Origin of the sequence: Bacillus sp. PS95, from assembly GCF_037963565.1 — a bacterium.
GTDB classification, from domain to species: Bacteria; Bacillota; Bacilli; order Bacillales; family Bacillaceae; genus Bacillus; species Bacillus subtilis.
The window spans coordinates 623,859-681,529 of sequence record NZ_CP150160.1 but is presented as its reverse complement, the minus strand read 5'-3'; the positions used below and the strand labels follow the sequence as shown (position 1 = coordinate 681,529).

The window sequence follows — 57,671 nt, the reverse complement described above, 5'->3', positions numbered from 1 at the left end:
AGCGAACTGTTTGCTTCCTTCGATGATCGCCGCGGCTTTTGACGGGCCGAACACGCGCAGACCCGCTTTTTCAAATTCATCCACCAGACCTTCAATTAAAGGAACCTCAGGGCCGACAATGGTCAGGCCGACCTGGTTTTCTTTTGCAAACGAGACAAGCCCTGCGTGGTCGCTTTCCTCAATGTTTACAAGCTGTGCGGAAGCTGCCATGCCGTCATTTCCGGGAGCGGCAAATACATTCTCGACGAGGCTGCTTTGCGCTGCCTTCCACGCCAGCGTATGTTCTCTTCCGCCTTTACCGATAATTAATACATTCACGTCGTTTTCATCCCCTTAATGTTTGAAGTGTCTGATGCCGGTGAATACCATGGCAATGCCGTATTCATCCGCTTTTTTGATGGAATCCTCATCACGGATCGATCCGCCAGGTTGAATGATGGCCGTAACGCCCGCTTTTGCCGCTTCTTCGACAGTATCTGGCATTGGGAAATATGCATCCGAACCGAGCGCGCTGCCCTTCGCTTTTTCCCCTGCTTGCTCGATTGCGATTTTTGCCGATCCGACGCGGTTCATTTGGCCTGCTCCCACGCCGACTGTCATGTTGTCCTTCGCGAGAACAATCGCATTTGATTTCACATGCTTCACGACTTTCCAAGCAAGCTTCAAGTCTTCCCACTCTTGCTCGTTCGGCTCTCTTTTTGTCGGAATGCTAATCTCAGCATCATCGAAGCCGTGCATATCTAAATCTTGAATCAGCAGCCCGCCTTGAACGGATGTCAGCTGTTTTTCCTTTTGAACAGCAGCAGATACGTCAAGCGTCAGCAGGCGGAGATTTTTCTTCGCAGTCAGGACGTCGAGCGCTTCTTGGCTGAATGAAGGCGCAATGATGATTTCTAAGAAAATGTTATGAAGCGATTCGGCAGTTGTCTTGTCCACTTCACGGTTCAACGCGATAATGCCGCCGAAGATAGATGTTTTATCCGCTTCAAACGCTCTGTCAAACGCTTCGGCGATCGTTTTTCCTGTTCCTACACCGCACGGATTCATATGCTTTACAGCAACAGCAGCCGGATCAGTGAATTCACGAACGATTTGAACTGCCGCATCCGCGTCTTTAATGTTGTTGTAAGAAAGCTCTTTTCCGTGAAGCTGTTCTGCTTGCGCAATGGAGCCTTTGACAGGAAGAGCTGTTTGATAGAAAGTTGCTTCCTGATGCGGGTTTTCTCCATAGCGAAGCGATTGTTTTTTCTCAAATGTCACAGTGAATTGCTCTGGTTCTTTTTCACCGACAACATTTGTCAGATAGTCAGCGATCAGTGCATCATATGCCGCAGTATGACGGAATACCTTTGCCGCGAGCTCGCGTTTTTTCTGAAGAGATACGCTGCCTTCTTCTTTGATTTGATTCAGCACTGGGCTGTAATCGGCCGGATCGACGATAACCGTGACATCTTGATGGTTCTTTGATGCCGCACGCAGCATGCCAGGTCCGCCGATGTCGATATTTTCGATCGCTTCTTCATATGTGACGTCTTCCTTAGAAATCGTTTCTTTAAATGGATAGAGGTTGACGACAACGAGGTCAATCGGCTGAATCCCGTGTTCATTGATCTGCGCCATATGCTCTTCATTGCCGCGAACCGCCAGAAGGCCGCCGTGAATATTCGGGTGAAGGGTTTTTAACCGGCCGTCCATAATTTCAGGGAAGCCTGTCACTTCCGAAATTCCGATCACATCCACACCGTTTTCTTGAAGAAGCTTTTTCGTTCCGCCTGTGGAGATGACTTCAATGCCAAGCTCTGTCAGTTCTTTTACGAAAGGAACGAGATTTGTTTTATCTGAAACACTGATTAACGCACGTTTAATGGTCATGCCTTTTCACCTCTGTTATTTAATCCTAATAGCTGTTTAATCACACTCGGATACCATTTATGCTCAAGCTTGTGAATCCGCTGTTCGATTGTTTCCAATGTATCATGTTCATCAATTTCGATTGCCTTTTGAGCGATGATCGGACCTGTATCCATTCCTTCATCGACATAATGCACGGTGATTCCGGCCACCTTCACACCCGCCCGGAACGCCTGTCCGACTGCGTCGATCCCAGGAAACGCCGGAAGAAGCGACGGGTGAATGTTAATGATTTTTCCTCCATATGCTTGAAGGAGCGTATCACCAATTAGCCTCATATAGCCGGCAAGAACAATCAATTCAACCTCGTGAAGACGAAGCTGTTCAATGATGGCTTGTTCAAATGCGGCCTTGTTTTCATAAGACTTCGGCTCAAATGCAAAGGATGGAATGTGGAATGCTTCCGCCCGTTCGATGACTTTCGCCTGCGGTTTGTCGCAAACGAGGAGCGCTGCTGACGCATCCCAGTTCTCCTCCTTCAAACGCGTAACGATGGCTTCGAAGTTTGAACCGTTTCCTGATGCAAATACCGCAAACTTTTTCATGAAAGTGCCGCACCGCCGAATGTGACGCCTTCACCTTTTTTCACACGCCCAATTAAATAGGCTTTTTCGCCATGGCTTTCAAGCGTTCCGATCACATCTGTCAGATGCTCTTCTTTGACTGCCAAAACAAAACCGATACCCATATTAAAGACGTTGAACATGTCTTCTTCCTTTAGCTTGCCGTACTCTTGCAAGAAAGAAAAAATCGGCGGGATCGGCCATGAGCCATGATCAATTTCCGCACTTAAGCCTTCCGGAAGCATACGCGGAATATTTTCAATAAATCCTCCGCCTGTCACGTGCGCCATGCCGTCGATTTTTCCGCTTTTGACCGCGGCAAGCACAGGCTTCACGTAAATCCTTGTCGGTTCAAGCAATTCCTCGCCAAGCGGGCGTTCAAACGGCTCATATGTTGTATCGAGGTCCAGCTCCGCATCATCCAGAAGCACTTTTCTGACAAGGGAAAAGCCGTTGCTGTGAAGGCCGCTGGAGCTGAGGCCGATCAACAGATGGCCCTCTTCAATTTTTTCTCCAGTCACGATTTCGTCCTTTTCTGCCACTCCGACTGAGAAACCGGCAATATCGTATTCATCAGCTGTATAGAGCCCCGGCATTTCAGCCGTTTCACCGCCGACTAAGGCTGAACCTGACTGCTCACAGCCTTCCGCAACACCTTGTACAATCTGTTCAATTTTCACTGGGTCCGCTTTGCCAACCGCTAAATAATCGAGGAAAAACAGCGGCTCTGCACCTTGTGCCAGCACGTCATTGACACACATTGCAACAGCATCCACGCCAATCGTGTCATGCTTATCCATGGAAAAAGCGAGCTTTAATTTTGTGCCGACACCGTCCGTTCCCGAAATGAGAACTGGTTTTTGATAAGAAAGCTCAGACAGGTCAAACATGCCGCCAAAACCGCCAAGGCTGCCCATAACGCCAAGCCGTTTCGTGCGCTCCACGTGTTTTTTCATTCGTTTTACGGCTTCATATCCGGCTTCGATGTCAACTCCTGCGTTTTTATATGCTTCAGACATCCTATTCACTCCTTTAAGGCGCTTTTCAAAATATCTCCCCGAACGAGGGCAGAAAGAGAAAGGCAGCCGAACTGCGCTGCCTTTATGTCATTTTTCAAGTTTTATTTGGTTAATACTGCTTCTTTTACGTGAGGAAGCACTGTATCCTGGTAAATTTCAGTCGGATATTTTCCTGTAAAGCAAGCGAGACACTGTCCGCAATTCGAGTCATCGTATTTTCTGCCGATGCCTTTCAGCAGCCCTTCCACACTCAAAAATGAGAGGGTATCGGCTCCGATTTCCTGACGGATTTCTTCAACAGAATGCGAAGACGCGATCAGTTCTTCATGTGTGGAAGTGTCAATGCCGTAAAAGCACGGATGAGCGATCGGCGGTGAACTGATTTTCACATGCACCTCTGTCGCACCCGCTTCTCTTAGCATCGTGACAATCCGGCGGCTAGTTGTTCCTCGCACGATAGAGTCATCCACCATCACGACGCGTTTGCCTTCTACAACCCCGCGCACCGCAGACAGCTTCATTCTGACGCCTTGCTCACGCAGAGCCTGGGACGGCTGAATAAACGTTCTGCCAACATAACGGTTTTTGATTAAGCCAAGCTCATACGGAATGCCTGTTGCCTCTGCATAGCCGATCGCCGCAGAAATACTGGAATCCGGAACCCCGGTTACGACGTCAGCTTCAACTGCGGATTCCTGAGCCAGCATTTTCCCAAGGTTTTTACGGGCACTGTGTACGTTAATACCGTCAATATTGCTGTCTGGTCTGGAGAAATAAATGTACTCCATGCTGCAAATGGAACGGTTGATATTCATGGAAAAACGCTCTGATTTCATTCCTTCATCATTAATGATCAGCATTTCTCCCGGCTCTACCTCACGAAGGTACGTTGCGCCGACGACGTCAAATGCGCATGTTTCTGATGCGACCACATAAGCGTCGCCCATCATGCCGATGGATAGCGGTCTCAGCCCGTTTGGATCAAGTGCGACAATCATTTCTGTTTCGGTCATGATCAGGAACGCGTAGGCGCCTTTCAGCATAGAAAGCGAGTTTTTAATTTGGTCCTTCAGCGTGAAGTGTCCGCTTCTTTTGATCAAGTGAGCCAAAACCTCTGTATCCGAAGAGGTTTGAAAGATGCTCCCTTGATTTTCGAGCTGCTGCTTCAGCTGAGTGGCGTTGACAAGATTTCCGTTATGAGCAAGCGCCAGGCTGCCATTGTTTTGGGAACGGAAGAGGAGCGGCTGAACATTTTCGTATCCGCCGCCTCCAGCCGTTGCGTACCGAACGTGCCCGATAGCGCCTTTTCCCTTTACTTTGCTGAGTTCGCCGTTTTGAAATACTTCAGTGATCAGACCTTGGCCTTTGTGAGCCGTCAGCTTTTCACCATCAGTCGCTACGATGCCCGCACCCTCCTGTCCTCGGTGCTGAAGGCTGTGGAGACCGTAATACGTGATTTGCGGGGCTTCTTCATGTCCCCAAATCCCAAAAACGCCGCATTCTTCATTTAAGCCTTTGATTTCAGCAAGCATGGGATAGCTCCTTTCCATACGCGTTCAAGCTCTTTCGTTTGCGCATGAATCATTTGTTGTCCGTCTTGGTTTTGAATCGCCAGAATTCCGTCAGCTGTTACCTCACCAATATGAACCGCATCTTTGACAGTTGCTTCAAACGCAGCTTGATGTTCTTTTTTCACTGAAACGACGAAGCGGGATTGAGATTCAGAGAATAATAACGCCGCTTCCCCTTCTACAGTCACATTAGCGCCAAGGTTTTCCGTCGTCATGACACTTTCCGCAATCGCTACGCCTAAGCCGCCTTCAGACACATCATGCGCAGATTGAACAAAGCCTTTTTTAATCGCGTCAAGCAGTGCTTTTTGACGAGACAGCTCTACATCAAGATCGATTTGCGGCGCTTTGCCGTAAATACGGCCTTCTGTCATTTTTTGCAGCTCGCTTCCCGCAAACTCTGGTTTTGTTTCGCCGATCACGTATACGAGATCTCCTGCTTGTTTGAAATGCTGTGTTGTAATGTGCGCTGTATCTTCAATTAGGCCGACCATGCCGATAACTGGTGTCGGATAGATCGCCGTGCCGTTTGATTCGTTATAAAGCGATACGTTACCGCCGATAACCGGAGTGCTGAGAACATTGCACGCTTCGCTTATGCCGTCTGCCACTTTTTCGATCTGCCAGAAGATTTCCGGCTTCTCCGGGTTTCCGAAGTTAAGGTTATCTGTGACCGCAAGCGGTTCTGCGCCTGAACAAATGATGTTGCGTGCCGCTTCAGCAACAGCAATTTTTCCGCCGACTTCAGGATCAAGATAGAGATAACGCGCGTTACAGTCTGTCGTCATCGCCAGCGCCTTTTTCGTTCCGCGGATTCTGAGAACACCAGCATCAGACCCAGGAGCGACAACTGTATTCGTGCGCACCATGTAGTCATACTGATCATAAACCCACTCTTTACTCGCGATCGTCGGCTGCTGAAGAAGGGCCTTCAGCGTTTCATTCGCATCTTCAATTTGCGGAGCCGGAACGTCCGTTTCCAAAAACTCGCGATAGTAAGCAGGTTCTTGAGAAGGCTTATGGTAAACCGGTGCTTCTTCTGCCAAGGCATCAACAGGCAGCTCGCACACAACCTCTCCTTTGTGTGTCAGGCGAAGCATTTTATCATCTGTCACATGTCCGACAGAAACCGCTTCAAGATCATACTTGTCAAAAATATCGATGATTTCCTGCTCACGTCCGCGCTCAATAACCAAAAGCATCCGTTCTTGTGATTCAGAAAGCATCATTTCATACGCGGTCATGCCTGTTTCGCGCTGAGGAATCAGGTCAAGATTCATTTCAATGCCAGAACCGGCTTTACTTGCCATTTCTGCACTTGAGCTTGTTAAACCGGCAGCTCCCATATCCTGAATGCCGACTAAGGCGTCGCATTGGATAACTTCCAGACATGCTTCAAGCAAAAGCTTCTCCATAAACGGATCGCCGACTTGGACAGCAGAACGCTTTTCTTCAGACGAGTCTGACATTTCTTCAGAAGCAAACGTAGCGCCGTGGATTCCGTCACGCCCTGTTTTCGCTCCTACGTACATTACTGTGTTGCCGACACCCTTTGCCTGGCCTTTTTTGATGTCTTCATGATTGATTAAACCGACGCACATTGCGTTGACGAGCGGATTTCCTTCATAGCTGCTGTCAAACTGCACTTCTCCGCCGACTGTCGGGATGCCGATACAGTTGCCGTATCCGGCGATACCCGCTACTACTTCTTCAAACAAGTACTTCACGCGGGGTGAAGTCAGTTCACCAAATCGAAGAGAGTTCAATACAGCGATTGGGCGTGCACCCATTGAGAATACATCACGGATAATTCCGCCTACGCCAGTCGCAGCGCCTTGGTAAGGCTCGAGAGCTGATGGGTGGTTATGTGATTCAATTTTGAACACAACCGCTTGGTTATCACCGATATCAACGATTCCGGCGCCTTCCCCCGGCCCCTGCAGCACACGCTCGCCGCTTGTCGGGAATTTACGCAGAATCGGCTTTGAGTTTTTATAGCTGCAATGCTCAGACCACATGACAGAAAAAATTCCGATTTCTGTGTAGTTCGGCAATCTTCCAAGAATGGATTCTATCAATGCAAACTCATCATCACTGACACCCATTTGCTGATACAGTTTCTCTTCTTTTATTTGTTCTTTACTTGGTTCAAGCAGTAGTGACATGAGTTTCCCTCCAATTTTTCACGATAGACTGGAACAATTTAAGACCGTCGGCGCTTCCAAGCAGTTCATCGACCGCGCGCTCAGGGTGAGGCATCATGCCTAATACATTGCCTTTCTCATTCACGACACCGGCAATGTCGCTGACACTTCCATTAATATTAGAGCCGTATGTGAAAGCAATTTGATTGTTTTCCTTTAATGTAGCAAGCGTCTCGTCATCACAGTAGAAATTCCCTTCACCATGGGCAACCGGGATTGTAATCGATTCTCCCTTTTCGTAGGAAGCTGTGAATAAGGTTTCGTCGTTCTGAACAATCAATTCAACCGGACGGCAAATGAACTTCAGATCTTTGTTGCGTCTCATTGCGCCTGGCAGCAGCCCAAGCTCCTGTAAAATCTGGAATCCGTTACAGACGCCAAGAACAGGTTTTCCTTCAGCCGCTGCTTGTTTGACAGCTGGCATAATATTCGCAAATCGGGCGATGGCGCCGCATCTTAAGTAATCGCCGTAAGAAAATCCTCCCGGAATTAACACGCCGTCGAAGCCGTCAAGGCTTGTTTCCTCATGCCAGACGTATTCCACTTCATGGCCGAGCTCATCCTTTACAGCATGATACATATCGATATCACAGTTGGAGCCGGGTAACACAATCACCGCAAATTTCACTGTGCGACTACCTCCTCAACCTCATATCTATAATCTTCAATCACTGTGTTCGCAAGAAGTTTTTCGCACATTTCTTTCACTAGCACGTCAAGATCACGGTCAGATTTTTCAATGGTAAGCTCCATGTATTTCCCGATGCGCACATCTTGAACTTCGTTGTAAGTCATACTGTGCAAGGCATGCTGGACAGCGCTCCCTTGTGGATCTAGTACACTTTCTTTTAAGCTGACATAAACTTTTACTTTATACATGATGAATGCCTCCCAGTCTATTGAAAATCTCTTCGTATGCGTCGGTTAAGCTTCCCAGATTGCGTCTGAATAAATCTTTGTCCAGCTTTTCGTTCGTTTCTTTATCCCACAAGCGGCATGTGTCAGGAGATATTTCATCCGCCAAAAGCACTTGCCCTTCTGCATCTAAACCGAATTCAAGCTTGAAATCTATTAATCTGACATGACAATCGTCGAAGATGCTTTGAAGCTCTTCATTTACTATTGTTGTAATGGACTTAATGGTTTCTACCTGCTCAGGAGTCGCCGCCTTCAAAAGCCAAATATGATCTTCTGTGATGAGCGGATCACCCAGCGCGTCATCCTTGTAGTAAAACTCGATAATCGGCTGCTCAAGCTCCGTGCCTTCTGGAATGCCGAGACGTTTGGACATGCTTCCTGCCACAACATTTCTTACCACGACTTCAAGCGGCACAATCGTTACCTTTTTAATGAGCTGCTCCGTTTCCGAAATGCGCTCGATAAAATGATTGTTAATGCCCTTTGCATGAAGGTGTTTGAAAATTAAGCTTGAAATCTCGTTATTTAAGCGCCCTTTCCCGCTGATTTCTGCTTTTTTCTCGCCGTTAAAGGCAGTGGCGGAGTCTTTATACACGACATACAGAGTGTTTTCGTCATCGGTTTTGTAGATCTTTTTTGCTTTTCCTTCGTATAAAAGTTCATTCTTCACAATATTCACGGAAGGCCTCCTAACCCGAATGTTGGGAATTTTCAAACTAAGGCGGCTTAGAAGAAGCCGCTAAAAGCTTCTTCTATGCTAAACCTAAACGTTCAAAGATCAGATCAACATTTTTCAGATGGTAATTGTAATCAAAGCAGTCAGCAATTTTTTCCGGAGAAAGGCGTGACGTGATTTTCTCTTCCGCTTCCACAAGCTCGCGGAACGGCACTTGTTTTTCCCACGCTTCCATTGCTTTCGGCTGAACTGTATCATAGGCTTCTTCACGTGTAAGGCCTGTGTCAATCAAAGCAAGCAGCACACGCTGAGAATAGATAAGGCCGAGAGTGCGGTCCATGTTGCGCTTCATGTTTTCCGGGAAGACCGTTAAGTTCTTCACGATGTTGGAGAAGCGGTTCAGCATGTAGTTCAGCGCAATTGTCGCATCCGGAAGAATAATCCGTTCTGCTGAAGAATGAGAAATATCGCGCTCATGCCATAATGGAACATTTTCGTAAGCTGTCATCATGTAGCCGCGGATCACGCGCGCCATGCCTGTCATGTTTTCAGAGCCAATCGGATTTCGTTTATGCGGCATTGCAGATGAACCCTTTTGCCCTTTCGCGAAAAATTCCTCTACTTCACGTGTTTCACTCTTTTGCAGTCCGCGGATTTCCACAGCAAATTTCTCGATGCTTGTCGCGATCAAAGCAAGTGTTGCCATATAGTCAGCATGGCGGTCACGCTGAAGGGTTTGAGTGGAAATCGGTGCTGCTTTCAATCCGAGCTTCTCACAGACATATTGTTCAACAAATGGATCAATGTTCGCATATGTGCCGACAGCGCCGGAAATCTTTCCAACCTCGATGCCTGCTTTCGCTTGTTTGAAGCGCTCAAGATTACGTTTCATTTCTTCATGCCAAAGCGCAAGTTTTAAGCCGAAAGTTGTAGGCTCAGCATGTACGCCGTGCGTGCGCCCCATCATGACTGTGTATTTATGTTCTTTCGCTTTTCCTTTTATAATGTCAACAAATCTCTCAAGATCCTTGAGCAAAATATCGTTTGCCTGTTTTAATAAGTAGGAAAGAGCCGTATCAACAACGTCAGTTGACGTTAATCCGTAGTGCACCCATTTTCTTTCTTCGCCCAGTGATTCGGAAACGGCGCGTGTAAAAGCGACAACGTCATGGCGCGTGTCCTTTTCAATTTCTAAAATACGGTTGATGTCAAATGACGCGTTTTCGCGCATAACCTTTACATCTTCTTTCGGAATGACGCCAAGCTCCGCCCACGCTTCACAGGCAAGAATCTCTACCTCCAGCCATGCTTGAAATCTGTTTTCATCCGTCCAAATCGCGGACATTTCAGGTCTTGAATAACGTTCGATCATTCTGCTTGTCCTCCGTCTCTATTCATCCATTTATTTGTGATCTCCTGAATCCATTCGTCTTCAGGCTGCTTCATAAATGTAATATGCCCCATTTTGCGGCCTTTTTTGATTTCATGTTTTCCGTATATATATAGCTTTGCCTCTTTTAAAAGCTCCGGGTCTTCCTCAACAAGCTTTACTTCATCGCCGAGAAGATTCACCATCATGCCCGGCTTCAGCAAATCTGTCTTCCCAAGCGGAAGCCCGCATACCGCTCTGATATGCTGCTCAAACTGGCTCGTCTCGCAAAGGTCCAGCGTATAATGCCCAGAATTGTGCGGTCTTGGCGCCAGTTCATTGACCAAAAGCTCTCCGTCCTCTGTCAGGAACATCTCAACAGCAAGCGGTCCGACAAGGTTAAGCTCATCTGCAAGCTTAACTGCGAGATCAGCAGCCTTCTGCTGAATCCCTTTCTCTACCCGTGCGGGCACGATGCTTTGGAAAAGAATATTGTTGTGGTGAATGTTTTCAGCTGTCGGAAATGTTGAAATTTCACCGTTTACCGATCTGACGACGATCACCGACAGTTCCATTTTAAAAGAAACCCAGCTTTCAAGAATGCAAGTTCCGTGTTCTAACAGACCGGCTGCCTGCTCCATTTGCGCCTCTTCTTTTATCACAAATTGGCCTTTGCCGTCGTACCCGCCGCGGCATGTCTTCAGAACTGCGGGTAACCCGAGCTCCTGTACCGCCTGTTTCAATTCATTCTTTGTTTTGACGATGCTGTACGGTGCGACTTCACAGCCCGCGGATTGAATTGCTTTTTTCTCTGTTTCACGGTTTTGGGTAATGAGCAGCAGCTCACTTCCTTGCGGGAGATACGCATGATCTTTTAGCCAATGCAGCGCATCATAGTCGATGTTTTCAAACTCATATGTGATGATATCGCTGATTTCAGCCAATTTTCGAATCGCTTCACGGTCATTATAATGAGCGGTAATTTCGACATCCGCAACCTGCCCGCACGGCGAATCTTTCACCGGATCAACGACCGCGACTTTATACCCCATTTGTTTGGCGGACACAGCCATCATTTTCCCAAGCTGGCCGCCGCCGATAATGCCGATTACAGCTCCCGGATAGATGATTTGTTTAGACAAGCTGATCACTGCTTTCTAACACCGTCTGTTTTGTATTTTCTCTTCTCTCATCCAGCTTACGGGCAAGGTCTTCGTCAAATGCTGACAAAATTTGCGCCGCTAACAGGCCTGCGTTCACAGCACCCGCTTTGCCGATGGATGTTGTCGCAACAGGCACGCCTCCAGGCATTTGGACGATGGAAAGAAGTGAATCCATTCCGTTCAGCGCCTTGGACTGAACCGGAACTCCAATGACTGGCAGTGTTGTTTTCGCAGCCGTCATCCCTGGCAGATGCGCCGCTCCTCCGGCACCGGCAATAATCACCTTGATGCCTCTTTCTCTAGCAGTTTCAGCATATTCAAACATGAAATCAGGCGTCCGGTGAGCGGAAACGACCTTTTTTTCGTACGGAACATTGAGTTCGTCAAGTATGTCGCATGCGTGTTTCATTGTCTCCCAATCGGAAGTGCTTCCCATGATGATTCCTACTAGCGGCTGCATTCTGTTCCCCACCTTCTAATGCTTTTGTTTTCAGAAAATAAAAAATACCCGCTCTGCATTGCACTTATGAGGAAGCAATACAAACCGGGCATGGTACATGTATCGTCAGTCGTTCGCTTCTGCGATATATCCATGTCAGTTTTATCGATCACTTTCCTGCATAGTCCGGCAATTTACGGTTGCCGGGTAGAAACTTATGGGCCATATTCCCAAGATTATATGAGGTCGTGTTTTGATTTCATGTTTATCTTAACAACGGACATGGATAATGTCAACGATATTATCGAACGATACAAAAATTCATTCTACTAATGTTCGTGTTTTAGATCAATTTCCCTTCAAATACGATTTTTTTCCCGCACGGAACGATCTGAATTGACCCATTTTCCTTTTTTTCCATAAAAATAGGTTCTTCCATTCGCCTTACAGGCAGATATCCTTCTTCTTTCATTTGCTGAAGCACCGCATCAATCGTTTGCTGCTCTGTCACTTCAAACTTTTTCTTCTTCGGCTTTGCCATTATTCTTTAATTCTCCTCTTCTTCACCGCTTTGACCCAGAAGCCGCCGTGGATTGTTTTTGGTTCGTACGCAATAATAAAGGCTTTTGAATCAAGTGTTTTAATCGTATCATATAGCTGGAGTTCATATTTTCTCGGCGTTAGGATCTGAAGGGCTGTGCGGTCGCCTTCAAGCCCGCCTGCCACCCAATTTGTCACGCCGTAGCCTTTTTCACGGAGCTGCTTCGGAAGATCAAGATCGAGCTCCTTCGTAATCACATTGACCATAATATAGCCAAGCGCCAATTTTTCTTCTATTTTCATGCCGACAATTACGCCTAGACCGTAACCGAGCGCGTACGCGATCACATTTTGAATCTGGTCTAAGTTATCGAGCACCAGACTCAGCCCTGTCACATAAACCAGTATTTCAATCGTACTGATGCCGGCCGCTAAATAACGCTGTCCTTTCAGCGTTAAAATCATTCTTATCGTAAAAAATGACACATAGACAATATTAATAATGAGAATTATGAGAACCATGGCTATCCCATTTGATAAGATGGTTTGCATCATTTTATTCATCCCCCTACTCTTCAGCTTGCACAAAGCATTCATATTCTACTAGAGAAATGAGCCGTTTACAATCAGCTTCGCCCGTAAGTTTAAGCAAAATATTTCGACATGCTTTTATGAATTGAACAGTAGTAGTTTACCCTCTTTCTCGCCTTTTCAAAATCAAAACAAAAAAGCCCGCTTTTCAGCAGACTCACCTCTTTATATCTATTGTCAGATCTCTTTTTTCATTTTCTGAAGGGACTTGTATTCTTTCTCAAGCTCACTCAGCGTGTAGTCAGCAAGCTGTTCCCCTCTTCCTTGATAAAATTCCGAGAGCAGTAATTTGGTTTTTAAAAATTGCTTCTTTTGATTAATTGCTCGGCGAAGCACATCAGCCATGTCCATCATCCTCCTTAAACATAAAGGTTTTTGCGCTGGACGTTTTCAGCATTTTCCCCATCATACACGGGTTAATCCTACAAATCAACTATGTTTTTTAGATATATTTGTAAAAAGTGTGACATAAAAAACCGGCTAGGATTAGCCGGTTTTTTCATTAAAGCGGAATCAGCGACGCCGTAAAATATTCCGAAATAAACGGCCAAGTCACTGCCGTAAACAGCAGCGCTATCGCAACCACTGCAAATACACAATAGATATAATCAATTGGTGCATCTTGTGCCGCCTGGTACACACGCTGTACATACAGCGCGATGATAAAAAAGATGGAAAACAAGATCAGCACCGTAAACAGTACTGTCAGCATTGGGATATTTACGATCGCAAAGATCAGCCAAAGGATTGAAACAGCAATTACGGGTACAAGCAATGAACCCAATACGGCAGCCGCTTCTCTGAACGTCACCTTCTGCTTCATCATATAGCGGGAGACAGCCCATATAGCAAAGACCATTACCGCGAAAAAGATCAGCAAATACACAAGAACAACTAAAAACCCGTCATAGAAAGCATGATGGCGTTCTCCGAAACCGAGCGGCCGATTCCAGCTTGCCTTTAACTGAAACCAATTCCCAATTGAAAAAATGATACTGAATATAAGCATTGAAATCAGACCGTACTTATAATGAGAAAAACCATCCGTTACGACAGTTTTCGCCGGTGATTTTAAAATCGAGAACGCAAAACCGCAATATCTGTTGATGGCTGCCCAAACAGACGCAAGCTTGTCTTTAACAGTTGATTCACCGCGTTCCTGGCGCGGTTTCTGCTTTTGTTTTTGCTTCTGCTTGCTTTGCCGGCTCGCCTTTCTGGACATTCTCGATAGCGGTTCTTCATCTGCATCTATTCTTTCACTCTGGTTAATTTCTTCTTCAAACGTTTCTTTTCTTTCTTCCGTCATGTCAGCAACTCCTATCAAAAAAATACGGCGGAATACCATTCAGCAAGAAAATAAAACACTTATATAAGGTACCGAAGCCTTCCTGAACAGTCAAGTCATTTCCATTTAAGTAAAGCATGGCGGCACATCTACATGACGGTATATCGTATGAAATGGTTTTATCTTTTGCAACAAAAAAACCAGCTGCCAGTGCAGCTGGTTTTTCATTCCTTATTTTAAGAAGATAAAGTACAGGATAAATACGACAAACAGCCCGTACATGATTGGATGAACCTCTTTTGCTTTTCCTTTGCACACCATTGTAATCGGATAGAAAATAAATCCGATGGCAATACCAGTCGCGATGCTGTACGTTAACGGCATCATGATCATGGTAAGGAAAGCAGGAACGGCCACTTCGAACTTATCCCAAGCGATTTTGCCAAGCGGCGCCACCATCAATGCACCAACAATAATAAGCGCCGGCGCTGTTACATTTGACGTAACGACTGATAGGAGCGGAGAGAAAAACGTAGCCAGTAAAAAGAGAATCCCTGTTACAATTGCGGCAAATCCTGAACGGGCACCCGCAGCGACACCTGAGCTTGATTCCACATAAGAAGTTGTTGTAGACGTACCAAGCACGGCACCGATCACAATAGAAGATGAATCAGCTAAAAGCGCACGGCCTGCACGCGGCAATTTGTTTTCCTTCATTAAACCAGCTTGTGTCGCCACAGCAACAAGTGTACCAGCTGTATCAAAAAATCCGACAAACAAGAATGTTAAAATAACGATCAGCATTTGTACAGAGAAAATATCCGGGAGGTGAATCCACGCTTGTCCGAAAGTCGGCGCAAGGCTCGGCACACTGCCGACAATTTGAGTCGGAACCGGAACCAAACCGAAAATCATGCCGGCTACCGCTGTTAACAGCATCCCGATAAACACGCCTGCGTTCACGCGAAGCACCATTAAAATAACCGTGACAATCACACCGAAAATCGTTAACAGCACAGGACCGCTGTGAATGTTTCCGATCGTGACGAGCGTAGAAGGATTTGCAGTAATGATTCCTGAGCCTTGCAAACCAACGAATGTAATAAACAGGCCGATCCCCGCACCGACTGCCAATTTCAGCTCAGGCGGAATGGCGTTGATGATTTTTTCACGAAAACCTGTTAAAGAAAGAGCAACGAAAATAAGACCTGAAATAAAAACACCAGACAAAGCTGCCTGCCATGAAATACTCATACCAAGGACAACAGAAAACGCAAAAAACGCGTTCAGCCCCATACCCGGCGCGATGGCAATCGGATATCTCGCTATTAATCCCATTAAGATACAGCCTGCTGCAGACGCCAGCGCTGTCGCCGTAAAGACCGCACCCTGGTCAATTCTCAGCGCCTCCGGAAAATCTTTCACGCTGTCCAAAGCAAGCGTAATCGGATTGACGAACAAAATATATGCCATAGATAAAAAAGTCGTTAATCCGCCAATGATTTCATTGCGATAGCTGGTGCCCAGCTCATCAAACTGAAAATACTTTTTCAAGCTATTTGACTCCCTTCACTCTTTGCTATTTATTCTGTCCTGAAATCGCCAAATAAAAAACGCCCCAATAATTTTGGGACGCTTGACTACAGACGGATTTCAGTTTGAATAAATAAACGTGTTTTATTTATATCAAACGAAAGAAATGTTTACGTAGTCAAGCCATTTACGGTAGCTTGGTAGAGACTTGCGAGCCATATTCCCGCGATTATACGAATTCATCTTATTTGATTTCTGTGTCTATTGTACCAAGTTCATTTTGAAAAAACAATACAAAAAGCGAACAATAGTCGCACAAAATCAGATTTTGTTCGTAATAAACAAATAAAACCATCTTCCCGGCAAAATTGCCAAAAAGATGGTTTCCATTAATTGATTCTTATTCCCACTCAATCGTCGCAGGCGGCTTACTTGTAATATCGTACACCACGCGGTTAATGTGCTTCACTTCGTTTACGATACGTGTCGAAATGACTTCAAGCACATCCCACGGGATACGCGCCCAGTCTGATGTCATGCCGTCTATTGATGTAACGGCACGGATTCCGATTGTGTAATCATATGTTCTTGCGTCACCCATAACACCAACGCTGCGGATGTCAGGAAGAACAGTGAAGTATTGCCAGATATCACGCTCTAAGCCGTGATTTGCAATTTCTTCACGCAAGATTGCATCTGATTCACGAACGATTTCAAGTTTTTCTTCTGTTACTTCGCCAAGAACGCGGATTCCGAGTCCCGGTCCTGGGAACGGCTGACGCCATACGATTTCATCCGGAATGCCGAGCTCTGTGCCAAGCGCGCGCACTTCGTCTTTGAAGAGCGTATTTAACGGCTCGATCAGCTCAAACTGCATGTCTTCAGGAAGTCCGCCGACATTGTGGTGAGATTTGATCGTTTGCGCCGTTGCTGTACCGCTCTCGATGATATCTGTGTAAAGCGTACCTTGTGCAAGGTAGTCGATGCCTTTGAGCTTGTCCGCTTCATCATCAAACACGTAAATGAATTCATTACCGATGATTTTGCGTTTTTGCTCAGGATCAGAAACGCCTTTTAGTTTGTTTAAGAATCGATCTTTTGCGTCTACTTTAATCACATTCATGTTAAAGCCTTCGCTGAATGTTTTCATAACACCCTCAGCTTCGCCTTTACGGAGAAGACCATGGTCTACAAAGATACAAGTCAGCTGGTCGCCGATCGCTTTATGAATCAAAACAGCAACAACAGAGGAATCAACGCCGCCGCTTAGCGCGCAAAGAACCTGTTTGTCTCCGACCGTTTCACGGATTTTTTGCATTTCGATTTCGATAAAGTTCTCCATTGACCATTCGCCTTCGCATTCGCAAACACCGAATACAAAGTTTTTCAGAAGATCATTGCCGTATTCAGAGTGGCGCACTTCCGGGTGGAACTGAACGCCATACCATTTTTTGTCCGCTTTGCTCATCGCTGAGTTCGGGCAATGATGGCTTGTCGCGTCAACAGTGAAGCCTTCAGGAACTTCTACAACCAAATCGCCGTGGCTCATCCAAACCACTTGTTCGTTTGGAAGATCTTTGAACAAATCAGGTGTGCCTTCGATGCGGATGTTTGCTTTTCCGTATTCACGCTGGCTTGCCGCTTCAACTTTACCGCCAAGGTAATGAGTCATCAGCTGCATGCCGTAGCAAATTCCCAAAACAGGAATATCAAGCTCGAAGATTTTCTCGTCACAGCGGAAAGAGTTTTCATCATACACACTGTTTGGACCGCCGGATAAAATAATTCCTTTTGGATTCATTTTTTTAATTTCTTCAGCCGTCAATGTATGTGGATGCAGCTCGCTGTAAACACCGAATTCACGGATACGGCGTGTAATCAGCTGGTTATACTGACTGCCGAAATCAAGGACAAGAATCATTTCATTCACTAACTTTGTCATGGTTGTCACCTAATCTCCTCTAAGTTTTTTGACACAGAAAAAAACGAGGACAGATATGAAGCTCGCTCCGCCCTCTTTGGCAAGGCCGTTTGCCGGAGTCAGGCCAACTCGCTCCCAGACTCCGATAATATTCACTAATTCTAACAACACGTTGATAAGCGGTCAAGACCATCTTCTTTTAATTAAATTTTCCCATAACTCTCTCGAATCATTCCATAGCGCCGAAGAATCTTCATTTCTGTAAAGCGCCCTTTCATAGCTTAATGTCAGCTTTGACATGTCTTCTATGTCGTATTTTTCATCAATTCGTTTTGCATAATCACGCAGCGTTTCACTGCCTCGTTTCGGCAGCCCTTTTCTCTTCAGTTGTTTCAGAAGCGCGTCATATGCCTCAAAAAACGCGTGCTGATCGCTGCGCCGCTTCAATTTCCTCACGGTGAAAACAGGAATCCATAACGAGCGGAAAACATACAGCAATACAGCTGCCACCAAGAGGACTGCAAGAACCGCAAGCGCTGCATACAAGCCCGCACCGGCATTAGTATGCGAAGCGGACGGCTTTTTAGAAACAGCTGGCTCCCGCTTTTCCTTTTGTTTTTCCTCTTTTTGCGGCTGTTTTTTCTCTTCTTTCTGTTTCTCTTTTGCTTTCTTCGGCGAGCTGCTGTTATCGCTGCCAGAGTCCCTTGTTTCAGAAGATGTAAATTTAGCCGGATTTGTAAACCCTTTAGTCGGCTCAAATGTAACCCAGCCCTGTTCCGGGAAATACACCTCTACCCAGGAATGGGCATTGTTATTTGTCACTTCGTAAATGCTGCCATTTTTGTTCCCTGCTTCTTTGTATTCGCCGGACGTATAACCCTTTACCCAGCGGGCCGGAATGCCGGCCGAGCGCAAGAGCACCACCATGGCGGAAGAAAAGTTATCACAATAACCCATTTTCGTTTCAAAGAGAAATTGATCGACATAATCCTCATCATTCTTCGGAATGGTCACGTTTTCTGTTTCATAGGTGAACGCATTTGACCCTAAATAGTCCTCAACCGCTTTCACCTTATCAAACATATTGTCGTGATCCTGAGTCAGTTTGATCGCAAGGGTTCTCACCCGCTCTGGCAGTGAATCTGGAAGCTGCATGTAGCGATCGCTGAATGTGTACTCCTCACTATTTTTTCTCACTTTTACCTTTCTCAGTTCATCCAGCTTATAAACCGGGGAATTGTACGTTACAGTATAATTCCCCATATTTCTGATTTCACCGGCTTGTTCACTGATCGGAGAAATTTGCTCCGTGTTGCCGTTCATTTCAAGTGAGACAGCCTGCTTTGGCTGAATGGTTTCCGCACCAATCGGATACATCAGATGGTTATACCCGTAGTGCTTATCGACTTTTACACGGACGGTGCGGCGCTCTGTCGCAACCTTATGGTCAAACCACAGATTTTCAACTTTTCCATTGCTAAGCTGATACGACATGCCTGTGTCTGTTTCAATCCAGCCTTTTCCGGTATACGTGTCCTTCGTTTCCACACGGAAATACGTACGCTCTTTTCCCTGCCATGTAAAAACAGGTGTAGCATCCTGCTGGAACGGGCCGCCGAGTGATTCATCATGATTCCCGTATCCGATTTTGCTTTCCCCTGCAGACACGCGGTCTTGATGAGTGATTTTTTTAAGAAAAGGCACCGGATCAGGCCAGGCCGGCTCTGATTTTGGAGCGGCGAGTCCGAATCCCGTTGCAGCCAAAACCAATACAGATAAAGGAAGAAACCATTTCAGGACAGATGTTTTTGGCAGTGTGATTCTTTCCATCAGCTTAATGCGTTCCAAGTATAAAAGGCCCAGCATAAAGAAGCCGATCAGTACGATACGGATGACGGCAAAAGTGGCATCATATGGCGTAAAGGTATCAAGAATCGTAATATACGCTACTGTCATCATAAAGAAAAACAAAATTCTTCTCTGGTAAATCACCCAATAATGCAGGAGATAGACCAGCAGCCACAGCAGCACAAAAAACAGCAGGGTCCGAAATGAAGGAATCATGTCATTCCATTGCCCAGATTGAATCAGCGTGATATTCAGATAGACATCCTGCAAAAAAGAGCTGACCCAGCTCAAGTCGAATATAGATCCTTGATAAAACAGGATGTGTATCGAGATCAATGTAAATATGACACAAAAAGGAACGGTGACAAACCACCTCATCCTGAAAAAAGTCAGCAGAAACGTCAAACCGATAAAGACACTAAAAAAGCCTGTATGTTTCGTTTCAGTAAAACTGTCAAGCGGCCTGAGCCACTCCCACAGCAATAAAAAAGCCAGAAAATAAAATAACAGCAAGCTCAAACGGCTTCCCTTGTGATCATCGTGCGGCATGTGAACCAGTCACCTCTCTTTCTAAACAACACGCGAAACTCGCCCGCCCCTCATGACCCGAACTCTGATTTGGCGTTTCATCATGCGTTCAATCATGACATTTTCAGCTTGAGAGAGCTCAGCATCTTTCTCTTTTGCCAGTATCACCGTAACCCGGCCGCCTCCTATTTCTGCGAGGTGCAGCATATCTTCCGTTAACTGTCCCGTGACAACAACTTGATCAGCTTGGCGAACAGATGGCTTTCCCAGCTCTTCCCGTGCATATCGGCTTATCGGGTCTGCCGCATCACAATGAGCGATGGCTAAATGCCGAAGCATGTGCTTAAAATGCTGATCCCCTTCCTGAATAGGGAAAATGTTTTTTTCCTTCCCGATGGAAGCCAGACCAGCACCCGCGCCGTTTTTTAAAACAGAATGAAGAATCGAAGCTGTCACTGAAACGACCTCTTCGAATGCGTCTGAGGAAAAACGGTCCATCAGCAGAAACAGATTTTTGCTGCGAGAAGGCTCAAATTCCTTCGTCATCAGCTGGCTCCGCCGTGCAGAGGTCTTCCAATCTAACGCAGCAAACCGGTCTCCCGGCTGATAATTCCGCACACTTGCTGCGACTGAGGAATGGTGCTGATGAATAGGAGAAGAACCGCTTACACCGTCTTCCTGATGCCTCTCATTCACCTGATAGGAAAAACGCTGAAAGAATGGATAAACAAACAGGGTGTCATCCAGCTCAAAAAATGCTGTTTTTTCAATCAAGCCAAGAACATCCCCGGTTCGCACCCTGACAGAATGAAAGTGATGCTCTCCGCGCGGTACCCGAGCTAATTCATACGACATCGTCATGCTCCGTTTAAACCAAGGAAAAACGAGCCGTTTGGCCGCGGCTCCGTCTCGATTTAATGACTCGATACCTTCTGGCAGGCAATCTTCAATCACCATATACATCAGGGGGAATGGCAGCTTTCTTCTCAACGTAACCGTTACGCCCAGCCTGTCCCCCGCATGCAATTGTGTTTTATCCATTTGCCTTGAAGCCTGAAAAGAACGGAGCGGATACAAGGCCAACAGCCCGGCATACAAGACAAAAGGGAGAAACGCGTAAAACAAAAACCAGCTGACAAAGCCGCCCTGAAACATCGCATAAGAAAAAACAGCAGCCGTCAATAAAGTTAATATAATCAGCTTCCAACCATATATGAGCCATTGCCATTTCTTATTCATCAGCGGACCGACGACCTTTGAACCGGCACCTTCACAGCTGACATGATCTCCCTTACGATCGCTTCTGCCTGAATCCCTTCAAATTTTGCCTCAGGATGAAGCATCATCCGGTGCGGCAGCGTGAAAGGAGCTAAATATTGAATATCATCCGGTATGACGTAGTCGCGATGATGCAGCAGCGCGTATGCCTGTGCCGCTTTCATGAGGGCGATTGAGCCGCGCGGACTGACGCCTAATTGAACAGAAGGATGCTGTCTCGTTTTCTGCACAATTTCAACGATATATTCCTTAATGCTGTCATCAGCACGGACATTCTGCACTTCCCGCTGTAAACGGATGAAGTCTTCTTTTGCAATAACCGACTCAAGCGTCTCAATCGGATGGCTTTTTTCCTGAAGAGATAAGACGTCAAGCTCTTCATTAAAGGACGGATAACCCATCCGAAGTTTGAATAAAAAACGGTCAAGCTGAGCTTCCGGCAAAGGATAGGTCCCTTCATATTCGACCGGGTTTTGCGTTGCCATCACAAAAAAAGGAGCGGCAAGCTGCATCGTATGGCCATCTACCGTGACGCTTCCCTCTTCCATCGCTTCGAGCAAAGCCGACTGTGTCTTCGGAGAGGTACGGTTGATTTCATCGGCCAGCACGATATTTCCCATAATTGGGCCGGGACGATATTCAAATTCCATCGTTTTCGCATTATAGATAGATACCCCTGTTACATCAGATGGCAGCAAATCCGGAGTGAATTGGATTCTTTTGAAATCAGCGCCGATTGACTTTGCCAGCACGCGGACCATCATCGTTTTTCCGACTCCGGGTACATCCTCAAGCAGCACATGCCCTTTGGCAAGAAGGGCTGCTAAGCTGAGTATGGCGATGTCTCGTTTTCCAACCATTACTCTATTAATATGTTCAACTGCTTTCCCCAGCAAAGGATGCAGGTCTTCTTGATATGCCATTCTTTTCCTCCTAGTCATCTACAAAATTCATCATAATGTAACCTAACTTTACCACAAAAAGCAATCTGTATAAAAAAACGATTCTAGCAAATTGTTTCCAATAAAGCTGGCCAAAACACACAAAAAAGCTTCCTGTGACAGGAAGCTCCATTATTTTTGTTCTAAAGGCTCCATATGAACATGCGAATAATCAATCTCATGCTCCTCCTTCATTCTCCGCTCAATTTCATTGGCTATATCGTGGCTTTCCGTAATATTTAAATCTGCCGATACCTCAACCACCACATCAACATGAACCGTACTGCCCAAGTATCTTGCTTTTATGTCTTTTAAACGGCTCACACCGGAGATTTTTTCGATTGTCTGTTTATAAGCGGAAATGTCCTTTATGTCGAATCCATCTGTCAAAGAGTGAGATGACTCTTTAAAAATATCCCATGCGGTCTTGCAAATAAGCAGACCGATCACAAACGCAGTGACCGTATCAATCCAAGCAAGATGGAATTGAGCAGCTACAATGCCGATAAATGTGCCGATACTGACAAATGCGTCTGATTTATTATCAGCAGCCGCAGCAAGGAGCGCCTGGCTCTTCACCTTTTTGGCCAGCCTTTTATTGTACCGGTAAACGATCAGCATCAGGACTGCCCCGCCCGCTGCCGTCCAAGCCGCAATCATATCCGGCGTCTCTTGTTTAGCAGAAAAAATAGATTCTCCGGCGCTGAACAGCACTTGCAGGCCGACAACCATCATAATAAACGATGCGATAAGCGATGCAATCGTTTCCGCTCGAAAGTGGCCGTATGGATGATCTTCGTCAGGAGGCTTTTGGGAGATGCGCAGGCCAATCAGCACAGCAACAGAAGCAATAATGTCAGTTGTATTATTTAACCCGTCTGCCGTAAGTGCTTCCGAGTGAAAAAGATAACCGATGATCAGTTTAATTGCGGAAAGAACAAGATACGCGGCAATGCTGACCAGCGCCCCGGATTCTCCCTTTTTCAGTTCATCATATCTCTCCATACAAAACCTCCTCCCCGCTCACATTTTCCTATTATTATCTTACAAAGCTGAACCGCAGTGGGTCTACAGAAACATGATTCACCCGCCACAGAAAAATAGTGACGATGGAACACTTTTTCTCTCATCCAATTTATTTGCTCCGCCAAAAAGCCCATCAGATCCAATGACACCAGCGCTTCTCGCATTCTATCGAATTGTAAATAGTACACAAAATCACACAGCAAATAAAAAACGAAACATTTTTTCCACACATTCGCTGAAAGCGCAAACAAAACACTACAAATTTGAAATAAGCTGGTATATTTTCTTACACGAATTTTCGACAAACTGTATATTTATGATAGAGTTTCAATTATCATAATATTCAGTAATGATTGCATTTTAAAAGGAGGTAACTTATGAACCAGTCTCAATCAGGATTAAAAAAGGAATTAAAGACCCGCCATATGACAATGATTTCGATTGCCGGTGTAATCGGAGCCGGCCTATTTGTAGGCAGCGGTTCAGTGATTCACTCGACCGGTCCGGGTGCCGTTGTTTCTTACGCGTTAGCCGGATTATTGGTGATTTTTATTATGAGAATGCTCGGTGAGATGTCTGCCGTAAACCCGACGAGCGGATCGTTTTCTCAATACGCTCACGACGCCATCGGACCGTGGGCAGGATTTACAATCGGCTGGCTGTACTGGTTTTTCTGGGTGATCGTCATAGCGATCGAAGCCATTGCCGGTGCTGGCATTATTCAATACTGGTTCCATGATATTCCGCTGTGGCTGACAAGTTTGATCTTGACCATTGTGCTCACCCTGACAAACGTCTACTCTGTTAAGTCTTTCGGTGAGTTTGAATATTGGTTCTCCCTCATTAAAGTTGTGACTATCATTGCTTTTCTAATCGTTGGTTTTGCCTTTATTTTTGGCTTTGCACCGGGCAGTGAGCCAGTCGGTTTTTCGAATCTTACAGGCAAAGGCGGATTTTTCCCGGAAGGCATCAGCTCCGTATTGCTCGGCATTGTCGTTGTCATTTTCTCTTTTATGGGAACTGAAATCGTTGCCATTGCAGCAGGGGAAACATCCAACCCGATCGAATCTGTGACAAAAGCCACCAGATCCGTTGTATGGCGCATCATCGTCTTTTACGTGGGCTCAATCGCCATTGTCGTAGCGCTATTGCCATGGAATTCAGCAAATATTTTAGAAAGCCCTTTCGTCGCTGTACTTGAGCATATAGGAGTGCCCGCAGCCGCACAGATTATGAACTTTATCGTCCTCACAGCCGTACTCTCTTGCCTGAATTCAGGTTTGTACACCACATCCAGAATGCTGTATTCTCTTGCAGAAAGAAACGAAGCGCCGCGCCGTTTTATGAAATTGAGCAAAAAAGGCGTTCCCGTACAAGCCATTGTGGCCGGGACATTTTTCTCTTATATCGCGGTCGTAATGAACTATTTTTCACCGGATACCGTCTTTTTATTCTTAGTCAACTCATCAGGCGCAATCGCTTTACTCGTCTATCTTGTCATCGCTGTTTCCCAGCTGAAAATGCGGAAAAAACTCGAAAAAACAAACCCGGAAGCATTGAAGATCAAAATGTGGCTCTTCCCTTTCCTAACCTACTTGACCATCATCGCCATTTGCGGAATTTTAGTGTCCATGGCGTTTATTGATTCCATGAGAGACGAGCTGCTGCTTACAGGCGTCATCACGGGAATCGTTCTGATTTCTTACCTTGTGTTCAGAAAACGCAAGGTGAGCGAGAAAGCGGCTGCCAACCCAGTCACACAGCAGCAGCCCGATATCCTGCCTTAATGCTGATCAAATCCTAAACGGCCTGCCGTTTAGGATTTTGTTATTTTCTTCTTCGGGCGGTCTGCAGCACGAAGATTTTTTGTAACCATCACGTCCTTATTGTCATTAACTATAGTACCAATTTGGAAAATTTAGATAAGGACAGATGAAAATGACACTTGAAAAATTTGTGGATGCTCTCCCAATCCCAGATACACTAAAGCCAGTACAGCAATCAAAAGAAAAAACATACTACGAAGTCACCATGGAGGAATGCACTCATCAGCTCCATCGCGATCTCCCTCCAACCCGCCTGTGGGGCTACAACGGCTTATTTCCGGGGCCGACCATTGAGGTTAAAAGAAATGAAAACGTATATGTAAAATGGATGAATAACCTTCCTTCCACGCATTTCCTTCCAATTGATCACACCATTCATCACAGTGACAGCCAGCATGAAGAGCCCGAGGTAAAGACTGTTGTTCATTTACACGGCGGCATCACGCCAGATGATAGTGACGGGTATCCGGAGGCTTGGTTTTCCAAAGACTTTGAACAAACAGGACCTTATTTCAAAAGAGAGGTTTATCATTATCCAAACCAGCAGCGCGGGGCTATATTGTGGTACCACGATCACGCCATGGCGCTCACCAGGCTAAATGTCTATGCCGGACTTGTCGGTGCTTATATCATTCATGACCCAAAGGAAAAACGCTTAAAACTGCCTTCAGACGAATACGATGTGCCGCTTCTTATCACAGACCGCACGATCAATGAGGATGGTTCTTTGTTTTATCCGAGCGCACCGGAAAACCCTTCTCCGTCACTGCCTAATCCTTCAATCGTTCCGGCTTTTTGCGGAGAAACCATACTCGTCAACGGGAAGGTATGGCCATACTTGGAAGTCGAGCCAAGGAAATACCGATTCCGTGTCATCAACGCCTCCAATACAAGAACCTATAACCTGTCACTCGATAATGGCGGAGAGTTTATTCAGATTGGTTCAGATGGAGGGCTCCTGCCGCGATCTGTTAAACTGAATTCTTTCAGCCTTGCGCCTGCTGAACGTTATGATATCATCATTGACTTCACAGCATATGAAGGAGAATCGATCATTTTGGCAAACAGCGCGGGCTGCGGCGGTGACGTCAATCCTGAAACAGATGCGAATATCATGCAATTCAGAGTCACAAAACCATTGGCACAAAAAGACGAAAGCAGAAAGCCGAAGTACCTCGCCTCATACCCTTCGGTACAGCATGAAAGAATACAAAACATCAGAACGTTAAAACTGGCAGGCACCCAGGACGAATACGGCAGACCCGTCCTTCTGCTTAATAACAAACGCTGGCACGATCCCGTCACAGAAGCACCAAAAGTCGGCACAACTGAAATATGGTCCATTATCAACCCGACACGCGGAACACATCCGATCCACCTGCATCTAGTCTCCTTCCGTGTATTAGACCGGCGGCCGTTTGATATCGCCCGTTATCAAGAAAGCGGGGAATTGTCCTATACCGGTCCGGCTGTCCCGCCGCCGCCAAGTGAAAAGGGCTGGAAAGACACCATTCAAGCGCATGCAGGTGAAGTCCTGAGAATCGCGGCGACATTCGGTCCGTACAGCGGACGATACGTATGGCATTGCCATATTCTAGAGCATGAAGACTATGACATGATGAGACCGATGGATATAACAGATCCCCATAAATAATCCGACAAACTTGCCTCTAGCAGGCAAGTTTTTTCTTTATGGAACCTTTGGCCCTATTTATCGTATTACGTAAAAACAGCAAAAGGAGCTGCTTTTTATGCTGACACACGACCTACATGAAAAAATAAAGCAATACATTTCAATTTATGCTGAATTAAAATCAAAATTAAAATGGAAAGTTTCACACGATCAGATATTAATGCTCATTTCTTCTGCATATATTGTGAATAAAAGAGAGTTTGATTTTCAGCGCTTTTATGATTTGAGCAGCTATATCAAATCAAACATCGGCAGCTTCTCAACACTCAATTCACACCACCGCTTTACTGTTGCATCTATTCTGGACATTCATTTTCAGCATGAGGCAAAACAAACATTTCAGACTTTCATCGATGTATACAATGAAATGGTGAAGCTAGGGTATAAGCGGGATATGTTCACATACCTTTCCGCTCTGATCTTGCTCACCGGCAAATCTGAAACGACAAACCAAAAAGAACAGATGAACATGGGGCTAGCTGTTTATCAGCAGATGAAGAAAAATCATTATTTCCTCACTTCAACTCAGAATGTTCCGCTTGCCGTACTGCTTGGAGAAAACGGAAAAGGTTTGCAGGCGCTACAGAAGGCGGAAACATGCTATCAGCTGCTGGCGGCCAACGGCTTTAAAAAAGGACAGTACTTACATCAGGTCAGCCATATTCTGGCCTTGCAAAGTGAAAAAGAGCCCGAAATGCTTGTTTCCGCTTGCAAACAGATATATCAATCGATCACTGAATCTGTCAAAAAACCAAAGGATTATCATTATCCAGACCTTGCTCTCCTCACATTTCTGGAAGAGCCAGATATCAAAACCGTTTTGTGCATCACTGACGAATTAAACCAGGAAAAAGCTTTTAAATGGCAAAAGGAAATGAATTTTAAAATTGCTGTCAGCCTCTATCTCAGTGAGCATATGGAGAAAAATCTGCTGATGGAATCAGGACTATACACCGCTATCGAAACAGCCATTCAAGCGCAGCAGGCAGCCGCGACAGCTGTCATCATCAGCTCAACAGCAGCCAGCCATACTCATGATGGAAACTAAAGGAGGAGAAACATGCCATACATCACATTAGAAGATCAGACACGCCTTTACTATGAAACACACGGGAGCGGGACGCCGATCCTGTTTATACATGGGGTGCTGATGAGCGGACAATTTTTCCACAAACAATTTTCGGCGCTTTCTGCCAATTATCAATGTATTCGTCTTGATCTTAGAGGACACGGCGAATCTGACAAAGTGCTTCACGGCCACACCATTTCCCAATATGCCCGTGACATAAGGGAATTTCTAAATGCAATGGAGCTTGGCCATGTCGTTCTTGCCGGCTGGTCAATGGGCGCTTTTGTCGTATGGGATTATCTCAATCAATTTGGGAATGATAACATTCAAGCCGCTGTGATCATCGATCAATCTGCTTCCGACTATCAATGGGAGGGCTGGGAACATGGTCCATTTGATTTTGACGGCTTAAAAACAGCGATGCACGCCATTCAAACTGACCCGCTGCCTTTCTACGAAAGCTTCATCCAGAATATGTTCGCAGAACCGCCTGCCGAGACCGAAACAGAATGGATGCTGGCAGAAATCCTCAAACAGCCGGCTGCCATTTCTAGCACGATTTTATTTAACCAAACGGCCGCTGATTACCGGGGCACCCTCCAAAACATCAATGTGCCGACATTGTTGTGCTTCGGGGAAGACAAGAAATTTTTCTCTACAGCAGCTGGGGAACACTTGCGGAGCAATATTCCAAACGCGACACTCGTTACCTTTCCTAAAAGCAGCCATTGCCCGTTTTTAGAAGAGCCAGATGCTTTTAACAGCACACTCCTCTCCTTTTTAGATGGGGTTATTGGAAAGTCATAAAGAAAAAGGAATTAGGAGATTAGGGAAAAGTATGAGACAATAAGAAATGTGCAGTAAAATACATGAGGGAAGAAGTGACTTTATGTCTTACTATAACAAACGAAATCAAGAACCGCTGCCAAAAGAAGATGTGAGTACTTGGGAATGCACAAAAGAAGACTGTAATGGCTGGACCCGAAAAAACTTCGCCAGCAGTGATACGCCATTGTGCCCTTTATGCGGAAGTAAAATGGTCGACGGCATCCGTTCATTAGTGAATCTCCAAAACAACAGCCAAACGAAAACAAGCTAGTTCTTCCCTATAACAAATGCAGTCTCCTGCAAGCAAACAAACCCCGAACGGAGACAAAATTCTATATTTCAGAATAAAAGCCTCTCATTGCAAGAGGCCAAATACGAAGAAAGAAGCCCAAAACTGTAAACGTTTAGGGCTTTTTTGTCTGTTTTAATGGTATAATATGGATATGAGAGGAGTGATAACGTGATCTCAAACTAGCAGCAAAAAGACTTGAAAAAAAGAGCTGCGTTCAAAAAGCTGAATGTTGCAATGAACTCATATGTTGAACTTCTGTTTTTGTCGGTACCTCTGATTCATATCTTTAAATGGCTCGGACCATTAGCTCTGCACCTCATCCATTAAAAAAGCCACTCAGCTTATGCCGAGTGGTTTTTATTAGTTAATCACAGAAAAGCTGTTGATGATGCCGTTCGGATTTTCCCATACTTTTTTGAAGGTCTTATTTTCAAGGCTATAGGAATAAATCGTCCGCACCTTAGCTTCACGCCCTGTTTCGTCCTTCAGCTTTTTAGCCCCCTTGGCTTCGGCAAGAAAATAAATGTTCTTCCCATCCTTAGAAAACTGAGGCTGTGCGTCAATTAACAGCTTAAATGATTTTTGATTTGAGATGATGCTTTCATATTTTTTCGTATCCGCATTGAGCATTTGAATAGAAGCGGTTTGCTCCGTTCCTTTTTGCGTATATGATGTGAATAAAATACGTTTATCATCATCAGAAACAGCAATATCGCTGATAAATTGGTTCAGGCTTTTCAGCTCATTAAATTTATGTTGACGGCCTTCCGCAAAATGAATCGTTGTCGGTTCAGGGTCGATGCCCTTTTCGTTTGCTTCATCTGTTTTCTTGTAGTCTTCTTCTACAGAATAATGAAGCAATGCAAATGAATCGTTTTTTTGGTTATAAAAGAAGCTGCTGACGGTGTCATCCTGATCATTAGCGGCAGGATAAAGATTTTTATACTTTTTCGTCTTCAGATCAAAAGCGGCGATCCGAAAATTGCTTTCGTCCGCTTTTCCTAAGCGGAAATAGATGGTTGAACGGTCCTTTGATAAAAATAAACTGTCCGCACTCTCCGCGCCTTTATAAAGCATCGTTTTTTTATGAGACTTCAGATCCAATTTAAAAAGCCTCATTTCATTCTGTTCATTATTGCCCGTATAATAGAGCACCTGCTGTTTTTGATCCAAGGCAAATGCCGGATAGCTGGTCAGCTTCTCCTCATGGATCACCTTGTCATTTTCATAATACTTTGTCAGCAGATCCGTATCTGTAATTGAAACCAGCAGCTCATCACCGCTTTCGGTATTGACTGAAACATCAGCAGCCTTCTCATGGCCTTTATCCTTTGCAACATAAAACGCAACTCCAGCGGCAGCTGCCGCTATTATCACTGCTAATAATAATATGATTCTTTTTTTCATCTTTTATCTCCACCAATAGAAAAAGCAAGAATGTGACTTCTTGCTTTCCAGATTATATATGTACATTAATAGCTGTAATGCCCCGCTACTTTACCTTTGCTTAATGGGTATCCAAGCGCTTTAAACGCTTTAGGGCTAACATCCAGCACTGCATTAGGCATTCTGCCAACATCATTTTTATAAACCGTAATCACCTTTTTAGGCTTCGCTTTTGCATAAGCTCTGATTTTTGTCCCGTTTCTAGGAACATCAAATCCGATTTTGGTCGCACAATCCCAATGTCCAAGTTTCTTACCTGAAGAGCCTTTTTTCCCGACTCCGTTATACCAAGTAATATTTCCGTTCACATGTTTCGCACTGGCATCTGATGAAAAACTAAAAGCTCCCAAAGTACTTCCTACTAAGATAAAAGCGGCTAAAATGACTTTCTTCAACATTTCGTCCCCCTGTTTGTTAACATCTAGGAAGATTATACACGATCAACCAGCTATTTTTTATTTCAATATCCTTACAGTAATGTTACAAAGTCAAAAAGTTACCTCTGCTAAATTAAACCATGGAAGATTATCCTATTATAATAGCGGTATTAGCGTTATAATTATTGATAGAGTAGTTGTCGCATTCAATATGAACGAACCATTACCGTATTGTTCAAACCAAATTCATAGCTATGTAAACGATTGATACTCTCATATAAAGAAAAAAGAGTGTGCGAGACCCTTTTTTCTTCAAAGTTTCTTTTTTCAAAAAAACGTAGATTATATTATATAAAAATTTCATTTCTTTTTTGGTTTTAAAAATGGCGATTTTGTGAACAGTTCATATTGACCGGTGCGGAATTACTCACATCAAAAGTTATAGGAGTGGTAATCCATGAAGGCAGCAAGATGGCATAACCAAAAGGATATCCGTATTGAACATATTGAAGAGCCAAAAACGGAGCCGGGAAAAGTAAAGATCAAAGTCAAATGGTGCGGCATCTGCGGAAGTGATTTACACGAATATCTGGGCGGCCCGATCTTTATTCCGGTTGACAAACCGCACCCGTTAACAAATGAAACGGCACCTGTCACAATGGGGCATGAATTCTCCGGTGAAGTTGTCGAAGTCGGAGAAGGCGTTGAAAATTATAAAGTTGGAGACCGCGTCGTAGTCGAGCCGATTTTTGCTACACACGGCCACCAAGGCGCCTACAACCTTGATGAACAAATGGGATTCCTCGGCTTAGCCGGCGGAGGCGGCGGTTTCTCTGAATACGTCTCTGTAGATGAAGAGCTTTTGTTCAAACTTCCTGATGAATTATCATATGAACAAGGCGCGCTCGTTGAACCTTCTGCAGTTGCTCTATACGCTGTCCGCTCAAGCAAACTCAAAGCAGGCGACAAAGCGGCTGTATTCGGCTGCGGCCCGATCGGACTTCTTGTCATTGAAGCGCTGAAGGCTGCCGGTGCAACTGATATTTACGCTGTTGAGCTTTCTCCTGAACGCCAGCAAAAAGCTGAGGAGCTTGGCGCGATCATCGTAGATCCGTCTAAAACAGACGATGTAGTCGCTGAGATTGCAGAACGTACAGGAGGCGGTGTTGACGTAGCATTCGAAGTCACTGGTGTCCCAGTGGTGTTACGACAAGCCATCCAGTCCACTACAATTGCCGGTGAAACCGTCATCGTCAGCATTTGGGAAAAAGGTGCTGAAATCCATCCGAACGATATCGTAATCAAAGAACGTACAGTAAAAGGAATTATCGGATACCGCGACATCTTCCCGGCTGTATTGTCATTAATGAAAGAAGGCTATTTCTCAGCCGACAAACTCGTAACGAAAAAAATCGTACTAGATGATTTGATCGAGGAAGGCTTCGGGGCTCTTATTAAAGAGAAAAGCCAAGTCAAAATCCTTGTCAGACCTAACTAATTTGAAACCAAAAAGAATCCGCACTCGGGTGCGGATTCTTTTTTTAATTATCCAATCACTTCAGCCCCAGAATCCTTCTTTGCCCCGCCGTGATCATAAGCGCGGAAGTTTTCCTCCAGCTGCTCAAGCGAAAGACCTTTCGTTTCCGGTAAAAACTTCTTCACAAACAGGACAGAGCAAATTCCTAATCCAACGAAGATAAAGAACGTTGTGGACAGCCCGATAGCTGCCAGCAATATCGGAAACGTGAAACTGACTGCAAAATTCACCATCCACAGACAGAATACCGTAACACCCATTCCCAGTCCGCGAAGGCGAAGCGGGAAAATTTCAGATAGCATCAGCCAAGTCACTGGTGAAATGGCGCCCTGCTGAAAAGCAAGAAATGTGACCGTTAATGACAGGACTACATACGGAAGTGCCGGTGATCCTTCAAGTACAAGTGAGAATATCCCGATTAGCAATAATGCTGTTGTCGTACCGATCAAGCCTGTCATCAGCATCGGCCGGCGCCCCACTCTTCCCAGCAGCCAGATTCCGACGAATGTTGCCAATACCGAAATCACGCCATTCGCAATATTTCCGATTAAAGCGGCTTCCGTTTGGAAACCGGAATTTCTTAGAATTTCAGTCCCATAATACATAATCGAATTCACACCTGTAATTTGCTGTACAATCGCAATCCCTAATCCAATAAACACAATACGGCGCACCCATGGGACTGAAAGATCTTTAAACGTCGCTTTTTCAAGCTGATCTTCTTTTTTGAAAGCGAATTCAATTTCTTGCAGCTCAGCTGCTGCCCGCTTTTCGTCTCTGATTTTTTTCAATACACGCAAAGCATCTTCTTTTCTTCCTTTAGAAACAAGCCAGCGGGGACTCTCGGGCATTCTGATCATGCCGAAAAACAGGAACACGGCTGGAAGTGACGCAATGACCAGCATAAACCTCCACACATGGGAGTTGTCTCCCATTGTTGTTCCAAGGATCGCATTAAAAACAAAGGCCAAAAGCTGTCCTGATACAATCATCAATTCGTTCTGCGTCACCATCCGTCCCCTGCTTTCCACAGGAGACATCTCTGCTAAATAGGCAGGCACCGTTACGGATGCACCCCCAACCGCAATACCGAGCACAAAACGGGAAATAATCATGACCGTAACATTTGGTGCAAACGTACACCCAATCGTTGAAATAAAAAATATAACAGCGAGGAACAAAATATTTTTGCGGCGGCCGTTAAAATCAGACATCCTGCCGCCAAACACAGCACCTAGTGCCGCTCCAAAAAGAAGTGAACTGGTGACAAGGCCCTCTGTGAAGGCATTGAGATTAAGCTGATCCGGCTCTCCCATATACGGCAAAGCTCCATTGAGCACACCGGTATCATAGCCAAAAAGAAGCCCGCCGAAAGTGGAGACTAAAATAATTGTACGTAAAAATGACATTTGATTGCCTTGTTTATTCATACTGTTTCCCCCAGTCTTTTTCAAAATGCGTATGTCAAAAACTCATTCCAGGGCTGCTGCCTTCCTCACATTTCGTAAGCAGGCTTCAGAAAATAGTTGTTCATGTTTTTATCCAATAACCTCATAACCTTCCCTTCTTCTTAGCATGTCAGTCCCAATGGAAGCGATTTCATTTCTCGCTAAAAGAGCAATGGTCATTTCTTTGTGCATAACCTTGTAAATTTGGCATTTAATAGTCACTTGATAGTTCAATTGTAGTGATATGATAGTGACATTTTTGTTATATCTGATATTATCATAATTATAAAAACGTTTTCAGTCAATATAAATTTCTGAAAATTTTTTACTCTATAAAAGGAAAATCACCAATTCAAGGGGAAAATGGACGTTTTTCTTCATGAAAATGTGTGAATCAAGTCAAAAATCCTGTGATTTTCTGTTCATATCGAAAAATGAGTAAGTGTTGGGTAACTCCCACCTATTTTTCTCTGTAAAATCAAACATTCGTTCAATTGTTTCAGACTCAGGATAAAAGGAAATAGAGAAGAAAATAAAAGAAGGCTGACTTAAGGGAGGCAACCAAAATGAATGAGGGTTATATCATTGCAGGCCTTTTATTATTGACAGCGGGGATGATTGATTTTTTATGGACCACGTTATGGTTAGAGAGCGGTGCCGGCCCGATCACAAGATGCCTGTCTGCCTGGCTGTGGAAGGGCTGCCGCAAAATCAGCGGTGACCACGCAAAGGTTCTAAGTATGGCTGGTCCTCTGCTGTTATGCCTGACGTTAGTGATATGGATTAGTCTATTTTGGGGCGGGTGGGTTTTGATTTACTCGAGTGACCCTCACTCACTTATGGAAACTCAATCAAAAGAACCGGCTTCCTGGTCAGACCGAATTTATTTTTCCGGCTATGTCATGTTTACATTAGGAAATGGCGACCTCGCTCCGAACGGAGGCCTATGGAAGCTTGTCACGATTATTGAAACAGCTCAAGGACTGCTTACCATCACGTTTTCTGTCACGTATTTGATTTCCGTCTTGAGTGCGGTTAATCAAAAACGTTCCTTTGCCCAAAGTGTATTAAGTCTAGGGCATGACGGAACAGAAATCGTCCATAATGCATGGAATGGCAAAGATTTTCACGACATTGATTTTCTTCTTGTCGCTGCCTCATCAGAACTGGGAAAGCTGACCGCTCAGCATAACGCCTTCCCCATCCTTCATTTTTACCACAGCACGCAGCATCAGGAATCATCCATTATAGCTGTTGCTGTATTGGATGAGGCACTAACCATTTTCAAATACGGAATTCCTGAACAATATCAGCCGAATCAGCTTCATATCAAAGAAGCGCGCTCAAGTATCAAAAACTACCTGGATACCGTTCATACTGCCTATATCCATCCTGCAGAACAAGCGCCGCCGGAACCAGACATCTCAAAGCTTCAACAATCAGGCATACCGGCTTTATCAAAGCAAACATTTCAAATTGCCGTCAATTCAATAAAGGAACGCCGTCAATTGCTGCTGGGAATTATCCAAGCGGGTGCTCGAAAATGGCCTGTTCAGGAGCAAGCAATAGGTAACGCTTATTCTCCTAAATAAAAAAGTCCCGAGTGCTGATCACTCCGGACTTTTCACTGTATGAGTCTTACACAAGCTTCTGGCCGCAATTCGGACAAAAATTGGCTTCGCCCGTTTTTGTTCCGCAGTTTGGACAGAAATTCGGTTTGCTTCCGCTGCCAGTTGACTGTGGGCCTGATGACTGTGCCTGCTGATTTTGATTCATTTGGTTCATCATCTGATTGGCCATATTCATTCCCATCATCATTCCAGCCATATCCGAAGCCGCTCCGCCTCCGCTCATCTTTCCGGATGCCATTCCATCCGTCATTGATATTTGCTGGTATCTGTTCACATCCCCAACCATACCGTAGGAAGCGTTCTTTGTAATCATATCTTGAACCTCTTGAGGATAATTAAAGCTCATGATTTGAAAACCAGTGACTGTCATCCCGTCGCTTATTAATTGCATATCTAAGTCCTCTTGAATTCCCTTGGCAATATCAAAAGCGTTTGCTTGAAGATTAAACATATCTTTCCCTTCTCTTGTGATCCACTTCATGAGAAGCTGATCCAGAATAGAAATGATACGGGTTTTAATATCCTCTACAAAATATTGATCTTTCACACCAGCGATTTTATCAATCAGGCTGATATAGTCCTGCACCTTGAAATTAAATGTGCCGTTTGCGCGAATGGGCATCCCGCCTGGCATTCCCGCTGCCGGAATATTTATCGCCTGTTTTGTTCCCCATCTTACGGTAAATTCCTTCGTATTGACAAACAGCACCTCAGCTCGCATGCCGCTGTTAAAGCCAAACTTAAAGCCCTTTAACGTTGAAAGGAATGGAATAATTTCTGATTCAATATCATAATCGCCATCATCTTGAAAGACTCCTTCAACCCGCCCATTGTTCAAAAAGACAGCATCCTGTCCGGGACGAATGATTAAACGGCTCCCTTTTTTGATTTCACGATTGTTCCATTTATAAAAAATCATATCATCTCTAAATTCTTCCCACTCTACTACATTCGCTAATTGATTTCTGAAAAACGACATTACGCCTCTCCCTTTCTCTATTTCTTACATTTAAAAACTGCCCCGGCTCCCACTGTATGACGTGCCGCCTTTCGTAACACCGCCATCGCTGCCGCTGTCTTTATCTGATGGTTTTCTTTCTCTTGTTACAGTCGTTCTAATATAAGTGTCGTATTGATCAATCACATCAGACGTACGCTGATCCATATATGTATTTCCATTAACCGTTACTTTGCCGCCTGCATGATAAAGCATGATTGAAACCGCAATTCCCCCGACTGCGATGGCAGCAATCAGCTGAAACCACCATGTAAAGAATATGTTTTCGGGGTTTACTCCCGGTTTTATGCCCATATCTTTATAGGAAAGCTGAATATATGTCTCAAAAGCTTCAAAATAATTTTCATTGGATAAATCAGATGAAATCGTATTTCTGATGCTATTGAGCCTGCTGTTGTCCAAATACTGTTCGGCTTTTTTGAAGCCTGCGATAAACACTTCTCTGTTTGTCATATCAATCGTCAGAATGGCTGTACTGCCTTTTCCGTAACGATCATAAAAATCGCCGGTATAGTCTGCAATATCTTCACCGTTTGTGCTTTTGGTCGTAATAATGATGAAATCAGTGTCCCTCTTTGCACCCAGCTCTGCCGAGAGAGATTCAAGTTTTCCGATCTCCGCTTTTGACAATAGATGAGCGCGATCGTACACATGCTGCTGTGATTCAGAAGCTCTTGCCGCTTCGATCCCCAGTAAAGGCATCATGATGAAAACAGCCAGCACAACAAAGATCGCTTTCCCAAAAAATCCACGCATCAAAATCCGCCTCCCATCATCAATGAGACGAGCTTCAACGCAAGAAATGTCCCGCCTGCTATTCCGCTAAACCATGCCGCCACTTTTCCTCGACTGATCGGCGGCTTTCCAACAACCTTTCCTGTTTGCCCGTTCATCGCAAAGATATGCTCCGCTCTTTCATAATCGTAACTGACCATCCAAACAGGAAGCAAAACGTAAAAGCTGTTCACGTTTTTCGTGTGAATATGTTTGTCCCTCACATTGACTGACGTATATCCGGAAAAAGTAGAATGGATGTATGAATCTATATAACTGCTGATTTTCTCTTTTGCCCTCGGAAAAAGCTCCTCATCGGTATAATTGTACTTTTCCGCAATATAACCGGCCAAATATGCCGTTTGAAAGTCCTTCAGCTCTTCGTATGAATAAGGCTCCAATTTGTCCATTAATTCGTCTTTCATTTTTTCAGAGGCATCGACAGGGATTTTCAAATAATCGAGATTGATATCACGAAACGCTTCAAAGTGCTCTGTTTCCGTGCAAATATAATCCCCTTCTTCATACCGGTGGACCCTGGTACAGTTTGCTCTCACCTGTACTTCACTATTTAAATCAAACATCCAAAACGGAATATACATGCCGGTGATGCTTTTGATACGATCAGCCGACATGAAACCTCTTGGTGTCAGAAGGCCTTTTTTGCACCACTTTCGAAATGCCTGCTCCGCTTCTTGTTTACTGATTGTAAATGGAATGACTTTCGCCGGCGCCAAATGTCCTGATAAACGATCGGCAAGTATTGCAGCACCTCCGCAGAAGCTGCACGTCGTTGCTGTCGTTTCAGCTTCCGTGATCAAAACGGCACCGCAGTTTTCACATTGATATTCTTTTGCTTCATCATCAGAAAACCGTGCCGCAATGTTTTCTTTCGGAAGGCTTTCAATATTGTCCTGTCTTCCGCAGCTGCTGCAGGATAACGAGCCGGTTTCACTGTCAAATGCCATATCACTGCCGCAGTTCGGACACTTATAAGATATTATCATTACCGTTCCCTCTCACATCTTATGATAAAATGACGCCGCAGCCGAAAGCTGCGGCCTCCTATGTATTACTTATCGAGCATCATTTTCGCTTTTAACGCCGCAAGTTCATCGTCAACCTGGCTTGAACCGCCAGTGTCATACTTTGCAGTCAGATCAGCCATATCATCCTGCGGAGCGCTGTTCAGTTCAGCCATTGCATTGGCCTGATCAAGTGCCTTATTTACTTTGTCCTCCATTCGGCCGAATGCAGACATTGATTGGCTTGTACTTGAAACAGAAGCGCCCAGTTTGTTCATTCTTTCTTGCGTTTTCGCTACTGCCCACTTCGCCTTGATCATATTTTTACGTGCTTCCAGCTCTCCAATGTCAGATACCAATTTGTCATGCATCTTTCTCATCTGTGCGGCATTGGTTGCAGCAATTTGATTCGCCGCCTGCAGCTCAGAAAGCTTTGACTCCAAAGATGTTTTTCTTTCAAGAAATTTTCTCGCATCGCTCTCATTCCCGGCTTGCAGCGCCTTCATTGCATAGCTTTCCATCTTTTCCATATCCGCCTGGCATTCGTGATATTCTCTTTTTGCTCTCTGCTCCTCAGCCATAACAGCTGCTGTTTCTGCCTTAACCTTAGCCAAATCGCTATTCATGTTTCTTAAATATTGATCTGCCATTTTCTCCGGATTTTCAGCCTTGTCCAATAAAGCATTGATATTCGCAGACATAATATCTTTAAATCTTCCAATTATACTCATTATATCGTTCCTCCTAAAGCTAATTCGGTAACCCTTGTTACATATACTATTTATTATCGTTAAAAGTTTCACTTTTTTAATAAAAAATGACATTTCAAACAAAAAATATACAACTTTTTACCTGAACAAAAATGTAAGCAATAAAAAAAAATGCCCCCAAAAGTCCAAAGACTTTCAAGAAACATCTTCAATGATTTACAAAGAAACTTCGATCTCATCCAAGCTCGGCAGTGCATCAATCGCTCCAATTTTAGTACACACAAGAGCTCCGACCTTATTGGCAAACGACACAATCTCACGCAGTTTCACAAAATCAGCATCTACAGATTGAATCTGATTCGTATTTGCCAATTGATATAAAGCCGCACCGACAAAAGCATCTCCCGCCCCTGTTGAATCGATTGATGTCACCGGAATGCTTGGAATGATTTCACGGTCTTTTCCATTGGAAAGAAGCGTTCCGCTTTTCCCAAGTGTCACAGCGACAATGTTGGCTCCGATCTCATGAAGGATCGCAACACCCTTTTCATGATCCTTCACACCGCTGATAATCTCAAGCTCCTCGTCACTGACTTTCACAAAATCACTTACAGCGATCGCTTTTTTCGCAACACTTACAAACTCTGAGACTCTTCCCCTCCATAAATCTTCACGGTAGTTAGGGTCAAACGAAATAAACTGTCCATTGTCTTTCGCAATCGACATCAACCGTAAATAGGCTGAGCAAAACGGATCCGATAACAGTGCCGTCGCAGAGCCGAAATGAAGGATTTTCGCTTCGTTTAGTTTTTCCTGGTCAATGTCCTCCAGCGTAAACAAAGCGTCCGCGCCTCTATTAAAAACAAAGTCACGCTCTCCATTTTGTTTTAATGAAACAAAAGCAAGCGTTGTAGGCGCTTTCTCATCCATCACCAGCATAGAGGTATCGACATGTACAGCGTCCAATGTTTGCTTCAGAAAATACCCAAACGGATCCTTTCCTACTTTTCCGCTGAAAGCGGCGTCTCCGCCCAGCTTAGCAATTGCTGCCGACACATTCGCCGGTGCCCCGCCGGCACTTTTCAGGAATTGGCGCCCTACCATTAAATCAACGTCAACATCGGTACAAAAGAAATCAATCAACAATTCCCCAATACAAACTACAGAATGACTACGCATATTATCACACTCATTTATAAAGTCTAGATTACAGTCTCAGTATATTACTTTCTGCCATAAATACAACATTGAATATTAAAAATTTTACATATATTTATCTCGCAGACCTTTGCTCCAGCTCAGAGATGATGTGTTTATATCTTTTTTCCGTTAAAGGATAGAAGGCGATAAGAATAATAGAAAGCAAAATGAAAAATCCCGGAATCAAAGCATTCATATTTTTAATCGCATTCAATGACGCAATTGTCTGGTCTGTATTCGCCACATACCCGGCGATTCCTAAATAAATGGCCGAAAATGACCCGGCTAACGCAACACCCAGCTTATTGATAAAGCTCATGCTGGAAATCACCACACCATCCGCGCGAATTCCGGTTTTCCATTCCGCATAATCGACACAATCCGCAACCATTCCCCAAGCAAGCGTATTTAAAGGCGTTGTGAAAAATCCCGAAGCGAAAAGCCAAATGAAAATGAGTGGAATTGAAGAATACGGCGTAAAATGCAGGCCGGCATAAGAAATAAGCGATAGAGCTGCCGTGATGATCATGACTTGTTTTCTGCCCCACTTCTCAGAAAAGAAAGGAATAAACAAATTACTGATCAGCGCTGCCCCGAAAAATAAAACGGTGCCCATAAACACGAACTCTTTATGGTTGACGTTATACGTAAAATAATACACCATCGTGCTGAGCTTAATATTAAACCCGATCGCAAAAGCCAAAAATGATGAAATTAACATAAGCAAGGGTTTATTTCGGAATAAAACGGATAATGTCTTTTTGATCCCTTGTTTTTTTCTCTTTTTAGGCTGAATCCGCTCCCGTACAGTAAAGAAACTAAATAGATTCAAAACGATGCTGACAGCCGCATAGATGAGCGCCGTCATCTGAAATCCAAACGCCTGATCCTCTCCTCCGATAGCAGTTGCAAGCGGTGTCGCACAGGAAATGGATAAAAGAATGCCGATATACACCAAAATCATCCGGGTTGTGGTCAGAACCGTTCGTTCCTCCACCGAATTCGTCATCCGCCCCGTTAAGCTGTTCACCGGGATCGTTTGCATACTAAAGGACATCCCAAGCAGAATATAAGTGACATACGCATATACCATATTTCCGGTCTCACCGAAATGAGGCGTCGTGAAACATAAGAATGTGAATAGCGCAAAAGGAAATGCCACCCACAGCAAATATGGCCTTGCTTTTCCCCACCTTGTATTCGTTTTATCTAAAATCAATCCCATGATCGGGTCAAAAATAGCATCCAGCACACGCACAACAAGAAACAAAGTTGCGATCACCGCAGGCTGAATGCCGCCGACGTCTGTATAATAAAATAATAAGTATGCGTTTACAAACTGAAAGATAATATTATACGACATATCGCCGAATCCATAACCGATTCGTTCAAACCAGGACAGTCCGGTACTGGATTTTGACTGATGCTTCACTTTCATTGCCGTTACTTTTTCTGTTTCAATCATCATTTCCCACCCCAAGAATCCGTTTTCATTTCCAGTAAACAAGAGGGAGAATACGAAGATCCTCCCTGTTCACTCAGCGATTTGGATACACCATCACTTTTAAACATTCATTCTTAAATTGAAGCGCCCGCTCCATCGCATCTTGCGTCTGCTCCAGCGAATATTGGTCCGTTACTAGATGCTTCGTGTCCACAATGCCTGAAGCAAGAAATTCGATTCCCTTTGGATACGTATTGGCATAACGGAAGATCCCGTAAATATCAATCTCATTATCCGCAATAAACGGTACGTTGAGCGGAATCTCGTTCTGTGAAGGCAAACCGACAATCGCCAATTTTCCGCCCCGGCGCACAGAAGCCAGTGCGGATTGCAATGCCGCTGGATTCCCTGCTGTTTCCCAAGCAACATCAACGCCTCTATCATTCGTGATCGTTTTAATCTCTTCAAGTGCATCCTGTTCACGTATATTAATAATGTGAGTCGCTCCCATTTTTTTCGCAGCTTCTAACCGCAGCGGCTCTAAGTCGGTGACAATGATTGTGCCTGCCCCAAATGCTTTAGCTGCGGCAACAGCCATTAACCCAACAGGGCCCATCCCCATAATCGCAATCGTTGATCCGGGCTGTAGCTTCGTTCTGGCCGCCGCATGGATGCCGACAGAAAACGGCTCGATCAAAGCAGCATCTTCATAAGAAAGTGAGTCTGGGATTAAAAAAACAAAGTCCTGACGCATTTTAATATATTGGACAAACGCGCCGTCTACCGGCGGTGTAGCCAAAAACTGTACATCCGGGCAAAGATTATAGCGCCCTTCTTTGCACGCTTCACAGCGTCCGCACGTAACACCCGGCTCTACAGCGACGCGGTCTCCCACCTTGAATTGATCGACAGATGATCCGACAGCGGCAATTTCACCCGCACATTCATGCCCAAGGATAAATGGTTTTTCCACAACATAGTTGCCTATTCGGCCATTTGTATAGTAATGCAGATCAGATCCGCAAATTCCGACAGCCATCACCTTAATCAACACTTCATCATGATTGATATCAGGCACAGGCAATGTTTCAATTTTGATCTCTCTTGTGTTGTGCATAACAGCCGCTTTCATGTTTTGAGGTACTGTGTGAGTCATTTGGCAAGTTCCTTTCTTTAGAAAATAAAATGTAAGTGCATACATTTTTGTTTTCTCTGTTACTGCCCCCATTTTATCTGCTTTTCAACACGTTCAACAGCCTTTCCTGCTGTATAAAAGGACAGCGGCACTGTACTTTTATTTTTTCATATACAAAAAACGCTGGATTGATAAAATAGTACTAATAGGAGGTGCAGGCTTATGGCTGAACTTGAAAACCGAAAACAATTTGCACAACTGCTGGCACCTGGCGTCAAAACGCTAAAACTTCATCCTGATTATAAAGTCAGAAGGAAAAAGAATGAAAAAACAGGACAGTCTTACATAGATAAAATCGCACTCCAGCTGGGAGTCTCCCCAAACACGATCAAAAGCTGGATCGGACAGATGGGGGCAAACTACATTCCCGGAAGAATCGACGACGGAAAACTGTTCGGAATGATCTGGATCATTCTCGAAAAGACCGACTTGGATATCGAGTGGTTGACCGACTTGCTGGAAGCCACCACTATCCCAGTCATCAAACCCGCATTGCCTGTATGGGCAGCATCCTGTTTGAAAAAAGCGAAAATACTGCGAAAAGACGGATTATTCGGGGCTCCGAGTGAAGACGAAATTGAAAATGTAGTAAAACGGCTGTTTCATGACAGACCCGGCCATGAAACGAATGCGCTTACAGAACAGCCTATCACTCATAATTTACCCTCACGCTGGTCCGGACGCTTTATCGGACGCAGCTTTGATATGGAAGCGATACGGCAATGGATGCTTTCTCCCTCACCAGTCTGTTTAATCACCGGCTGGGCTGGTATGGGTAAAACCACAATCGCTCTTGAAGCCGCCTATTCCTGTGTCGACGATACTTCAGATTGGCCGGCGTTCAACAGTATCATTTGGGTCAGCGGTGATTGGAAAGGATTGAGCTTTAGCGATTTTTTAAATACGATCGCCTATCAGCTCGGACGCACAGAACAAATCGATAAATCAATCAATGAAAAACGATTCGTCGTCCGCAATGCGTTAGCTAATTACACTAGAGAAAAACCGATCCTGCTGATCGTTGACAGCATTGATACTGCAGAACGTGACATTCATGAATTTATCACCAGCCTTCCGCAAGGCGTGAAAGTTCTCCTCACAGCGCGGGAAAACGTAAAGCAAACCTATCGGGAAAGCTTCGGAGAAATGACAGCTATTCAGCTGAGCGGCCTTGACCAAACAGATGCTTTGGATTTTTTTCAGCAAGAAGTGCACCGATGCTTACAAACATGCAACATTCAAAATAAACGGGAAAAGCTGGAGCAGCTGTTACATCTATCATCTGACCTGAAAAACGAATTCATTTCAGCGACTGCCGGAAACCCGAAAGCCATGGCACTCAGCATCGCCTATATGTCAGACGATGACATCCCCGCTCAGCAGCTGATTCATGAGCTTGGAAAAGCAGGCTACTCACTGCTGGAATTGTTTGAATTCCTCTTTGGCCGCACCTGGGATAGATGCAATGAAGATACGCGAAAGCTATGGCAGACGCTTTGCTTTTTCAGCAAGCCGCCTGATGAAAAAAGCCTGGCGGCAGCAGCCGGATTAGACGCCCGCCGTTTTCATTACGCTATGGAACAAATGCGGTCATATGCGCTGATTCAGCCGGAACGAAGCCAAGGCAGGACACAATACTTAGCGCACCAAACCGTTGTCGCTTACGGAGAACAGCACTTGTCCGAACAGCACGAATATGAAAAAGAAGCCCGCAATCGATGGGCGCACTATTATGTTGATTATGCCGAAACCCATTTAAAGCGGGAACAGCCCGACTCTATCTATTGGAGCTACCTGCTGGGACGGAATTTAGATCAAATGAAACAAGAATGGCCAAACATCTTAAAGGTCATCCAATGGGCAAGTGAAACCGATCAAAAAGAAATCCTAATCGAACTCATCACCCGCATTAGCCATTTTCTAAGCAGAATCAACCTGCCCTTGCGAATCGAATACGGACGCAAAGCCGCCGACGCCGCCCATCAATTAGGCCAACACACACGAGAAGCGTACTTCCGAATCGACACAGCAGGCTGGGCTCTGATGGAAGTCAATGATTTAGACAGGGCCTTACAGCAAATTGAAGCCGGGCTGAGGATTCTGGAACAATCAGACGCTCACGATGCCTATGATCTAAAGGTTTGGGGACACGCACTCAAAGCAAGGCTTTTTTTAAAAGACGGGCAACAGGAAATAGCAGAGACCATTTTAAACGAAATCGAAAATCAACCGATTTCCCCTACCATTCAACACAGAGTTCTATTGGTTCGCGGTGACTTAAGCTTTGCGAGAGGTCATCATGAAGAAGCCATTCAATTATACGAAGCCGCAAATGAAATCAGCTCCACGTACGGCGGCGAAAAAACGATAGAAGCCTATTTCAATCTGGGTGTCGCTTACGTGAAAAGTGGTCAGTTTGAGAAAGCGGAAGAAGCCTTTGAGCAAATGCTCTATGACAAACATAACGCCAATCAGGTTGAGTTGATCTATTATTTTTACGGGATGGCGCAGCTGTTGAACCGTAAAGGAGAGAAAACGAAAGCTATGGAAGCTAATCAGAGAGCGATTCGTTTGATTGATTCGTGGGAGCCTGCGATTGGGATTCGGGGAGAGGTGGAAGAACTGGCAATGGTGATTAAAGAAAACGACTAGTACGCATAGTAGTTCTGTCAGCAATCTCACTCAATAAATAGGAAAGGCCAACTGAAGTTGCAGTTGGCCTTTCGTTTCTTATTAAGGTCTACAAATGTACTGAACCAGGTTTTCCCGTATTTATCCTTTCTCTTATAAAGGAAAGCGTATCATTTGCCAGTTTTTTGCGACAAAAAACAATACCGGAATGACCACAATCGTAGACATATCTTGTGGGTTTCCCCCAACTTTCCCATAAATAATCTGCATCTTTTAAGTCAATATACTGATCATGTTTAGCAGAAATCAGCAGAATGTTATCTTTATTAACTTTCGGCAAGGCTTGACTAGGATCTGTGATATTCCAATATTTTGTTAAATCTTCATAGGTCACACCATTTTGTTCTAATTCTTCTCTTATGAATTTACCTGGGATCGTGTTCCATATTGAATAAGAAAGGCGATTGGCATAAAAGATTGATACCACTACATCAATTTGAGATTCTAGGGTAGCAATTAGATTAGTGATCCATCCCCCTAAACTCACCCCCACTATGATAACAGGGCCTTTTTTATTTGCTTTTATCCAGTAAATTAATGCCCGTAAATCGACAATGGCCTGTCTTGTCGACTCAATTGTACGATCAATATTCGCACTAATCATCAACTCGCCACTATACAGTGAATTTTCCGGTTCTCTTTCAAAATGGTATGGAAGAGAATAATAATACATATTCCAGCCTAAATCGTTCATTATACGTTTATGAAATATTTTTTTGATTCTATCGAACGAATCCATGCGCCAGCCGTGTACAAAGATGACATTGGGCGGATCTATGTCATTTTTATTTAAAAAAGTCTCCCCTTTTAAAGTATCATTAACAGGATTCCCAGTTTGAATTAAGGATTCATAACGAAATGTTCCAACCCTATAATTTTTTTTAGATTCATTCAAGTCAATTGAAACATCGGCTATATTTGCACTGTAAAATTCCTCTCTATCATCTGCATCGGCTGTAAAAGCAACAGAAAATTGTTTATCTTTGCTTCTTTTTCTATGTAAATCATATAAAGCCAAGCGATCTATCATTTTTGAGAAATGCACTATTAAGTCCTCCTTGGTAATCATAAAAAACTAATATTAGATTTAATAATTGGAATGTCGGTCTCCATAGAGTAGGGATGAATATTATCAAGATGTTGGTGGAAGAACCTAACTACATCGCCAGTGAATTTTTGAGAATCAGATTATTCTGCCGTTCTATATATTTAACATACATCGTCTTAGTAGCTAAAAAGCAGCACAAATAGACATTTTAATAGGTTTTCTCTTTGACAGTGTTTTCCTTGGGGAAACGTCTAAGAGTGTTGGTGACACTATTTATTTAGGTAACTGGGGCTTTTTTGTCTTATGAGAGGATACCATCTCCTGTCTGCAATAGTGAGAGAAGTAACAGAGGTCTGGACGAATAATTTTTAAACCTATTTTATAATCATAACAGAAGTGCAGTTTACTGAAGTTACAGTAAGCCGTTTGTCAAAGAAGACGTAAACAGGAATCTGAGCCGGTGGAATTTTGTATTTTGGTCAATTGAATAATTCATATCGGGATTATCAAAACTATTGAAAATCGATATAGAACAGTGCTGAAAAAATCAAACTACGAAAGACAGAAAAAAAAGAAGCTTCTCACAAGTTCAGTGAACTCATGAGAAGCCTCGAAAATTTATTAATGGATCAATAGGGCATCAAAAATGACGTCCGTTGCCGACAAACCCTTGTAAATCAAGGGTTTTTTGTCGGTTTTACATCATGCCGCCCATACCGCCCATGCCGCCCATGTCAGGCATTCCGCCGCCAGCGTTTTCTTCTGGCTTGTCAGCGACAACGGCTTCAGTTGTTAGGAACATTGCAGCTACAGACGCAGCGTTTTGAAGAGCTGAGCGTGTAACTTTCGTTGGGTCAACGATACCTTTTTCGATCATGTTTACCCATTCGCCAGTTGCAGCGTTGAAGCCTACGCCGATTTCTTCGTTTTTAAGGCGCTCAACGATGACAGATCCTTCAAGACCAGCGTTATGTGCGATTTGACGGATTGGCTCTTCAAGCGCGCGAAGCACGATGTTGATACCTGTTTGAGCATCGCCTTCAGCTTCAACTGCAGCGACTTTGTTATATACGTTTACAAGCGCTGTACCACCACCGGATACGATGCCTTCTTCAACAGCTGCGCGAGTTGAGTTCAAGGCGTCTTCGATGCGAAGTTTACGCTCTTTCAGCTCAGTTTCAGTCGCAGCGCCGACTTTGATGACAGCTACGCCGCCAGCAAGTTTAGCAAGACGCTCTTGTAATTTTTCTCTGTCGAATTCAGAAGTTGTTTCTTCCACTTGAGCGCGGATTTGAGTCACGCGGGCAGAAATTTTGTCTGTTTCGCCAGCGCCTTCAACGATTGTTGTGTTTTCTTTAGTAACGACAACTTTAGAAGCGCGTCCCAATTGAGCGATTTGAGTAGATTTCAGGTCAAGGCCAAGATCTTCTGTGATGACTTCTCCGCCAGTAAGGACAGCGATGTCTTCAAGCATTGCTTTACGGCGGTCACCGAAGCCAGGAGCTTTAACAGCAACTGCGTTGAATGTGCCGCGAAGTTTGTTCACAACAAGTGTTGCAAGTGCTTCGCCTTCAACATCCTCAGCGATCAGAAGCAATGGTTTGCCTTGCTGAACAACCTGCTCAAGCACAGGAAGGATTTCTTGAATGTTTGTGATTTTTTTGTCTGTGATTAAGATGTAAGGATTGTCAAGAACCGCTTCCATCTTATCAGAGTCAGTTACCATGTAAGGAGACGCATATCCGCGGTCGAATTGCATACCTTCAACAACTTCAAGCTCAGTTGTGAAGCCTTTAGACTCTTCGATTGTGATAACGCCGTCGTTTCCTACGCGCTCCATTGCTTCAGCGATAAGGCTTCCGACTTCCTCATCAGCAGCAGAGATCGCAGCAACCTGAGCGATAGACTCTTTGCCTTCGATTGGCTTAGAAATTTCTTTTAAGTTTTCGATCGCAACCGCTACAGCTTGTTCCATCCCTTTACGCACGCCTACAGGGTTAGCGCCTGCTGTTACGTTTTTAAGGCCTTCACGGATCATTGCTTGCGCAAGAACTGTTGCAGTTGTTGTACCGTCACCGGCAACGTCGTTTGTTTTGCTGGCTACTTCAGCAACAAGCTTAGCACCCATGTTTTCAAAAGCGTCTTCTAGCTCGATTTCTTTAGCGATTGTTACACCGTCATTTGTGATTAACGGAGAACCGAATTTTTTCTCTAGAACCACGTTGCGTCCTTTTGGTCCTAAAGTTACTTTAACAGCATCAGCAAGTGCATCGACACCGCGAAGCATTGCGCGGCGAGCTTCTTCACTAAACTTAATTTCTTTTGCCATGTTTACAAGACCTCCTCAAATGTTTTAAATATTGTTTATTTAAGAATTAGCCGATAACAGCTAAAATGTCGCTTTCACGTAAGATTAAGTATTCAGTACCTTCGTATTTCACTTCAGTACCTGCGTATTTTGAGAAGATAATGCGGTCGCCCTCTTTTACTTCTAAAGCAACGCGCTCTCCGCTTTCTAACACGCGACCTGAACCAGCTGCCACGATTTTGCCTTCTTGCGGTTTTTCTTTTGCAGAATCCGGCAACACAATTCCGCTGGCAGTTTTTTCTTCAGATTCTACGAGTTCAATGACAACGCGATCACCTAATGGCTTTAACAATGTAATAACCTCCTCAATAGTATGAATATGTAATTTTAGCACTCAGCACTAAAGAGTGCTAACACAATTCTTATAATAAAGAATCTCCCTTCCAATTTCAAGTGATAAGATAAAAAATTTTTCACGCTTACATCATTCTTTTCCGCTCCCTTTTCCGTTAGCTTTTTCACCCCCGTACCGATTATGTTACAATAGCTGTAGATGAACGAAACCCACTTAACAAAGGAGTACATACCATTTGAGAAAACAGTATTGGTTTATTATTTTGACATATATCATCATGCAGTTTTCCGCATTAATCGCGATTCCCTTGTTATTTAAATTCGGTTATGCCGGAGGACAGCCTACAGATGAAAATATGCTGCATGCACAAGGATTATGGTCCGTTATCAGCTTTATCGCCTGTCTCGTTGTTGTTCTGCTCATTCTGAGAACCGTTCCGAAAGAAACGCTGCGAAACGGACAGAAGGACTCAATCGGACTTTCTATCCTTTGGGCGATAGCCGGTTTTTTCATTGCCCTTTTCTCTCAAGGAATAGCAGGCTCTATTGAATATTATGTTTTTGGCATCGGAAGAGAATCAGAAAATACACAAGCGATTCTGGATGTCATTCAGGCAGTCCCGCTCATGATTATCGTTTCTTCCATCGTCGGGCCTATATTAGAAGAAATCATCTTCAGAAAAATCATTTTCGGCGCGCTGTACGAAAAAACGAATTTCTTTTTCGCAGGACTGATCAGCTCGGTTATCTTCGGTATTGTTCACGCTGATTTGAAGCATCTTCTTCTATATACAGCAATGGGCTTTACCTTTGCCTTTTTATATGCGAGAACAAAACGGATATGGGTGCCGATTTTCGCCCATTTAATGATGAATACATTCGTCGTCATCATGCAGCTTGAGCCTGTTCGGAATTACCTTGAACAGCAGAGCACACAAATGCAATTGATTATTGGAGGATTATTTTTATGAGAAACCCGGTAGTTTGGGGAATGATCTACTTTGCCGTAGGGTGCATCTTTACTTATCTTGCCGCAAGCTCGCCAGGCAGCATGTGGTCATTTTACTCCATCCTGCTGATGGTGTTCGCCGCTTACAACATCAGCATTTCTTTTAAGATGTTCGCCTTTTCATTTAAAATCAAAAAGAACCAAAAATAAAGAAAATCCATTTCTCGCCTGAGAAATGGATTTTTTATTATTGCCCGGAAGACACGTCCTGATCGGCTGCACTGCTTTTCTGCGCTTTCCGATAGGCGGCCTTCGATATCAGAATACTGATTTCATATAAAATCAAAAGCGGGACTGTGACCATCATATGGGACAGAAGCTCAGGCGGTGTAATCAGGGCTGCGATCACCAGCAGCGTAAAATACGCATACTTTCTGATTTTCGCCAAGAACATCGGTGTCACAATTCCGAGCCTGGTCAAAAACATAAGGATGACCGGCATTTGGAACAGCAGTCCAAACGGAATCGTCAGCTGCAGAAGAAAATGAAAATATTCATTAATTCCGATCACCTGATTGACATTCAAGTCCTGAGAGATCCGCTTCATAAAATCAACAACAAAAGGAAATAAAATATAATATGAAAAAGATAAGCCCGCTAAAAACAGCAAAATAGAGATCGGAATGTAGCTGAGCGTTACTTTGCGCTCTTTCTCATAGAGGCCCGGGCTCACAAAAGCCCAAAGCTGATAAAGAATAACCGGCGAGGTCAGGACTATGCCGATGATAAATGCAAATTGCATAAACACATAAAGCGGGTCTGTCAGGTTAAACGCGTTAAGCGTAAGCTGCTTCGCTTCATCTGTTTCTTGCAGGTACACAATAATCGGCTTTGCTAAAAAAAATCCAGCAATAAAGAAAACGACAAACGCCAGCGCTACAATCAGCAACCGTTTTCGAAGCTCAGCAATATGCTCCAGCAGCGACATTTGATTCACTTTCATTCGTGTCATCCTAACTTACTGATCTTCTTTCTTTTTTTCCTCTTCATCACTCGTTAATCCTTTAGTAGCGTTTTTGAATTCACGAAGTGTGTCTCCCGCTGCTTTCCCCAATTCAGGCAGCTTTTTGGGGCCAAAGATAATCAGAGCAACGATTGCGATAACAGCAAGGCTTCCAGGACCGATCGGCATATTTGGGCTCCTCCTTTCCCTCTATTCGATTTCCTCTAAAACTGAGTAATGCTTCAAAAAATAAACAAGTGACTGAAGCTCAACTGCTAAATCTATATGATGAATTCGAATGTGTTCCGGCACATTCAAACGGGCCGGCGTAAAATTAAGGATTCCCTTGATTCCTAATGCGACCAATCTGTCTGTAATGGATTGAGCGGCTACTGCTGGCACTGTAAGAATGGCAACTGATTCATCTTTTACGTGTTGTTCAAGGTCATCAAGGTTATAGACGGGCACGCCGCCTACCTCAGTTCCTATTTTACTCTCATTTATATCAAAAGCCATAGAAATTTTTGTGTTATTATTTTTTGTGAAATTATAGTGAAGAAATGCCGTTCCCAAGTTCCCGACACCAATCAAGATGACGTCTGTCATCTCATCCTGATCAAGCGTTTTTCGGAAAAAAGACAGCAAATAATCCACATTATATCCGTATCCTTTTTTGCCAAGAGCTCCAAAATAGGAAAAATCCCTCCGAATCGTGGCAGAATCAACCTTTACGGCATCACTGAGTTCAGCGGATGATACACGCTGTTTTCCTGACGCATGCAGATTCTTTAAAAAGCGATAGTAAAGCGGCAGCCGTTTCGCCGTCGCCTGCGGAATTTTTGATTGATCCTTATTCATTTTTGGTCCTCCAAATTATACTCGGATAGTTCTCTTTTAAAGTCACCGTTTTTCCCGCCTGTCTTCTCCAGCAAGAAAGTAGGGCCGATGACCATCCCCTTATCAAGGGCCTTGCACATATCGTAAACGGTAAGAGCGCACACCGATGCAGAAGTGAGCGCTTCCATTTCCACACCTGTACTCCCTTTCGTTTTGACCTGTGCTTTTATATGAAGTATAACTTCTGCTTCTTTTATTTTCCAGTCAAACGATATATCTATCCCGCTCAATGAAAGCGGATGGCACATCGGAATGATATTCGACGTTTGCTTTGCGGCCATAATGCCTGCCACCTGCGCGACAGCCAGTACATCTCCTTTGCCGATATCGTGACTTTGTATTTTCTCGTACACCTCATTCTTCATGTGTACGCTTGAAACAGCCGCCGCAGTACGGACAGTCGAAGATTTTTCGCTGATATCCACCATCTGGGCTCTGCCCTGTTCATTAAAATGAGAAAATCCATTCATATTAAAACGCTCCTTAAACAGATCATACACTATTTTCTTCTCTATGTCTTATATGGCCAATGTATTGTTTGCTGACTTCTGGTTCATAAGCTACACTTAACTTATTATAGCAGAGGTGAAATAATATGATGATCTTACAAGTTAATCAGCTGTCCAAATCGTTTGGTGCTGATACTATTTTAAACAATATAAAGCTGGAAGTCAGAAATCGTGATCGCATCGCCATTGTAGGAAGAAATGGCGCCGGAAAATCCACGCTCCTTAAAATTATCGCAGGCCAGCTTTCGTATGAAAAGGGCGAAATTATTAAACCGAAAGATATTACAATGGGATATCTCGCCCAGCATACTGGCTTGGATTCTAAGCTTACCATAAAAGAAGAGCTGCTGACTGTTTTTGACCACTTAAAAGCAATGGAAAAGGAAATGCGGGCTATGGAAGAAAAAATGGCGGCAGCTGACCCCGGTGAATTAGAAAGCATCATGAAAACCTACGACCGCCTTCAGCAGGAATTCAAAGATAAAGGCGGCTATCAATATGAAGCAGATGTTAGATCTGTGCTGCATGGTCTCGGCTTCAGCCATTTTGACGATTCTACACAGGTTCAAAGCCTCAGCGGAGGCCAGAAAACAAGACTGGCTTTAGGTAAGCTTCTGTTAACACAGCCTGATTTGCTCATTCTCGATGAGCCGACAAACCATCTGGATATTGATACGCTTACCTGGCTTGAGCATTATTTGCAAGGCTATTCAGGCGCCATCCTCATCGTTTCGCATGACCGCTACTTTTTGGACAAAGTAGTAAACCAGGTGTACGAGGTATCAAGAGCAGAAAGCAAAAAGTATCACGGCAACTACAGCGCTTATCTCGACCAAAAAGCCGCGCAGTATGAAAAAGATCTGAAAATGTATGAAAAGCAGCAGGACGAGATTGCAAAGCTGCAGGACTTCGTAGACCGAAATCTGGCGAGAGCCTCTACCACCAAAAGGGCACAAAGCCGCAGAAAGCAGCTTGAGCGAATGGAAGTCATGTCAAAACCGCTTGGCGATGAAAAATCGGCAAACTTTCATTTTGATATTACAAAACAGAGCGGAAATGAAGTCCTTCGTGTTCAGGATCTCACAATCAGCTATGAAAACCAGCCGCCGCTTTTAACAGAAGTGTCATTCATGCTCACAAGAGGAGAAAGCGCTGCGCTTGTCGGCCCTAACGGAATCGGTAAATCGACATTGCTGAAAACATTGATAGACACCCTAAAACCAGATCAAGGAACGATCTCATACGGCTCAAATGTCAGTGTCGGCTATTATGACCAGGAACAGGCTGAGTTGACTTCCTCTAAACGTGTCCTTGATGAGCTGTGGGACGAGTACCCCGGGCTCCCAGAAAAAGAAATCAGGACGTGTCTCGGAAATTTCTTATTCTCCGGAGATGATGTGCTGAAACCAGTTCATTCACTGAGCGGGGGCGAAAAAGCAAGATTGGCTCTAGCTAAGCTGATGCTTCAAAAAGCCAACTTTCTCATCCTTGATGAACCGACAAACCATCTGGACTTAGACAGCAAAGAAGTTCTCGAAAACGCGCTGATTGATTATCCAGGTACACTTTTATTTGTCTCACATGACAGATATTTTATTAACAGAATCGCCACAAGAGTGCTGGAGCTTTCTTCAAGCCATATAGAGGAGTATCTGGGAGATTACGATTATTATACAGAGAAAAAAACAGAGCAGCTTGAATTGGAGAAAATAAATCAGCAAGAAGAAACTGAAAAAACGCCAGCTACAGTGAAGTCTGACTCCAAACGTTCCTACGAGGAAGAAAAAGAATGGAAAAAGAAAGAGCGCCAACGACTCCGTCGGATTGAAGAAATTGAAACCACTGTTCAAACCATTGAAGAGAACATCAGCCGCAATGATGAATTGCTATGTGACCCTGAAGTCTATCAGGACCATGAAAAAGTACAAGCTATCCATGCAGACAATGAGAAGCTTAATCAGGAGCTGGAATCTCTTTTGTCCGAATGGGAAGAACTATCCACAGAAGAAGATTAAAAAAGTCAAGCACCTCTTTTTAGAGGTGCTTTTTATCCACAGAACATCCCCTAATAAATAAACAAAGTAAGCGTTTTATACACACTATCCACAAAATATTCTGAATTTATCCACTTTATTAACAGTGACCTCAGCCCTTTATCCATCAATATCTCTATAATTACTCACAGACATGTGGATAAATTGTGAATTATCTGTTAATAACAAACAGATAAAAAGTCTCACGCTATTATCTCGTGAGACTTTGATAAGAAGTCAATTCAAGGCCGGGCTGGCCATTCATATCATATGCACCGCGAATTCCTTTTTCAAAAGCAATTGTACCAGCAGCAGCAATCATCGCAGCATTATCCGTACATAAAGCTAATGGAGGAATGACAAGCGTAATCCCTTCATGCTGGGCAAATTCCTTTTCTAATGCAGCTCTGAGGCCTCTGTTTGCAGCTACTCCTCCGGCTAAAAGGACCTGTTTGACATCATATTCCTTTGCCGCGCGCGCCGTTTTGGTTACCAAGACATCGATCACACTATTTTGGAAGCTGGCAGACAAATCTTCCGGAGCAATCTCTTGCCCTTTTTGGGATGCATTATGAAGCGTATTGATCACCGCAGACTTCAACCCGCTAAAGCTGAAGTTGTAAGAGCCTTCTTCAAGCCATGCGCGAGGAAGCGGAATATTGTCATTCCCTTTTTCAGCTAGCTTGTCAATTTGCGGTCCACCCGGATATGGCAATCCCATCGTCCGCGCCACTTTGTCGTAGGCTTCTCCTGCCGCATCATCAAGGGTTTCCCCAATGACTTCAAATGATCCATGTTCCTTCATATAAACCAGTTCTGTATGGCCTCCTGAAACGACCAATGCCAGTGCCGGGAACACGATGTCTTCTACAAGACGGTTCGCGTATATATGACCGGCTATATGATGAACGCCTACTAACGGAATGTTATGTGCAAAGCTCAATGCTTTAGCGGCATTCACTCCGATAAGAAGCGCTCCCACCAGTCCCGGACCTTCTGTTACTGCAATCGCATCAATATCACTATACGTCATGCCAGCTTTGCGAAACGCCTCTTCTATAACCAAAGTGATTTGTTCAACATGATGTCTTGAAGCAATTTCCGGAACAACGCCTCCGAAGCGCTTATGGCTTTCAATTTGAGAGGCTACTACGTTTGAAATGATCTCTTTTCCGTTTTTCACAATAGCTGCAGCAGTCTCATCACAGCTTGTTTCAATTCCTAATACGTACATGTCTTTTTGCTCACTCATTTATCGTCACCCACATAATTAACGCATCTTCCCCGTTATCAGTATAATAGTTCTTTCTTATTCCGCCGGGCTGCATCCCGAATTTCTTATATAAGCCTTGAGCAGGATGATTCGAAACCCTCACTTCAAGCGAAAGCCGCCTTGCGTCTTTTTCTTTACACAGTTCAACAGCTGAGCGAAAAAGCGTTTCTCCTAAAGACTGGCCGCGATACTCTGGTTTTATCGCTATATTTGTAATCTGGGCATCATCCATCACAATCCAAATCCCGCAATACCCAACAACATGGCCGTCCTTTTCAATCACGAGATAATGAGCATACGGATTTTCCAGCAGCTCATGATAAAACGAATCCTTCGTCCAAGGAGACGTAAAGGAGGATGCTTCGATTTCGTATACGTGATCTATATCTTCAAGCCGCATATTTCTGACCGCTGCTTTTGTTTTCATCCTATCACCCTACTTTTGACTTTCAATCCATTTCGCTTCAGCTTCTGCCAGCCGCAAGTAATCCGGGACAAGCCCATGAACATCAGCTGCTTCCTTTTCCTTCCCGAGAAAAGCCAATTCTGAAGGACGCGGGTTATGCTGGACGGCAGTTCCAATGAATCCTTTTGTTCTAAGAACATCCTCTATCATCTGCTTGTGAATAGAAGTGTCGTGACCTAAAAACAAAACAGGACGATCCTTTTCTTTTAACATCTCCAGCCAATCTGCCAGCATCACATTTTGATCTGGAACAACTTGCTCTAAAAGTCCATTTTTATATTGATACAGACCTGTGTACACCTGTCCCCGTCTAGCATCAAAGATTGGGCTGATCAGACCGTCAAAATGCCGGCCATTTGCCGCAAGCGTCTCAAGACTTGATACAGCACTTATTGGAATGTCTAAAGACCAGGCAAGTGTTTTGGCCAACGTCACACCTATTCTTACTCCTGTGTATGAACCTGGGCCTTTTGCAACGACAATTTTAGAAAGGTCCTGCGGTGCCATATCACAATCATTCAGCAATGAATGAACAGCAGGCATCGCTCTTACAGAGTGGTTCTTTTTCAAATATGTAATGTATTCTGCTATAACAGTGTCTTCTCGAAGCAGCGCAATGCCCAATGTATAATTTGATGTATCAATTGCTAATATTGTCATGTCTACTTAACTCCTCACAAAGCATTTCATACCGATTCCCGACAGCAGTAAAGGTAATTTCCCGCTCATCATCACCAGCTCTTTTGATGACAATTTGCAGTCGCTCCTGCGGCAGCTGTTCTTCAATTAAATGAGCCCATTCAACGAGACAGACACCTTGTCCGTGAAAATATTCATCAAGTCCCAAATCTTCACTTTCATCTTCCATTCTATACACATCCATATGATAAAGAGGAAGTACGCCATCGTTATATTCTTTTATAATTGTAAAAGTCGGACTGTTTACAACACGTGTAATTCCCAGCCCTTCTGCAAAACCTTTCGTAAAAGTCGTTTTTCCTGCACCTAAATCGCCCTCTAATGTCAGGACGTCTCCCGGTTTAGCAAACGATGCCGTCAGCTTGGCAATTGCTTTTGTTTCTTCTGGATTTACAGTTCTCCATTTTAATTGCTTCACACGAGTCACCCGTCTTATTTAAAATGATTATATCCCTTTTTCTCTAAGATCATTGATGTTTGATCTGTTTTTAGGATCACTTTAGATTTTGTTTTTTCCCTGACATGGCCAATCTTTGTAATGGGAAGTTGACGTGCTGCGCACTGCTGCTTCAACACTTCCCACTCCTCTTTTGAAACCGTCCCT

The 57,671-nt window shown here is 44.3% G+C and carries 57 protein-coding genes and 2 riboswitches (2 of these 59 cut by a window edge); of the genes, 13 read left to right on the top strand and 44 right to left on the bottom strand.

Annotation, left to right across the window (positions count from 1 at the left end; genetic code table 11):
• The 22 genes from purD to mneS all read right to left on the bottom strand — a co-directional run.
• On the bottom strand, positions 1-318 hold the 5' end (the start) of the coding sequence (gene purD, locus NSQ12_RS03595; protein WP_160221395.1) for a phosphoribosylamine--glycine ligase. Its footprint begins 951 nt before the window's first position; the window shows 318 of its 1,269 coding nt (coding positions 1-318); the start codon lies at positions 316-318; the stop codon falls past the left edge of the window.
• A 15-nt stretch (positions 319-333) separates the two neighbouring features.
• Positions 334-1,872 carry a bifunctional phosphoribosylaminoimidazolecarboxamide formyltransferase/IMP cyclohydrolase gene (purH, locus tag NSQ12_RS03590; protein ID WP_160221394.1) on the bottom strand — a complete coding sequence of 513 codons (1,539 nt, stop codon included), beginning with the start codon at positions 1,870-1,872 and terminating at the stop codon, positions 334-336.
• Positions 1,869-2,456 carry a phosphoribosylglycinamide formyltransferase gene (purN, locus tag NSQ12_RS03585; protein ID WP_015252651.1) on the bottom strand — a complete coding sequence of 196 codons (588 nt, stop codon included), beginning with the start codon at positions 2,454-2,456 and terminating at the stop codon, positions 1,869-1,871. The genes purH and purN overlap by 4 nt, the downstream gene beginning before the upstream one ends.
• Complete coding sequence (gene purM, locus NSQ12_RS03580) at positions 2,453-3,493, bottom strand: phosphoribosylformylglycinamidine cyclo-ligase (RefSeq protein ID WP_003242485.1); 1,041 nt, start codon at positions 3,491-3,493, stop codon at positions 2,453-2,455. The genes purN and purM overlap by 4 nt, the downstream gene beginning before the upstream one ends.
• A gap of 101 nt (positions 3,494-3,594) precedes the next feature.
• Positions 3,595-5,025 (bottom strand): amidophosphoribosyltransferase, encoded by a 1,431-nt coding sequence (purF, locus tag NSQ12_RS03575; RefSeq protein ID WP_003233947.1) that lies wholly within the window; start codon positions 5,023-5,025, stop codon positions 3,595-3,597.
• Positions 5,001-7,229 carry a phosphoribosylformylglycinamidine synthase subunit PurL gene (purL, locus tag NSQ12_RS03570; RefSeq protein WP_339175921.1) on the bottom strand — a complete coding sequence of 743 codons (2,229 nt, stop codon included), beginning with the start codon at positions 7,227-7,229 and terminating at the stop codon, positions 5,001-5,003. Before purL ends, purF begins: the two co-directional genes overlap by 25 nt.
• On the bottom strand, positions 7,213-7,896 hold the full coding sequence (gene purQ / locus NSQ12_RS03565; protein WP_003243954.1) for a phosphoribosylformylglycinamidine synthase subunit PurQ: 684 nt from the start codon (positions 7,894-7,896) through the stop codon (positions 7,213-7,215). Before purQ ends, purL begins: the two co-directional genes overlap by 17 nt.
• On the bottom strand, positions 7,893-8,147 hold the full coding sequence (purS, locus tag NSQ12_RS03560; RefSeq protein ID WP_003219409.1) for a phosphoribosylformylglycinamidine synthase subunit PurS: 255 nt from the start codon (positions 8,145-8,147) through the stop codon (positions 7,893-7,895). The genes purQ and purS overlap by 4 nt, the downstream gene beginning before the upstream one ends.
• A complete protein-coding gene (gene purC / locus NSQ12_RS03555; RefSeq protein WP_003242871.1) occupies positions 8,140-8,865 on the bottom strand; it encodes a phosphoribosylaminoimidazolesuccinocarboxamide synthase in 726 nt (241 codons plus the stop codon). Before purC ends, purS begins: the two co-directional genes overlap by 8 nt.
• 73 nt (positions 8,866-8,938) lie before the next feature.
• Positions 8,939-10,234: an adenylosuccinate lyase gene (gene purB / locus NSQ12_RS03550; protein WP_339175919.1), complete on the bottom strand. Its 1,296-nt coding sequence runs from the start codon at positions 10,232-10,234 to the stop codon at positions 8,939-8,941.
• On the bottom strand, positions 10,231-11,373 hold the full coding sequence (gene purK / locus NSQ12_RS03545) for a 5-(carboxyamino)imidazole ribonucleotide synthase (RefSeq protein ID WP_032677449.1): 1,143 nt from the start codon (positions 11,371-11,373) through the stop codon (positions 10,231-10,233). The genes purB and purK overlap by 4 nt, the downstream gene beginning before the upstream one ends.
• Complete coding sequence (gene purE, locus NSQ12_RS03540; RefSeq protein WP_003244134.1) at positions 11,366-11,854, bottom strand: 5-(carboxyamino)imidazole ribonucleotide mutase; 489 nt, start codon at positions 11,852-11,854, stop codon at positions 11,366-11,368. Before purE ends, purK begins: the two co-directional genes overlap by 8 nt.
• 141 nt (positions 11,855-11,995) lie before the next feature.
• A riboswitch (purine riboswitch) is annotated at positions 11,996-12,097 on the bottom strand.
• 79 nt (positions 12,098-12,176) lie between these two features.
• Entirely contained in the window at positions 12,177-12,374 is a 198-nt protein-coding gene (locus NSQ12_RS03535; protein WP_003219403.1) for an NETI motif-containing protein, read from the bottom strand.
• Positions 12,374-12,928, bottom strand: a complete 555-nt coding sequence (locus tag NSQ12_RS03530) for a DUF5698 domain-containing protein (RefSeq protein ID WP_015482896.1) — start codon at positions 12,926-12,928, stop codon at positions 12,374-12,376. Before NSQ12_RS03530 ends, NSQ12_RS03535 begins: the two co-directional genes overlap by 1 nt.
• Before the next feature lie 213 nt (positions 12,929-13,141).
• Positions 13,142-13,309, bottom strand: a complete 168-nt coding sequence (locus NSQ12_RS03525; protein ID WP_003244066.1) for a Fur-regulated basic protein FbpA — start codon at positions 13,307-13,309, stop codon at positions 13,142-13,144.
• A gap of 157 nt (positions 13,310-13,466) precedes the next feature.
• Complete coding sequence (locus NSQ12_RS03520) at positions 13,467-14,270, bottom strand: hypothetical protein (protein WP_014479057.1); 804 nt, start codon at positions 14,268-14,270, stop codon at positions 13,467-13,469.
• A 210-nt stretch (positions 14,271-14,480) separates the two neighbouring features.
• The gene (pbuG, locus tag NSQ12_RS03515; protein WP_339175917.1) at positions 14,481-15,803 is read right to left on the bottom strand and encodes a hypoxanthine/guanine permease PbuG; all 1,323 of its coding nucleotides are present in this window, start codon (positions 15,801-15,803) and stop codon (positions 14,481-14,483) included.
• Positions 15,804-15,937: 134 nt separating this feature from the next.
• Positions 15,938-16,039, bottom strand: a riboswitch (purine riboswitch).
• A 143-nt stretch (positions 16,040-16,182) separates the two neighbouring features.
• On the bottom strand, positions 16,183-17,724 hold the full coding sequence (gene guaA, locus NSQ12_RS03510) for a glutamine-hydrolyzing GMP synthase (RefSeq protein ID WP_003233970.1): 1,542 nt from the start codon (positions 17,722-17,724) through the stop codon (positions 16,183-16,185).
• 162 nt (positions 17,725-17,886) lie between these two features.
• On the bottom strand, positions 17,887-20,100 hold the full coding sequence (locus tag NSQ12_RS03505) for a DUF4129 domain-containing transglutaminase family protein (RefSeq protein ID WP_198878955.1): 2,214 nt from the start codon (positions 20,098-20,100) through the stop codon (positions 17,887-17,889).
• A gap of 21 nt (positions 20,101-20,121) precedes the next feature.
• Positions 20,122-21,318, bottom strand: a complete 1,197-nt coding sequence (locus NSQ12_RS03500) for a DUF58 domain-containing protein (protein ID WP_198878956.1) — start codon at positions 21,316-21,318, stop codon at positions 20,122-20,124.
• Positions 21,318-22,280 (bottom strand): MoxR family ATPase, encoded by a 963-nt coding sequence (locus tag NSQ12_RS03495; protein ID WP_198878957.1) that lies wholly within the window; start codon positions 22,278-22,280, stop codon positions 21,318-21,320. The genes NSQ12_RS03500 and NSQ12_RS03495 overlap by 1 nt, the downstream gene beginning before the upstream one ends.
• A 150-nt stretch (positions 22,281-22,430) precedes the next feature.
• The gene (mneS, locus tag NSQ12_RS03490) at positions 22,431-23,303 is read right to left on the bottom strand and encodes a manganese transporter MneS (protein ID WP_163138489.1); all 873 of its coding nucleotides are present in this window, start codon (positions 23,301-23,303) and stop codon (positions 22,431-22,433) included.
• 73 nt (positions 23,304-23,376) lie between these two features.
• On the opposite strand from mneS, the gene NSQ12_RS03485 reads away from it, so the two are divergent.
• The 7 genes from NSQ12_RS03485 (at position 23,377) to NSQ12_RS03455 (ending at position 29,359) form a co-directional block, all read left to right on the top strand.
• A complete protein-coding gene (locus NSQ12_RS03485) occupies positions 23,377-23,664 on the top strand; it encodes a hypothetical protein (RefSeq protein ID WP_032726737.1) in 288 nt (95 codons plus the stop codon).
• Between the two features lie 37 nt (positions 23,665-23,701).
• Positions 23,702-25,111: a GABA permease gene (gene gabP / locus NSQ12_RS03480; protein WP_003233998.1), complete on the top strand. Its 1,410-nt coding sequence runs from the start codon at positions 23,702-23,704 to the stop codon at positions 25,109-25,111.
• Between the two features lie 151 nt (positions 25,112-25,262).
• Positions 25,263-26,804 (top strand): outer spore coat copper-dependent laccase CotA, encoded by a 1,542-nt coding sequence (gene cotA, locus NSQ12_RS03475; protein ID WP_128992477.1) that lies wholly within the window; start codon positions 25,263-25,265, stop codon positions 26,802-26,804.
• A gap of 97 nt (positions 26,805-26,901) precedes the next feature.
• Complete coding sequence (locus NSQ12_RS03470; RefSeq protein ID WP_339175913.1) at positions 26,902-27,891, top strand: DUF4003 domain-containing protein; 990 nt, start codon at positions 26,902-26,904, stop codon at positions 27,889-27,891.
• Positions 27,892-27,903: 12 nt separating this feature from the next.
• On the top strand, positions 27,904-28,719 hold the full coding sequence (locus tag NSQ12_RS03465; protein ID WP_160221389.1) for an alpha/beta hydrolase: 816 nt from the start codon (positions 27,904-27,906) through the stop codon (positions 28,717-28,719).
• Between the two features lie 82 nt (positions 28,720-28,801).
• On the top strand, positions 28,802-29,011 hold the full coding sequence (locus tag NSQ12_RS03460) for a cold-shock protein (RefSeq protein WP_003234008.1): 210 nt from the start codon (positions 28,802-28,804) through the stop codon (positions 29,009-29,011).
• Between the two features lie 216 nt (positions 29,012-29,227).
• On the top strand, positions 29,228-29,359 hold the full coding sequence (locus tag NSQ12_RS03455) for a hypothetical protein (protein WP_250620601.1): 132 nt from the start codon (positions 29,228-29,230) through the stop codon (positions 29,357-29,359).
• Between the two features lie 33 nt (positions 29,360-29,392).
• Here NSQ12_RS03455 and NSQ12_RS03450 read toward each other — a convergent pair whose 3' ends face one another.
• Positions 29,393-30,439, bottom strand: a complete 1,047-nt coding sequence (locus NSQ12_RS03450; protein WP_049140782.1) for a PD40 domain-containing protein — start codon at positions 30,437-30,439, stop codon at positions 29,393-29,395.
• A gap of 65 nt (positions 30,440-30,504) precedes the next feature.
• Positions 30,505-30,876 carry a cell wall metabolism protein WalM gene (gene walM, locus NSQ12_RS03445; RefSeq protein WP_003234013.1) on the bottom strand — a complete coding sequence of 124 codons (372 nt, stop codon included), beginning with the start codon at positions 30,874-30,876 and terminating at the stop codon, positions 30,505-30,507.
• A gap of 436 nt (positions 30,877-31,312) precedes the next feature.
• Here walM and bdhA point away from each other — a divergent pair, with 436 nt between their 5' ends.
• Entirely contained in the window at positions 31,313-32,353 is a 1,041-nt protein-coding gene (gene bdhA, locus NSQ12_RS03440) for a (R,R)-butanediol dehydrogenase (RefSeq protein WP_003234015.1), read from the top strand.
• Between the two features lie 47 nt (positions 32,354-32,400).
• On the opposite strand, the gene iolT is transcribed toward bdhA, so the two are convergent.
• Positions 32,401-33,822 carry a myo-inositol transporter IolT gene (gene iolT / locus NSQ12_RS03435; RefSeq protein ID WP_029726584.1) on the bottom strand — a complete coding sequence of 474 codons (1,422 nt, stop codon included), beginning with the start codon at positions 33,820-33,822 and terminating at the stop codon, positions 32,401-32,403.
• A gap of 584 nt (positions 33,823-34,406) precedes the next feature.
• Between iolT and NSQ12_RS03430 the strand changes: the two genes are divergently transcribed.
• The gene (locus tag NSQ12_RS03430; protein WP_019712786.1) at positions 34,407-35,432 is read left to right on the top strand and encodes a potassium channel family protein; all 1,026 of its coding nucleotides are present in this window, start codon (positions 34,407-34,409) and stop codon (positions 35,430-35,432) included.
• 46 nt (positions 35,433-35,478) lie between these two features.
• Here NSQ12_RS03430 and NSQ12_RS03425 read toward each other — a convergent pair whose 3' ends face one another.
• The 7 genes from NSQ12_RS03425 to gutB all read right to left on the bottom strand — a co-directional run bounded on the left by NSQ12_RS03425 (position 35,479) and on the right by gutB (position 42,798).
• Positions 35,479-36,450, bottom strand: a complete 972-nt coding sequence (locus NSQ12_RS03425; RefSeq protein ID WP_003234032.1) for an SPFH domain-containing protein — start codon at positions 36,448-36,450, stop codon at positions 35,479-35,481.
• A gap of 30 nt (positions 36,451-36,480) precedes the next feature.
• Positions 36,481-37,245 carry a YgcG family protein gene (locus NSQ12_RS03420; RefSeq protein ID WP_256683264.1) on the bottom strand — a complete coding sequence of 255 codons (765 nt, stop codon included), beginning with the start codon at positions 37,243-37,245 and terminating at the stop codon, positions 36,481-36,483.
• Complete coding sequence (locus NSQ12_RS03415; protein ID WP_029317392.1) at positions 37,245-38,270, bottom strand: TFIIB-type zinc ribbon-containing protein; 1,026 nt, start codon at positions 38,268-38,270, stop codon at positions 37,245-37,247. The genes NSQ12_RS03420 and NSQ12_RS03415 overlap by 1 nt, the downstream gene beginning before the upstream one ends.
• A 65-nt stretch (positions 38,271-38,335) precedes the next feature.
• Positions 38,336-39,019: a PspA/IM30 family protein gene (locus NSQ12_RS03410; protein ID WP_041851253.1), complete on the bottom strand. Its 684-nt coding sequence runs from the start codon at positions 39,017-39,019 to the stop codon at positions 38,336-38,338.
• Positions 39,020-39,214: 195 nt separating this feature from the next.
• The gene (locus NSQ12_RS03405; protein WP_339175907.1) at positions 39,215-40,177 is read right to left on the bottom strand and encodes a carbohydrate kinase; all 963 of its coding nucleotides are present in this window, start codon (positions 40,175-40,177) and stop codon (positions 39,215-39,217) included.
• Between the two features lie 94 nt (positions 40,178-40,271).
• Positions 40,272-41,663 carry an MFS transporter gene (locus NSQ12_RS03400; RefSeq protein WP_339175905.1) on the bottom strand — a complete coding sequence of 464 codons (1,392 nt, stop codon included), beginning with the start codon at positions 41,661-41,663 and terminating at the stop codon, positions 40,272-40,274.
• Positions 41,664-41,736: 73 nt separating this feature from the next.
• A complete protein-coding gene (gene gutB, locus NSQ12_RS03395; protein WP_015715423.1) occupies positions 41,737-42,798 on the bottom strand; it encodes a sorbitol dehydrogenase in 1,062 nt (353 codons plus the stop codon).
• Positions 42,799-42,999: 201 nt separating this feature from the next.
• Between gutB and gutR the strand changes: the two genes are divergently transcribed.
• Positions 43,000-45,489, top strand: a complete 2,490-nt coding sequence (gene gutR / locus NSQ12_RS03390; protein ID WP_160221387.1) for a glucitol operon transcriptional regulator GutR — start codon at positions 43,000-43,002, stop codon at positions 45,487-45,489.
• Between the two features lie 88 nt (positions 45,490-45,577).
• On the opposite strand, the gene NSQ12_RS03385 is transcribed toward gutR, so the two are convergent.
• From NSQ12_RS03385 to groES, 3 genes are all read right to left on the bottom strand, one after another.
• Complete coding sequence (locus NSQ12_RS03385) at positions 45,578-46,573, bottom strand: alpha/beta hydrolase family protein (protein ID WP_201763421.1); 996 nt, start codon at positions 46,571-46,573, stop codon at positions 45,578-45,580.
• A gap of 700 nt (positions 46,574-47,273) precedes the next feature.
• Complete coding sequence (gene groL, locus NSQ12_RS03380; RefSeq protein ID WP_003234067.1) at positions 47,274-48,905, bottom strand: chaperonin GroEL; 1,632 nt, start codon at positions 48,903-48,905, stop codon at positions 47,274-47,276.
• Between the two features lie 46 nt (positions 48,906-48,951).
• On the bottom strand, positions 48,952-49,236 hold the full coding sequence (gene groES, locus NSQ12_RS03375) for a co-chaperone GroES (protein WP_003155970.1): 285 nt from the start codon (positions 49,234-49,236) through the stop codon (positions 48,952-48,954).
• Positions 49,237-49,474: 238 nt separating this feature from the next.
• On the opposite strand from groES, the gene NSQ12_RS03370 reads away from it, so the two are divergent.
• Positions 49,475-50,209 (top strand): type II CAAX endopeptidase family protein, encoded by a 735-nt coding sequence (locus tag NSQ12_RS03370; RefSeq protein ID WP_003234069.1) that lies wholly within the window; start codon positions 49,475-49,477, stop codon positions 50,207-50,209.
• Positions 50,206-50,397 carry a YdiK family protein gene (locus tag NSQ12_RS03365; RefSeq protein WP_003225680.1) on the top strand — a complete coding sequence of 64 codons (192 nt, stop codon included), beginning with the start codon at positions 50,206-50,208 and terminating at the stop codon, positions 50,395-50,397. Before NSQ12_RS03370 ends, NSQ12_RS03365 begins: the two co-directional genes overlap by 4 nt.
• Positions 50,398-50,434: 37 nt before the next feature.
• On the opposite strand, the gene tatC is transcribed toward NSQ12_RS03365, so the two are convergent.
• Genes tatC through moaC form a run of 4 tightly spaced genes read right to left on the bottom strand, consistent with a single transcriptional unit; the run spans position 50,435 to position 52,557 of the window.
• Positions 50,435-51,199 (bottom strand): twin-arginine translocase subunit TatC, encoded by a 765-nt coding sequence (tatC, locus tag NSQ12_RS03360; RefSeq protein ID WP_015252680.1) that lies wholly within the window; start codon positions 51,197-51,199, stop codon positions 50,435-50,437.
• A 6-nt stretch (positions 51,200-51,205) separates the two neighbouring features.
• Positions 51,206-51,379 carry a sec-independent protein translocase protein TatAY gene (gene tatAY, locus NSQ12_RS03355; RefSeq protein WP_003234072.1) on the bottom strand — a complete coding sequence of 58 codons (174 nt, stop codon included), beginning with the start codon at positions 51,377-51,379 and terminating at the stop codon, positions 51,206-51,208.
• A gap of 21 nt (positions 51,380-51,400) precedes the next feature.
• Positions 51,401-52,048, bottom strand: a complete 648-nt coding sequence (locus tag NSQ12_RS03350) for a redox-sensing transcriptional repressor Rex (protein WP_003234073.1) — start codon at positions 52,046-52,048, stop codon at positions 51,401-51,403.
• Positions 52,045-52,557 carry a cyclic pyranopterin monophosphate synthase MoaC gene (gene moaC, locus NSQ12_RS03345; RefSeq protein WP_047182181.1) on the bottom strand — a complete coding sequence of 171 codons (513 nt, stop codon included), beginning with the start codon at positions 52,555-52,557 and terminating at the stop codon, positions 52,045-52,047. The genes NSQ12_RS03350 and moaC overlap by 4 nt, the downstream gene beginning before the upstream one ends.
• Positions 52,558-52,682: 125 nt before the next feature.
• On the opposite strand from moaC, the gene NSQ12_RS03340 reads away from it, so the two are divergent.
• On the top strand, positions 52,683-54,611 hold the full coding sequence (locus NSQ12_RS03340) for an ABC-F family ATP-binding cassette domain-containing protein (RefSeq protein ID WP_029317385.1): 1,929 nt from the start codon (positions 52,683-52,685) through the stop codon (positions 54,609-54,611).
• A 229-nt stretch (positions 54,612-54,840) separates the two neighbouring features.
• Here the strand turns inward: NSQ12_RS03340 and tsaD are convergent, their stop codons facing one another.
• The 5 genes in view from tsaD to thiL are tightly spaced (at most 14 nt apart) and all read right to left on the bottom strand, a layout consistent with a single transcriptional unit that may run on beyond the window.
• Entirely contained in the window at positions 54,841-55,881 is a 1,041-nt protein-coding gene (gene tsaD / locus NSQ12_RS03335; RefSeq protein WP_003234076.1) for a tRNA (adenosine(37)-N6)-threonylcarbamoyltransferase complex transferase subunit TsaD, read from the bottom strand.
• Positions 55,874-56,329 carry a ribosomal protein S18-alanine N-acetyltransferase gene (gene rimI, locus NSQ12_RS03330; RefSeq protein ID WP_015252683.1) on the bottom strand — a complete coding sequence of 152 codons (456 nt, stop codon included), beginning with the start codon at positions 56,327-56,329 and terminating at the stop codon, positions 55,874-55,876. Before rimI ends, tsaD begins: the two co-directional genes overlap by 8 nt.
• 9 nt (positions 56,330-56,338) lie before the next feature.
• Entirely contained in the window at positions 56,339-57,028 is a 690-nt protein-coding gene (tsaB, locus tag NSQ12_RS03325) for a tRNA (adenosine(37)-N6)-threonylcarbamoyltransferase complex dimerization subunit type 1 TsaB (RefSeq protein ID WP_015252684.1), read from the bottom strand.
• Entirely contained in the window at positions 57,009-57,485 is a 477-nt protein-coding gene (gene tsaE, locus NSQ12_RS03320; RefSeq protein ID WP_015715341.1) for a tRNA (adenosine(37)-N6)-threonylcarbamoyltransferase complex ATPase subunit type 1 TsaE, read from the bottom strand. Before tsaE ends, tsaB begins: the two co-directional genes overlap by 20 nt.
• A gap of 14 nt (positions 57,486-57,499) precedes the next feature.
• A protein-coding gene (gene thiL, locus NSQ12_RS03315) for a thiamine-phosphate kinase (protein WP_064671828.1) crosses the window boundary here: on the bottom strand, positions 57,500-57,671 show its 3' end. It continues 806 nt past the right edge of the window; 172 of the gene's 978 nt are visible here — the last part of the coding sequence; its start codon lies off the right edge, out of view — the gene reads right to left on this strand; the stop codon is at positions 57,500-57,502.

Bases quoted from the DNA above. Each gene is read 5' to 3' on its own strand.
- guaA (WP_003233970.1), bottom strand. From the start codon at position 17,724: ATGACAAAGTTAGTGAATGAAATGATTCTTGTCCTTGATTTCGGCAGT.
- NSQ12_RS03525 (WP_003244066.1), bottom strand. From the start codon at position 13,309: ATGGCTGATGTGCTTCGCCGAGCAATTAATCAAAAGAAGCAATTTTTA.
- NSQ12_RS03350 (WP_003234073.1), bottom strand. From the start codon at position 52,048: ATGAATAAGGATCAATCAAAAATTCCGCAGGCGACGGCGAAACGGCTG.
- purL (WP_339175921.1), bottom strand. From the start codon at position 7,229: ATGTCACTACTGCTTGAACCAAGTAAAGAACAAATAAAAGAAGAGAAA.
- purE (WP_003244134.1), bottom strand. From the start codon at position 11,854: ATGCAGCCGCTAGTAGGAATCATCATGGGAAGCACTTCCGATTGGGAG.
- gutR (WP_160221387.1), top strand. From the start codon at position 43,000: ATGGCTGAACTTGAAAACCGAAAACAATTTGCACAACTGCTGGCACCT.
- groL (WP_003234067.1), bottom strand. From the start codon at position 48,905: ATGGCAAAAGAAATTAAGTTTAGTGAAGAAGCTCGCCGCGCAATGCTT.
- purN (WP_015252651.1), bottom strand. From the start codon at position 2,456: ATGAAAAAGTTTGCGGTATTTGCATCAGGAAACGGTTCAAACTTCGAA.
- purB (WP_339175919.1), bottom strand. From the start codon at position 10,234: ATGATCGAACGTTATTCAAGACCTGAAATGTCCGCGATTTGGACGGAT.
- NSQ12_RS03495 (WP_198878957.1), bottom strand. From the start codon at position 22,280: ATGGCATATCAAGAAGACCTGCATCCTTTGCTGGGGAAAGCAGTTGAA.
- NSQ12_RS03405 (WP_339175907.1), bottom strand. From the start codon at position 40,177: ATGCGTAGTCATTCTGTAGTTTGTATTGGGGAATTGTTGATTGATTTC.
- bdhA (WP_003234015.1), top strand. From the start codon at position 31,313: ATGAAGGCAGCAAGATGGCATAACCAAAAGGATATCCGTATTGAACAT.
- purH (WP_160221394.1), bottom strand. From the start codon at position 1,872: ATGACCATTAAACGTGCGTTAATCAGTGTTTCAGATAAAACAAATCTC.
- NSQ12_RS03530 (WP_015482896.1), bottom strand. From the start codon at position 12,928: ATGATGCAAACCATCTTATCAAATGGGATAGCCATGGTTCTCATAATT.
- NSQ12_RS03425 (WP_003234032.1), bottom strand. From the start codon at position 36,450: ATGTCGTTTTTCAGAAATCAATTAGCGAATGTAGTAGAGTGGGAAGAA.
- NSQ12_RS03505 (WP_198878955.1), bottom strand. From the start codon at position 20,100: ATGCCGCACGATGATCACAAGGGAAGCCGTTTGAGCTTGCTGTTATTT.
- tsaD (WP_003234076.1), bottom strand. From the start codon at position 55,881: ATGAGTGAGCAAAAAGACATGTACGTATTAGGAATTGAAACAAGCTGT.
- mneS (WP_163138489.1), bottom strand. From the start codon at position 23,303: ATGGAGAGATATGATGAACTGAAAAAGGGAGAATCCGGGGCGCTGGTC.
- tatAY (WP_003234072.1), bottom strand. From the start codon at position 51,379: ATGCCGATCGGTCCTGGAAGCCTTGCTGTTATCGCAATCGTTGCTCTG.
- NSQ12_RS03485 (WP_032726737.1), top strand. From the start codon at position 23,377: ATGATTCACCCGCCACAGAAAAATAGTGACGATGGAACACTTTTTCTC.
- cotA (WP_128992477.1), top strand. From the start codon at position 25,263: ATGACACTTGAAAAATTTGTGGATGCTCTCCCAATCCCAGATACACTA.
- rimI (WP_015252683.1), bottom strand. From the start codon at position 56,329: ATGAAAACAAAAGCAGCGGTCAGAAATATGCGGCTTGAAGATATAGAT.
- purF (WP_003233947.1), bottom strand. From the start codon at position 5,025: ATGCTTGCTGAAATCAAAGGCTTAAATGAAGAATGCGGCGTTTTTGGG.
- NSQ12_RS03460 (WP_003234008.1), top strand. From the start codon at position 28,802: ATGTCTTACTATAACAAACGAAATCAAGAACCGCTGCCAAAAGAAGAT.
- NSQ12_RS03415 (WP_029317392.1), bottom strand. From the start codon at position 38,270: ATGATAATATCTTATAAGTGTCCGAACTGCGGCAGTGATATGGCATTT.
- gutB (WP_015715423.1), bottom strand. From the start codon at position 42,798: ATGACTCACACAGTACCTCAAAACATGAAAGCGGCTGTTATGCACAAC.
- NSQ12_RS03410 (WP_041851253.1), bottom strand. From the start codon at position 39,019: ATGAGTATAATTGGAAGATTTAAAGATATTATGTCTGCGAATATCAAT.
- NSQ12_RS03535 (WP_003219403.1), bottom strand. From the start codon at position 12,374: ATGGCAAAGCCGAAGAAGAAAAAGTTTGAAGTGACAGAGCAGCAAACG.
- NSQ12_RS03365 (WP_003225680.1), top strand. From the start codon at position 50,206: ATGAGAAACCCGGTAGTTTGGGGAATGATCTACTTTGCCGTAGGGTGC.
- NSQ12_RS03340 (WP_029317385.1), top strand. From the start codon at position 52,683: ATGATGATCTTACAAGTTAATCAGCTGTCCAAATCGTTTGGTGCTGAT.
- iolT (WP_029726584.1), bottom strand. From the start codon at position 33,822: ATGAATAAACAAGGCAATCAAATGTCATTTTTACGTACAATTATTTTA.
- tsaB (WP_015252684.1), bottom strand. From the start codon at position 57,028: ATGACAATATTAGCAATTGATACATCAAATTATACATTGGGCATTGCG.
- NSQ12_RS03420 (WP_256683264.1), bottom strand. From the start codon at position 37,245: ATGCGTGGATTTTTTGGGAAAGCGATCTTTGTTGTGCTGGCTGTTTTC.
- purS (WP_003219409.1), bottom strand. From the start codon at position 8,147: ATGTATAAAGTAAAAGTTTATGTCAGCTTAAAAGAAAGTGTACTAGAT.
- purM (WP_003242485.1), bottom strand. From the start codon at position 3,493: ATGTCTGAAGCATATAAAAACGCAGGAGTTGACATCGAAGCCGGATAT.
- NSQ12_RS03450 (WP_049140782.1), bottom strand. From the start codon at position 30,439: ATGAAAAAAAGAATCATATTATTATTAGCAGTGATAATAGCGGCAGCT.
- walM (WP_003234013.1), bottom strand. From the start codon at position 30,876: ATGTTGAAGAAAGTCATTTTAGCCGCTTTTATCTTAGTAGGAAGTACT.
- gabP (WP_003233998.1), top strand. From the start codon at position 23,702: ATGAACCAGTCTCAATCAGGATTAAAAAAGGAATTAAAGACCCGCCAT.
- moaC (WP_047182181.1), bottom strand. From the start codon at position 52,557: ATGAATGGATTTTCTCATTTTAATGAACAGGGCAGAGCCCAGATGGTG.
- NSQ12_RS03470 (WP_339175913.1), top strand. From the start codon at position 26,902: ATGCTGACACACGACCTACATGAAAAAATAAAGCAATACATTTCAATT.
- NSQ12_RS03400 (WP_339175905.1), bottom strand. From the start codon at position 41,663: ATGATTGAAACAGAAAAAGTAACGGCAATGAAAGTGAAGCATCAGTCA.
- NSQ12_RS03465 (WP_160221389.1), top strand. From the start codon at position 27,904: ATGCCATACATCACATTAGAAGATCAGACACGCCTTTACTATGAAACA.
- NSQ12_RS03500 (WP_198878956.1), bottom strand. From the start codon at position 21,318: ATGAATAAGAAATGGCAATGGCTCATATATGGTTGGAAGCTGATTATA.
- NSQ12_RS03520 (WP_014479057.1), bottom strand. From the start codon at position 14,270: ATGACGGAAGAAAGAAAAGAAACGTTTGAAGAAGAAATTAACCAGAGT.
- NSQ12_RS03430 (WP_019712786.1), top strand. From the start codon at position 34,407: ATGAATGAGGGTTATATCATTGCAGGCCTTTTATTATTGACAGCGGGG.
- tatC (WP_015252680.1), bottom strand. From the start codon at position 51,199: ATGACACGAATGAAAGTGAATCAAATGTCGCTGCTGGAGCATATTGCT.